The sequence below is a fragment of the Flavobacterium sp. genome, from assembly GCF_027533505.1.
Classification (GTDB): Bacteria; Bacteroidota; Bacteroidia; order Flavobacteriales; family Flavobacteriaceae; genus Flavobacterium.
The window spans coordinates 1-43,138 of record NZ_JAPZUB010000024.1 but is presented as its reverse complement, the minus strand read 5'-3'; the positions used below and the strand labels follow the sequence as shown (position 1 = coordinate 43,138).

The following is a 43,138-nucleotide window of genomic DNA, read 5'->3' as shown; positions in this document are numbered from 1 at the left end:
TACAATCTAAAGCTCCGATTTAACCAAATTAAAGAACTAATTATTTTTTGGTTACAATTATTGTTCAACTTTTTCACTAAAAATAAAACCACTATTTTAATCGAAATTTAAAATAGTGGCTTTTTAAGGAATGACTATTTATACTTTTATACCCGAAAAGGTGCATATTATGGAATTACGTACGTTTGTAAAACAAAGAAGAACCGCCGCTAAATTAACTCAACCTGAATTAGCAGAGAAAGCAGGAGTGGGTCTTCGTTTTCTAAGAGAATTAGAACAAGGTAAAGAATCACTGCGATTAGACAAAGTAAATCAGGTGTTAAAATTATTTGGATATAAGGTAGGAGCGGTGCAACTAATAGTAGAGGAAGATGAGAAAGGCTGAAATAAAAATAAATGATACAACTGCGGGGTGGTTGGTAGAAGATGAAAATGGATATCATTTTAACTATGATAGTTCTTATTTGAATTCTTCAAATCCTGAACCTATTAGTTTGACCCTTCCACTAAAAGAACAACCTTATACGAGTAAAATCTTGTTCCCTTTTTTTGATGGTCTTATCCCCGAAGGATGGTTATTAAATATTGCTCAAAACAACTGGAAACTAAACCCTCGAGATAGAATGGGTCTTTTGATGGCTTGTTGTAAAGATTGTATAGGAGCCATTAGTGTCCACCCCATAAATAACGGAGCGCTATGAAATCGCCATTAACAATTAGTTTGCATAAGCAAACACCTATAAATAAGAGTCGATAACATATATGACCGCTAACAAAAAACTTTTACATATATGAAAAGATGTCTCTATTGTTACGAATCACTATCTGAAAATGAAATAGATTTTCATAGCACTTGTTGTAAAAAAATATTTGGGCAAACTACTCCTCCAGAATTACCATATACAGAAAACCAAATGGAAGAATTGGCTTTACAGGTGGTGAAAAGTCAAACTACTTTAACGGGGGTTCAAGCTAAATTATCTTTGGAATTAACCCCAAGTGAAAAAGGGAAGGAAAAACGATTTACAATAGTTGGTCTGTGGGGAGATTATACATTAAAACCACCAACTAAGAATTTCAATCAATTACAGGAGGTGGAAGACCTTACAATGCACTTGGGGGCTATAGCCAAAATAAAAATGGTGCCCCATAGTTTGATACGATTACAATCCGGGAATCTCGCCTATATCACCAAGAGAATTGACCGCATCAAAGGTCAAAAACTTTTAATGGAGGATATGTGTCAATTGACAGAAAGAATGACCGAAAACAAGTATCACGGGTCTTATGAACAGATTGCTAAAGTTCTTTTGAAACATTCGGCTAATCCAGGGTTAGATTTAGTAAATTTCTTTGAACAAGTGTTATTTTCATTTTTAACCGGGAATGCGGATATGCACTTAAAAAATTTCTCTATAATCAAAACAAAGGAGCAAGGATACATTCTATCTCCCGCTTATGATATGGTGGCAACCGCAATCGTTAATCCTGCCGATGATGAAGATTTAGGGCTAACTCTTAATGCAAAAAAGAAAAAAATTAGCAGAAAAGATTTCACGACGGTATTCAATTCATTTAAGTTAGACAACAAACAACAGGAAAATATTTTTAATAAAATGGAAAAAGCTAAGGATAAATGGTTTCGTTGTATTGATGATAGTTTTATACGTGATGAGTTTAAGGTTGCCTACAAAGAATTGATAAAAAATAGATTTGAAAGAATTTTATAAATCTTCTGATATCAATAGATTGGAATAAGCAATCAATGAATCAAATTTGTAACTTTCACCGAGAGTTGGAGCAAAAACCCAACATGAAAATGTCGGTTTTTTTATTTCCCTTGCAAGGCGAGGTCCGAAGTCTCGGAATATCCTGAGAGGAACGATTCGGGAAGCCCAACAGGGATTTCCTTCGGCAGTCGTAATACTCGTGTGAAATTAAAAGAAGGAAAGCAAGTGCTAGTCACACTACAAATCCTAAGCATTCTCTACAAAGGAAAGGCTTTTTTTCAAGTAAATAATGCAATACCTTAACGGTATAGTTAGCCTACTCTTTATGAACTAATTTTGTGTAGCGTCTGTAAAAAAACAAAACCTCACCACAAATGCAGCAAGGTCTCGTCGAATATACATGAAAAAAAATTACTTCTACTTACTGATTTTCCATGGTTTGAATACGTTCACGCCACAAAAACATTGAACTTATTAATAGCAAAAAACGAATCACCACAGAGAACGCAATGATCAATGCCAAAAGAATCATAGTTTTTGAAAAATAAGTAATCAATAAAAACCCTAAAGCAAATAACGATAAAGCCATAAGCACTACAGTTATGGCAATCTTTTTGTGCGATAAACCGATGATTAACAATAAATGATGCAAATGAGATTTATCAGCTTTAAAAGGCGATTTTCCTTTTTTCATTCGGCCAATGTAAACGCGTAAAGAATCAAAAACAGGAATAATGAAAAAAGCGATTACGCAGAGTAAAGTTGGAGTGGTATAAACTGATGCACTCAATGTAGCATTTTGTAATACCTTAATTCCCAAAGTAACTAACACAAACCCTAAAAACAGTGACCCTGAATCCCCCATAAAAATTTTTTGATGTTGAGAAAAGTTAAAATGTAAAAAACTCACCAACGCGCCTATGAAGAGAACACTTAATACCATTAAAGTATAACTGTTGTACAACCAAGATGCATATAATAACAATACAAAACCCAATAAGGTTAAACTTCCAACTAACCCATCGACACCGTCCATCAAATTAAAGGCATTGACAACCCCTGTAATGACCAAAACCGTAATCACATATTGTAGATAAAGATGCATTTCATACCATCCAAAGAAACCATATAACGAGGTAATACGAATACCCGAATGGGCCACAGCAAAAGCCAAAATCAACTGAATCAACAATTTGTATTTTGCATTCAAATCATTTTTATCATCAATCACTCCCACAATTAAAAGCAAAAATGCGCCTGCCAAAATAGTTGAATATTCATGAAAAATGGGGATACTGTTTTGTGATAAAAAAAGATTCGTAAATACAACAAATGCTAATGTAATCCCTCCTACCAATGGAATGGGCTTGGTATGCACCTTCCGGTAATTGGGTTGATCAACCAATCGAAAATGAACGGCGATTTTTCGGACAATAGGAACAATAACCATTCCGACAGCAAAGGATAAAATACCTAATAAGACGATGTAATAAATTGAATTTTGCATAATGGTTTATCTTTTTTCGTAAAATCGATAGGTATTTTTCAAATGACCCAACTCTAAACGCTCTAAAAAATCTGCATCAATGCTTTCAAAAGGATTTTGAGTAGTCGTTTTCAGCTCTTTTTCTTCTGAGACTTGAAACAATCGACTATACTTTTCGGCAACTAAACTCCACGTGTAACGAAGACTTGAAATCGTTTTCATAGCTTTACTCACGCGAGCTAATGTTGAAGCTGTTGACTGATGCAATAAAGTTTGAAGCGACGAACTATCCGTAAAATAAAGTGCCTGGTTTTCGGTAGTCGTTTTGTTGTAAGAAACCTGAAAAGCCATTATGGGTAATCCTAAATACATGGCTTCAACCAAAGACGGATTAGTTCCACCTGCCGAATGACCATGAACATAGATGGTAGCATTGCCACGTATAAGATCGATTTCCCGTTGATTATAAATAGGGTCAAAAAGTTCAATATTTTTAACCGAAGCATACTTGCCTTTCAATTCTCTACCATAGGCACTGTTATTCCAATTTCCAACCATCACAAGACGTAATTGGCCATAATTTTTAAACGCTTCAAGCACCATTTCAACATTATTTTCAGGTTCAATACGACACACTTTTACAGCATAGTCTGAAAGAAGAAAAGGATACTTTTGACAGTCTTCAGCGGTCGGTGTGATGGACATCGTATGGTCGGCACCGTACTCAATAACTTTACTTAGGGTTTTGTAACGAATAGCTGTGTAGTCTTGAATGGACTCATTATCGGATATATCAACATGTGAATATTTGACTGCGATTTTTTCGGCCCACCACAAATACAAGCGAGCTGCAAATGACCATTTGTCGCGTTTCCATTCAATGCCATCAATGGAGATAATTATTTTTTTGGATGTAAACCATTTAACCCAAGGTAAAATCCAAGCGCCTGCCACCCCCAAGATTAATAACACATCATGATTTTTGAGTGCTTTGAGTATTGAAATCGTATCATAAAATATGCTTTGTACCCCATTGGCTTCGAGATTGATATACTCCAGTTTAGCTCCTTTGTACTCCGTCAATCGCTCAGCGACATCATACTTTTTTTGGGAACAATACACCGTAAAATCATACCGATCAGATAATTGGGAAACCAAATGTTCCGTAAGTGTTTCAAATCCTCCATATTTGGCAGGTAATCCTACCGTTCCTATGATTGCTACTCGTTGTTTTTTCATGGTAATTTCATTTTCAAATAGGTATGCCAATAGTTTGCCAAAAGAATCAAAATATTGATTTTCAGCTATTTAAAGTGTTTTGTTGGGTTCATTTTTTTCCATTCCTTGGAAATATTTTAATTTTTGGAAAGTAGTTTTCGTAGTTGAATACTGAATAAATCTGGAGTAAAATTTTGGCTTTTCAACAATGCTTTTTCTGAAAAATCAGCATACATTGATGATGTAGTAAATAAACTTTGAATTGCGATAGAAAGCGACTGTAGATCGTTTGGATGGATTCTAAAGCCATTTTCGTTTGTAGTTACCAACTCTGCTACCCCGCCAACGGGTGGGACAATAGCAGGTAATCCATAAGTCATTCCTTCTAAAATAGTGAGTCCAAAGGTTTCAACCCAAACCTCTGGGTCTGAAAGGTTGACAATTAGGCCTGCCTGTTGGTAAAAGGGATGTGTATTGGTTTGGGTGGGATAAAGACTTAAACTTTCGGGTAATTTTTGTCCTTTAAAATATGCTGCTATGTCTTCTTGCGTGGCATTAACTACTAAAGAAAACGGATATTGAGGATGCATTCGAGCTAATTGTACAAAAGTATCTACTCCTTTATACCGTTTTAAAGAACAAATCATTAAGACACTTTTTTGTTGTGTATTATGACCTCGAAAATGAGAGGCTTGTGAGATAAATTCTTGATCTAAAGCATTATAAATTACGGTTTTGGGTAAGGGTAGGTTATCTTGTTGGGCAAGAAATTTTGAAACATAAACCAACTCTGTTGCAGAGAAACGCACAAAAGCAAAAAGAATTTTTTTCAACAAAAGAGGCCGAATGGATGTTTCATGAAGGTGATAAATAACCCTACAACCTCTAATTTTTCCGGCAAAAGCTGCGCCAAAAGGCAATACCGTATTAACATATACAACATCATTTTTTTGAAGAAAAAAAAGAAGCGAAAAAAACAATACGAGCTGACTTTTGGCAAAAGAGATTAAGCGCAAAAACGGAGAGGTAAAAAATTTATAAGAAAAAAAATGATATCTTATTCCTGGCACCGCTGTCAAAAAACCTTTTGATTCTTTAGAAGTGAAAAGATGAACTTCATGGGTATCCAAAAGCATTTCTTGAAGTACTTGTCGGAGTACTTTGGGACTACCGCTGTAATCATTATACAGATGAAAAACGACTATTCGCATACTACTTGGTCATAAATTTTTTGCAATTGATTTCCACGACTTTCCCAAGTGAAATGCGCTTCATAGTGTTGGCGCGCTTGGACACTCATTGCCTGTAATTTGACAGGATTTTTATACAACTCTGCTATTGCATTTTTCAATCCCTGTACTGTGTTTTCATAGGATCCGTGAGGTACAGCAATTCCGCAATCTGGGGTAATAAATGCTCCAGGGCCTTCATTATCCAAACAAACAACAGGCAATCCAAAAGATAGCGCCTCAGCAACCACCATACCAGCCCCCTCGTGTGAGGGAAACAAAAACAACGACGACTCCCGATATAAATTCATAACGGCTTTACGTTCCATCCACGGAATAATGGTCACATTGTTTTGTACTCTAGCGTTGAAAATGATTGTTTCATAATACTTTTTCATGGGACCGCTTCCGACGAGAGTAAGATGGCATTTTGAACGCTCTTCTTCAGAACACCCTTGTAAAAAAAGGATAAAAGCTTGTAAGGTTAAGTCAAATCCCTTCAAGGGAACAAAACGACCTATGCTAATCACCGAAAACACGTTTTTGGGGGTAATGGTCCCGTCGTGAAAATCTTCAGTGGCTACCGAGGGTGTAACAGAAATCGATTTGTCATGCAGTGGCAAAACATGTAACACCCCCTGATTCATACAAAGAATATGGTCGGCTCTCCTGACCGCTTTTTTTAGCGCAAAAGAACCTTTCCAAAACAAATTCTTCACGAGCCAGGTAATGCGATCTTTTAACCAAAAGGAAAATGGATAGCCCTTTAAATATTGTGCTGGAATCTTGGGATGATGTCCTATTGGTCCCCAAACCATCGGTTTGTGAAGTTGATACAGGTAGGTTGGCGTCCAATCGTTATGAAAATTTAAATTGTGTACTACATCAAACAACAACTTTTGCCGTTTTATAAATCCTACAACTCCTTTTTGCCACATCCAATAATAAAGCATTGCGCCGCGACCTCCTTTTTTCCAAAAACGCATCCAATACGGTAAATCAAAATACAAAAAGGTAATTTGATCATAGGTAGACGAAGGATGTTCCTGCATGTATTGTTCGATTGCGGGTCGATTATTTTCTCTTGTAATTGCAATAACCTTTTGAAAACGTGCAATTTGATTTACAAAATGCCACCCCATTCCATCTTCTGAGCCTTTATAGGGATTGACAGCATAACAGGTTGCTAAAACAGTTTTATTTTTCATAAGTTCTCATTTTTAAAAGTTTGGCGGGAACGCCTCCAATGACAGAAAAAGGGGGGAAAGATTGCGTAACAACACTTCCCGCGGCAACCACACAACCTTCACCCAGCGCTACACCATCCAATAGGGTAACTTTTGAACCAATCCAACAATTTGAACCCACCTTTATTCCATTACGGGTTACGCCTTGAAAACGAATAGCAGTATCTAAATCCCCAAAAAGATGGTTTTCAGGATGGCAACTAAAGTATTGGCCTATGATGCACTCATCGCCTATGTGCAATCCACCACCACCCCCCAAATAGGCATATTCACCAATCCCAACATGATTTCCTATTCGAATACCAACGCCCAAATGATGTAAGGAGGTAGACACGACAATACGGCTAAATGCCCCGATTGAAACATTATTTCCGAACACCACTCCTTCGCGTCCTTGTCCTGACACATAAACGTAAGACCCCAATCGGAGAAATTTACCAAAGTGAATGCGGGGGAAATTAAAAAAACGCACTCCTTCGCCTAGCATTAACCCTTTGGGACGACGAAACCAAAGTAAAATTCGTAAGCCGCGGAATAAACACCAAAAATGATATCGGACAAACGCTTGAAGCAAATAACCGTTGACCGCAGGATCCAAATCAAATTGAGGATTGCGCTTTCGGATAAGTTGTATAATTACTTTCTTGAACATTTAATACTGTACTAGTGTTTTTAAAATGGTTGAAGTGGTGCGATTTAAATCTTCATTTAGAATGGACTTATAAATTTTTGTTTCTGAAGTCCCTTGTAATTGATGAAATAACTGGCGATAACGTTGTGTAAGGTCTTGAATGGTTGAAAAATCAAGTTCTTTTTTTCTTTGAAGAATCGTTTCTGGATCGGCATAAAGAAAGAAATTAAACTTGGGCTTTAGCAACAAACGATACCCCAATTTAGCCACTCCTTGAGGCAGTACAAGATTACTTCTTTTGCTATCATTGATAAAATCAAAATAATAGCGGTCATAAATCACCACATAGCCTCTTAAACAATATTTGAATTGTATCACGAATTGACCTAAAATATAATCGAGGTAATAGTATCCAAAGCGAAACATAGAATTCATGACACTGGTGTTATTGCCTTGACGGGGCAAACTGGATAAGACCTCTTGTTGTGCCTTGTCTTTGCCTTTTACCCATACACTCAAAATAGGTAAAATAGACGGACGATGACGGAGAATGACCACCGGTTTGCGTAACTGTTTTTCTATTTGTACAGCTATGTTGTCGATTACTGTTGTTTTTCCAGCCCCATCTACGCCACTGAAGGTGATCACAAATCCCGAATTAAAGCGAATTTTTCGCACACAATCAAAAAAATAGGAAATAACATTTCGTAAGCGCTTCCAACTACGATTATACGGCTGTTGAAACAAATAGTTTAAAATCGGTTGTATCGATTTATCGGGATGTTCAAAGTAATCATACAAAACTACATCTAATGGGTGATTGGAGGTTTCGGCAACAGCACTGTAACTGATATATTTCTCTGGGATACTGGCGTGATTTAACCGATAAAATAAAGCAACAAATCGCGTTGTATGTTGCGCTGAGGTCAAAGAAACACCAAATGAATTAGGTATTCGATGGGCTAAAATTTCATCGCAATCCAACAACTGCAAGGATTTTCGTTTCACTTGCCAAATTAAATCCAAAGAGAGCAATTCCCCATCGGCAGTAAAACCTTGATAGTTTATCATGAAAGAAGACGTTTTTAATTGGCTTCTAATTAACAAATGATGATGCTTTAGAAACTGAAGCAACTCTTTTCCGGTCGCTTTTTTAAGGATAAGATCAATGTCAGAATTTAAAGATAACGACTCGGGATACCCTTGATGAAACTTCAATACAGCATACTCTTTATACTGCAAAAAGTCGAAAACATCCATAATGAGCAATTGCCGATGGGAATAATGCGATGCCAAAAAAGCATTTAAAGCTTGATTCCAAACCGTTAGCAACCAGTGAACTTGGATGTGCCAAACAGGTTGTTGGGCGTAAACCAGCAAATATTCCATCGTATTGATGAGTAGGTACCATCGTAGATAAGTTTCCATTGTAGCAGGATCATTATGGAAAAGCGCTTTCAATTGATCACTCGCTACGTATTCATTGATCGTTTGATGAATTGTTTTCCATGGATGGTGATGCACCAAAACACTATTTTGAAAAATGAGATGAAAAAAATCAAATCCTATTGGACGTTCCGTAGAAGCTAATTCCCAATCATAAATCGCCAAGTGATTCCCTTTTTTATACATGTTCCATTGGGTAAAATCACCATGCGATAAAGCTAATGATACGGTCGTATGGGGTGAAATTGCGTCTAATAATATGTTGATTTTTCGAACTAAATTTTTGGGCAACAAATGAGTATCTGTTTGCAAATAGCGGCTCTTTAAATCATTAAAGTAAGTCCAATCTTCAACGTTAACTGTTTTTTGAGTACCTGAATTAAGTGCTAAAATTGCTTCCAATTGAAGGGAGTCCAACTTCTTGAATCGGGTTCCATTTTTTGAAACATCTGATAAGGTTAAACGCACACCATCCGAATGTAACACTTTGGGAACTTCAATAGGGAGAGTTGCTTGTTGTACACGCATGAGTGCATTCAATTCATTAGACAACAGCACTTCAGCTTGAGGAGTTTGAGCAATTTTAATAAACGACTGATTATTATATACCACCGTTTTATTATTGGGGCCAACTGTTCCTGTGAATAAGGCCCACGGTTGTTGATAATCAAACGAACTATGGGAAGCAATAGATTCAATATACAAGCTATTTTTTTTGAAAATTAAATGCTGCAAGCGCAATAAAAAAACAAGACGTATCCCAATCATAAATACGAAAGCTCGAAAACTGCCCACATTGTAAAATTTTAAAAAAATAGGCTTTTTGTTTGACGCATTCCAAAGCCAACGCGGTGTACCGTCAGGATTATTAATCTGAAGCCACGCTAACCTTGCCTGTTGGGAAGATCTTGGTGAAGTAGTTAACCGATAACCTGCTTTTTCAAATAATTTTTCCATATTGAAATAATTGTTGCTGAATAGGGTAATACATTTTCATGCCAAAAACACAAAATGCTTATATACAGTGTTTTACATTTTTATTGGCCTGTTTTATTTTCCAAAATTTGGAAAAAATCTATCGTTTGGAAGAGAATACTTCGGGTCTTCGAAGTCGTAAAAAATGTCTTTGAATAGAGGTAATTCTTGGGTTATTTTCAAAAATGACAGCAAAAACCACTAATTGATAAAAGAGAATTCCATAATTACTTTCCCCAAAAATCCCAAATTCTGTAAACGAATTAATCATGATGGGGATCAAGATTCCCAACAGCATCAGCTTATTTTCTGTATTTTCCTTCAGAATAGAGTGGATTGTGAAAAAAACCTGAAACAGGGCAACCGTCAACCCAATAAAACCTAAATTCATCAATACTTGCATAAAGGTGTTATGGGTCATTTTACCCGGATAAGTATGTGTACTTTGAAAATATTCTTTGTAATCGATACGCATAAATCCAAATCCAAGCAAGGGTTCGCGTGGTAATCCTTCATTTATCAACGCCTGCCAAAAAGGCAATCGGCCTGTAAGCGTTAATATTTCCTCCAAACGCTCTTTATCGCCTCCTTTGAGAATAATTTGATGGACAGCAAATGGAATTACCATCAAAACGCCTCCCATAATGGCCATTTTTAATCCTTGTCTTTTGGTTTGGTTTATATGAAAAAAAATAATCAGCAAAGCTCCAATGAGAGAGGAACGGGAACCGGTTAAAAACAAGGCATAAAAAATAACTAGTAACTTTAGTATGGTCCAAAACTTACTTTTAAATCGATACAAATCAAAAATCAAACAGGCTACTCCAACACCTGCTAACATGCCCAACTCATTCGGATTCATTATAATCCCGCCTAACCGAGCTTCTTCACCTCCGTGGGTCATTCGAAAAAAAGTATCGGGGTCAATCCACATTCCCACAACAAAAATTAGCTGTAAGTAAAACACAACATTTCCCAAGAGATGATACAAACGAATGGAATGCCCCTCAAAATAAAGGTCCAACAGTTTGATACATTTAATGAAATAATACGCAAACACCAAACTTTGAAAAGTCATAAACCATTGTAATGCACTAAACCCAGGATTGGTACTCCAGGCAAAGGACAAAAAACCTAGAAAAAGGTAAATTAAATAAAAGAGAATACTAAAAGTGTTTTTGTACTTGAATGAGTCGGCGGCTCCATAACGCACTATTCGGTAGTACATCGCAATTGAACCGAGCATTACAAAATTTCGTCCTACTACCTTTATGGCTCTTGTAATTGCTACATTTTCACTCCATGTAAAAAAACACCCCACCATCAAAAACAAGAGGATAAACAAATACGTTTCGGTTTGTTTCAGAAACGACTGATGATGTGCTTGTACCAAATACATTAATGAACTGTATAAAGGTTTTGATTCATGGATTTAAGTATGGATTGCCAATTGAAAACGCTTTCAACCATGCGTTGTGCATTGTGGTTCAACTCACGATATGCTGTTGGATTTTCCCACTGATGGTAGAGTGTTACCATAGCTTGCGCCAATGCTTCTATATTCGCATTGGGCACACAAATTCCTGCTTGGTATTGGGTAATGTATGATCCAACGTTGGTGGCTTGTGTAATGATGCTAGGTTTTCCATACGCCGCGGCCTCTAGAACCGCTGTTGGAAGACCTTCGTTTCGCGAAGGATGTAAAAAAATAGCCATTTGACTTAGTAGTCTATTCTTTTCATCACCGTATTGTGCTCCAAACCAAGTCACAGCATCCTCCAACTGATTTTGCTGTATAAGTTTTAGTAATCCTTGAGAATCTCCATCACCCACAATCCATAACTTTGCATTGGGCATTTGTGTCTGAACTTGAGCAAAAGCGGTCAGTAAGATATCGATACCTTTGGTAAAAATGTCCAAACGTCCGATAAAACCGAACACACAAGAGTCTATTTTTTTGTCCTGATGCTTTAGAATTTTTGGTAATGCAAATCCATAAGGTAAATGAACCGATTGTGAATTGGGATAGAAGCGTGCCAATCCTTCTACTTCGCTTTCTCCTAAACAATGAATGGTTTGGGCGTTTTGAAGAACTTTTTTTTCGAACCCTAAAAAATAGAGGTACTTCTGCACATAACTTCTTTTCATTGCTAGGGTGTTGTAAGCTCCATGGGGTGTAATTACGTAGGGGATTCCTTTTTTTTGTAAAAGCTTAGAAAACGAGTAATAAAAGGGGATCCATCCTCCATGCAAATGAAAAACGGCTTGACCTTGATACGTTTGAATCGCTTTTTTTAAGGCTTTACTAACTCCAAAAGGATTTCGCGATTTTGGAAATAAAAGGGTCGTAAAATTTCGTGGAGCGAAGTTGACTGTGGGTTCGGCAGTAATTCCCCAAACCGCAACATTCATCCCCATTTCAAATTGATGTAATGCCATTTGATACACCACCTTATTTACGCCATTCATTCGATCTGGATTAGCTTTCCCTAATACTACATGAATAATTTCCATACAACTATTTGGTGTTTTTTTAATTCAACATTCCAATACACAAACATGATCAACTGATTCATCATCAAACCGATACAAGCGCCCCACAAACCAAACTGTTCCAACAAAAAATGAAAACTAAACAAGGACGCAATAAAAGACAGAGCATAACCAATAAAAAACGTACGATTTAAAATATGGACTCTTAAAAGTATACGCACCGGATAACTGACAAAGATGATAACATATAAAACCGCCATTAAAGGCATTAAAAAAGTATACGGTAAGTATTGACTTCCTGCGGTCAAACCAATAATATCATCCGAAAATAGGCAAAATACGATGAGTATAGTACCAAAAATAACCCCTCCATAACCTATCATTTGATGTAATAATTGCAGCCCTTTCTCTGGCTGAGTGTGATGTAAAGCGGCAATTCGGGGAAGAAAATAATTTTCAATAGCTTGCATAAAAACATTCAGCACCCCAAAAAGGGATTGAATTAACCTAAGGGCTCCAAGGGCCGCTGCTCCCAAATACAATCCGGAGACCATTACAAAAAAATTACTCGCCACCCATTGCAATAAGGCGACACTCAACAACCATTGCCCTTCTTTACAATGTTTATAAAACAATTCACGCCATCCCGTAGGTTTGGTAAAGTGCCGAATTACATATATCATCCCGTAACTGCAAGAAAGTATATTAGCCCAAGCAATTCCCTCTAGTACCAACTTTAATGAAAGCCCTTGTGAGGATAGTTGAACGAAAAAAAGAAGAAAAGTGGCAAAAAGTAAATCAATACCTAAAACTATCCAAACCTTGTTTAACACTAAAAATAGTCTTCTCAGAAAGTCTTGAAATAGATAGGCCACCACAAAGAAAAAAGCACTTCCAATGGGAAACTTATCTCCATAAATCGCAATGGATATTGGAAAAAATACCAGTGTAAATCCGATTAAAAAAAGGACCACTCCTACAGTGATTATTGAACAATAGCGATGAATCTCGTCGATTTTGGAAGCTCCTACTTGAAAGGGTTGCATAAAAAAGGCACCCATCAAACTTAGTACCAAGTAGGTTCCCAAAACAATTCCAGAATACATTCCAAAATCGCTTAGAGGTAATTGCTTGGCAAAAAAAAGAGTCAATACAAAATTGGTCCCGCTATAGAGGCCCTGATCAAAAATGGCTATAACCGATTTAGGAAGGCGATACTGTAGTAACCGATTCATTTTTTCTGTATTTTCTTTTGCCAAAATTTTCGAACTACTCTGAAAATACTTGGATTGTAAGCGCTTCTATTCAAAACAAACCATAAATTTGGGATTTGATATTCTTCCCGTAAAAGTTCAATTTTTACAATAGCTTGAGCCGCAGTTTTTCTACTATCTACAACCATGATGTTTTGATCTGCCATTCGCATAAAAAGCAATGCCAACTTATAGTGACAAATGGCTTGATTATACAAAAGCACAACATCATAATCGGCTTTCTTGCTTTTTAACGCTTTCTCAAAATCAGCCATAGTGTATTCCATAAATCGCGGATCACTATAATCCATATAATCGGCTTGAGGAACCAAAGCTGAAAAATCACCGATGGCATCAATGACCAAAACACGGCGGCCTTGTTGGCACATGGCTGTATACCATTGTTGGGCATGAAACCGATGGTCCAACGTTAGGTCATACCCCGTTATGGCTAAGATTCCATGTGGAAAAACAATCCCTTTCAACTCCAATTGAATCACCTCTTTCAGGGCATTTTGAGTTATCTCATGATCGGTACGTAAAAACGGAGTGGCCAAAGCAATGGGAATCGAACTGTTTTTTTCAAGTGTTACTGCATCATTGACCTTCGCCTTGGTGAAATGAACTAAATAAATCAAAATAGTCGATCCTAAAAATCCTAACAGTGCCGCAACGATGATAATGATAATTCGTATGGGAGATACAGGACTTTTGGAGATTTCAGCAGGAGTGATGATTTTATGAAATGCTATTTTGGCCGACTTGGCAATCTCGGCTTCGATACGTTTTTCATTCAAAAAATTATAATTCTTCTCATACAAATTGAACTCCCGATCCAATATATTCATGATGCGCTCTTTTTCGGGCAATCCGATAAATACTTTTTCCGCTTCAGCAATATCATTGGAGAGGTCATCATATTTGATTTGCAAGTTTTTCTCTGTGTTTTTTATACTTTCAATTTGATACGCAATCAAATCATTTATTTTGTCATCTATTATTTTTACCTTTTCATGGTTTGAAGTATAGGTTAGAAGTAAATCCTTTTTCTCGGCTTGTAATTTTTTCATGTTTTTGACCATTTCGGTCGATAATAAATCGGTAAAAGCTTCAAAATTGACTGCCAAATCCAAATAATTTTTCTTCCCCGAATCGATGTACCGGTTTAAATCCCGAATGGCATCCAGATTCATTTTGATATTGGTTTGTTGAATTTTCAATTGCGAAATTTTACGCAAATCCGTTTCCGTTTCTTGACGAATATTGATGATGTTCTTTTGGTCGCGATACTGCTGAATATTGTCTTCGGATTGTTTCAATTTTTGATTGGCTCCAGCAATTTCTTGTTGCAAAAAATCAGTCGTAATATGGGCTGCACGGTACTTGTTTTCGATGTAATCCTGAATGTACATTTGTGCTAATGCATTCACAAAGAGAGCTGCTTTTTCAGGAACATTACTCTTCAAATTGATGCGGATAACGGGCACATCCTTATCCACAGGCACAATATCCAAATCTTTATTGATCTTTTCGATTAACTTTTGGGTACTTAAAAATTCTATTGAATAGCGGTCTTTAATTTTTACATCCCTTTTTTGACGCAAATATGCCTGATTTAAATAAAGTATAATTTGCCCTGTTTCAAGTCGAATAGGTTTCCCAAAAATTCCTTTATAACTAGGATAACCCGGCACAGTCAACACAAAAGAATGATTGTTTTGCACTTGGAGCTGCATCGGTTTATCATAAAGTTGAGGAGCATGAAACGTTCCTTCCACTTTAAAAGGCGCGTCATTGTAAAGTTCGACTGATCGCATTTCACCTATGCGATAGATTTCAATGTGAAATGGAAGAGTTGCCAGCGTTTTTTCGATTAATTCCTTCGATTTTAGAACTTCAATCTCAGTAGCGATTTTATTGGCAGAAGCAAAATAATCAAAATCTTTAAACAAATTTGTACTGGGCACTCCCTCTTGCACGTCGGCTAATCGCAATTTTGCAGTGCTTTCATAAATGGGTGTTACGTAGCTTAAATACTTTTTAGCCCCAATAACCGCCACGATTACCACAACTATTATGATGGGTAACCCTCGGAAAAAAGGACGTAATAAGCGAAGATTTTCATTCATAGTCTATGATTTAAAATAACCCCATGATAATTGCTGCGGCGCTTACCGTTGTGGTAAATGGAATAATGGTCGAGATACGTTTGTCGAATTCTTTATACTTTTTGGAGGGAACAAGTACAATATCTCCCGGATGCAATTGAATATTTATACTAAGTACATCTTTGGCCTCTGCCAGATTTAAAGTAGTTACGCGAACATTTTCACCTTCCTGACGCAAAATCTTCACGGTTTTTAAATTGGCATAAAAGTCAAACCCTCCCACTTTACTAACCATTTCGAGAAGCGTGTTTTGATCTTTATCCACTTGAATTGTTCCTGGATTTCGAACTTCCCCCAAAATGGTAATTTCTTTGTTTAAAACCTTAACATCCACAATCGGATTGACCAACCACTGTGTTAATGCTTCTTTGATGTGTGCTTTTAGTTCAGGGATCGTTTTCCCTACAACATAGGTGGTGCCTAATCTTGGAATTTCAACATTCCCATTGGCATCCACCAACAACCATTTTCCATACACTTCATTAGAATTGTAGATACCATAGACCGACCCAACACTGTAAGCATCCTCTCCCCAGACCGAAATAGACAGCTTATCGTCTTTACGGATGGTGTACTGATAATTTTTATCGTAGGCAAAATCAGCAGAGGGAGCCATGGGAGTTTCCATTTTATCTAAAATATTTTGTGTCTTACAAGAAGTGAATAAGACCAAAAAGAGAAGAAAAGAAAGCCATTTTTTCATGATTGGGGATTTAAAATGCGTGTCTATTAGAAAAGCGAAAATATGCGTTTGATAATGTTTGAGTTTTGGGTAAGTGCTTCTTTCACTTTGGTAATTTTGCTAACAATTTTCAACATGTTGTCATTCACTTGTTGATCTTTGATTACATAATCAAAAGCACCATACTTCAGGGCGTCAACGGCCGTTTTGATGTTATCTTGTGCCGAAACCATAACTACATAGATGTTCGGATTCACCCGCTTGATTTTCTTCAACACTTCAAATCCTGTTAATTCCTCCATGTTGTGATCCAAAAAAATGATGTCTGGATTTAAGTGCAAGTTGTTTAAACAATCAATGCCATTAGAAAAACAGGTTACATCAGTAAAACTGTGATTGCGAAGGTTTTGCTCATAAAAGCGAGAACAGAAAACATCATCATCAACAATAAAGAACTTAAATTGATTTTCCATGATAAAAAAATTTGGTTTCTTCTGCTCATGCCAAAGGCGTACCATTTTTTTTATCTATTTGAAATACAGTGTTTTACAAAATTTTTAGGTTATATTTTTTTCCAAAAAATGGAAAAACTTCCAGCTACTTGTTCGTCAACTCATGGGTTTTCAACTCAAGGATGCTTAGTTTCAATTGTTTTTGGATAATCTCAAACAAGAATTGAATTCGCTCCAAATCGGTTGTGTTTTTGGAAATTTCTTCCAGCTCACGAACCTCATGATAAATGGATTGAATTCCCATTTCATCGATACTGGGTTTAATTTTGTGAATTAAACGACTTACTTCAAGGAAGTTTTCTGCCGCTATTGCTTTTTCAATCGCCTCCATTACATGGGTACATTGTGTGTTGAAAATTTCAATCATTTTTTGAATGAATTCCTCATTACCCCGGCTTAAAGAATACAATTTAGATAAATTATAACTCCGTGTTCCAACGGTATTTTCCTTTTCTTTCCGATTGGCATCTAAGTGTTGCATCATCTTTTCCAACAAAAGTTTTTCTTCAAACGGTTTCGTGATGTAGTCGTTCATTCCCGCCTGTTTGCATTTTTCAATTTCGGATTTAAACGCATTAGCGGTAAAAGCTATAATGGGTGTTGTACATTGAAGATTGGTTCGTATGCGCGTCGTTGCAGTTATTCCATCCATCACAGGCATTTGAATATCCATTAAGATAAGATCAAACGAATGATTACGGACCAAAGCCACAGCCTCCGCCCCATTTTCAGCTTCAGTAACGATACAGTTTGTGGTTTTCAACGTATTTTGAGCCACCATACGATTAAACTCATTGTCCTCTACCAAAAGCACACGAATCCCTTGTAAATCAATTACTTTTGATTTGTTGGTCTCGACTACTATATTTTTCAAACTGCCCAATTGGAGGTTGAGATAAATTTTAACAGTCGTTCCTTTATTTCGTTCACTTTCAATCGAAATACTCCCTTGCATTAACTCAATTAATTCTTTCGTTATGGTCATGCCCAAACCTGTTCCACCAACTTTTTGCGCGGTTTCATTTTCTTCTTGAGAAAATTTATTAAAAATGGTTTGCAAAAAATCAGCTTCCATTCCAATACCCGAATCCATCACCGTAATGCAAATTTCTTGGGAATCAGAATGAGCTTTTTGAAGACGACAATTGACCCAAATAGAACCTTGAAAAGTAAATTTTAATGCATTCCCAAGTAAGTTAAAAAGGATTTGCTCAATTCTAAGTGTATCGCCTTTAAGTGCTTTGGCAATTAACGGGTCAAAATTCATCCGCAATTCGAGTCCTTTCTGAATCGCTCTCGGTTGAAGAATACTAATGACGTTTTCAATTGATTTTTCCAATTCAAAATCAGAATTGACCAAAGACATTTCGCCCGATTCGATTTTTGAAATATCCAATATATTATTAATAATCGAGAGTAGATGTTTTGACGCTATAGTACTGTTTTCAAGATATACGCGTTGTTTTTCGGGTAATGGTTCTTTCTCTAGTTCTCTTAAAAATCCGATAATAGCATTCAAAGGTGTCCGTATTTCATGACTCATATTGGCCAAAAAAGACTCCTTAGCCTTTGAAGCTTGAATGGCTTTACTCTTCTCGTTTTCCAATTCAATTTCCAATTCCTTCTGTTCGGTAATGTCCAAATGAATCCCTATTGAACCCTTTAGATTTCCTTTGTCATCATAATTGGGCGCTCCACTAATAGCCCACCAGCGCAGTTCACCGCGTTTATTTTTGATAGGAAGCTGATAAATATCTGAAACCCCTTGTGTGCGTAACTTGCGCTTACTTTCAATTAATTGTAGATTTTCTCCCGAAACGAATAATTCTTCGGGGTTTTTACCCAGTAAATCGTCTAATTCATACCCTGAAATCTTCAAAAAACTTTGATTAGCAAATTGTATGCAATTGTCATTATCGACTTCCAACATTCCCAAATTCATATTGGCGATAATATTGCGGTATTTTTCCTCTTGCAATCGCAATTTTTTTTCGGCCTTTTTACGTTTTGAAATATCCTGAATAAATGAACAAAAAAACAATTCATCATTTTGATAAATCGGCGTTATTGAGATTTCAATTGGAAACAAAGTGCCATCACTTCGCAAAGCTTCCATTTCCAATTGTTGGTTGAGCACTTTCCCTTCGCCAGTCCTCATATAGCGTTCCATTCCCATTTGATGCCCTTGGTGATGCATAGCGGGAATAATGGTTTCGGTTAATGGTTTTCCAACTACTTCCTCTCGCTTCCATCCGAATAGGGTTTCCGCTTGATTGTTCCAGAATGTGATATATCCTTTCCCGTCGATAGTAATGATTGCATTCAGCGCAGCATTCATAATCAATCGATTGCGCTCTTCACTTTGCATCAAGAGATTTTTATTCTCTATCCGCGAAGTGATATCCGTATATTTCCACAAATGCCCTTTGTCCTCTTCTTTAATAAAAATTGGAATGTAATCCCGTTCGAGATAACGGCCATTAACCACTTGAAGCTGTTGGTTAATAATGGGTTTTCGTTGGGCAATGATGGTTTGAATTTCAGTAGTAAATTGTTCCGGGTTAACAAAAAGATGTTTGGAGCTTTCGGCTGAATTGGCACAGTTAAAACCAATCATTGACTCAGGCGAAGTTGGCAACTGAAATATATCACAAAACATTTGATTGGTAAAAAGAATGTTTCGAAATTCATCCTCCACCAATACCCCCGAATGCAAATTGGCCAATAATGTTTTGAGCAGCTCAATTGTGGTCAATAAATCTTGCTCGGTTTGACGTCGTTTTTCGATTTGACGATTCAAATATTTGGAAATATAAACCAAATCATCAGATCGATCGTTTTCTTTTAAATCTTCGTAATCATCATCTATAACATCGAGTGAATTATACAAATTGGCAATCGATTGTTTCTTGGCTTCATATTCCTTTTTCAAACTTTCATTGATGTTGTGATACTCTTTCTCACTTTCCAAAAAAGCATGATTTACAATCTCTTTGTCTCGCTCGTAGGCCACATACGAATCATTAACCGCATGAATAAATTGAACGATATTGGGATCCTCCAAATGATGATTCAAAAGATACCGCCGTATTTGTTTTTGTATGAGTTTATTTGATACCATTTTTTACACCAATTCTGTGATTCCTGTTATTGTCATCGTTTGATTGTGCAACTCACAAGGAGCAAAAGGACGCATGGGTGCAATCTCACCGTAAGAGTAAAATCCTGTAAGTACGGTCTGATGATTGAATATTTCTGAAACCGCTTCAATCTCCTCATCAATCCGATTGCCCAACACCATTTTACGTCCCACACAACTGATCAAAAAAGCTAATTTGGGTTTCCCTTCACGCAATGAAACACATTGGGAAGCTGCATCACTCGCGGCTTCCACCAAACGATCAAAATTGGCTTTCATAAATCGAACTTTACTCCCCTCGGGAATATCCCCTGCAAATGTCATCGATTGATTTTTCTCATTAATAGATAAAATAGTACGCACAATAGGCTGTTCGGTGTTGGAAACTTTTAGCGCTAAAGGAAACAGTAAGGCTGCACTAGGAAGTTCAAATGCATATTTCCCAAGGTATGTTTTGTACAAATCCAACGCTTTTTTACCGTCAATTTTAAATAAAATATTTTTTCGCGCTTTGGTGACTTCACGCTCCATCCCGAAGCTTTCCCAACCTCCTACCGAACCATGTGAAAGTTGTAAATGTTCACCATAAAAACCAATCGCTACAATGACCCCGGGTTTGGGCACCTCATTCAATCCAACATAGGTTTGATTAAAATTTGTACCATCCCCAGCCAATCCTCCAGAAATCAATACATCTTGGGTGTGACTATGTTTCAATCCTCTAACCAATTCACTCCCATTCACTTTACCTCCGTCAGACAATACAAAAACCCATTTCAAATTTTCCTTGGGCAAAGCATCGATTAAAAATACACCCGCATCAAAACTCGATGAAAACGCATCGATTGTTGTAGAAACAGTTTGAACTTGAGCGGATGAAAACTGAACCGCAACCAAAGACAACGCTTCTTCAAAAACACCTTTGTCAAAAATTTCTCCAGCCGTTGAGCAAAGACATAACTCTGCTCTGGGAAATCGCTCCCGTATATCTTCATAAAGATTGGAATTCTTGATGAGCTCCGCTGAACCAAAACCAATCACTAACTGAGCTTTATGATATTCTAAACCATCCGTATTTCTCTCTTGAATCCATGAAGATTCACGATATAGTAAAGTTGCAGTTTTCATAGGCTTAATTTTTCTAAAGAATGAAGTAGGTTGTATATAGTCGATTTTCCAATGTCTAGTTTTCGTGCCGTTAGAAGCACATCTTGATTATTCTTTTTCAAGTAATGAAGAATAATCTCTGTCGTGTGTTCTTTCAATGTCTTCTCTTCCCCCAAAAAATATGTGGTATCATTAAGCGAAGTGAAGGTTAAGTCATCCGCCTCTATTTGATGTTGCTCACACAGTACACACGCTAAATCAATTACTGCTTTTAACTCTCTCACATTTCCCGGAAAAGAATACCGCATTAATTTTTGTTTCGCCTCTTGAGAGAGATGAATGGGTTTCATCTTGTTCTCTTTGACAAACACATCAATAAAATGTTTTGCCAAAATCAGCACATCATTGCCGCGATCACGTAATGGAGGTAAAGCAATAGGAAAACCAATGATACGATAATACAAATCTTCCCGAAATGTCCCTTTTTTGACTTCTTGAGCTAAATCTTTATGGGTAGCAACAATTAGACGCGCTTCAAACTTAATCACCTCCTTCCCTCCAAGACGAATTACTTCTCTTTCCTGTAAAACGCGAAGTAACTTACTCTGTAAATTCAAATCCAATTCAGCAATCTCATCCAAAAAAATCGTACCTCCATGAGCTTGTTCAAACTTTCCTATTTTTCGACTATCAGCCCCTGTAAATGCCCCTTTTTCATGCCCAAAAAACTCACTCTCCATCATCTCTTTAGGAATGGCCGCCATATTTACCGCTACAAAGGGTTTGGCTTTTTTTTCTGAATTATAATGAATCGCTTTGGCTACAACCTCTTTTCCCGTACCCGTTTCTCCAGTAATAGAAACCGTAATGTTGGTTTGAATCACCTTATTCAATTTTGAAAACACCTCCCTAATCGAATCACTTTTGCCAATAATGGTATTCTCAAAAGCATACTTTTGCTCCAATTGTTCTTTAAGCGAGGCTACTTCTTTTACCAAATCTAAATTCTCGCGAACTTTTATAATGGCATTCCACAATAAATCTTTCGCATGCTCATTCTTTACAATATAATCCCGCGCACCAGCCTTCAATAAATTTACAGCTGTAACGATATCTTCTTGACCACTTAAAATGATAACAGGAAGCGATGGATTTGTTGCTAAAAGCTTTTGTAATAAAACATCTCCTGGCATGTCGGGTAAACCAAAATCCATGCAAATAACATCCGGCTTTAAGTACATTGCTGCCAAACAAGCTTTAGCCGTAGGAAACAAATGCACTTCAAAATCGGGATTTAATCGTAAATGATACTGAATCGATGCTCCAAAAAAAGCGTCGTCTTCCACCAAAAAGAGCTTCATTATTTTCATATTCATCAATCTTTTTGTCGACAACAACAATGCTAATGTAGGAAAAATACTTTATAAAAAAGCGTTTTTAAGATTTTTATCGACAAAAAAAGCTTTTAATCGATTTTTTAACTGTTATTGTCGAACCACGACGATGCTAAACGCTGAAATCAAACAACTCGAGGAAAGTGGTAAAACTCAGTGATCCTTTTTGAAAGCGATAAAAAAAATGGTATTCAAAAATTAAACTAAAAAGAAGCTCTAAAAAACCTATTATTTAAGAAACATAACACATTTGGAAAACCAGATAACCAAAAACATTCCCAATATAGTAAACACTATTTTGGGAAACGCTATGAAAAATTAGAATATGAAATAGTGAATTGAGGATTTACTTTAAACCCGCAACCCCATCAATGATCTTCGCCAGCGCTACATCTTTTTCGGTAACTCCTGAATGCGTATGGGTGGATAATTTGATATGGACCCGTTGGTAGCAATTGGTCCATTCGGGATGATGATCATGGACTTCGGCGTGAAAAGCGATTTCGGTCATAAAACTAAATGCTTTCTTGAAATCGGAGAATTCAAAAGTTTTCTCCAACGCATCGGAAGTAAATGTCCACGTAGGGACTTCCAAAGCCAAAGCTGCTGCCGTCCAAAGTTTCATACGCACTGTTTTGATTGAAAATTACTTGAGCGAAGACAAACGCCATCGCTTGCTCAAAAGTAGCATTTTCCATTGACTTCTCCAGTAAAAGAACAAATCTTACGCCAGCAATTGTTGGATATCAATTGCTTCGGGTAAGCGCCCTACATTTTGCAACTTGATGGCCGCCAAACGCTGGGCTACCGTCAAACGCTGCTCCCATCCAAATCCTTGTAAACCAGCATATAAAAATCCGGTCCAAAAGGCATCCCCCGCTCCCGTGGTGTCTTTTATATCCGCTAAAGGCAAGGCTTTTTGCGTGACCAATCCCTCTTGTGTATCCGAAAGCACGACTCCCTTTTTCCCTTTGGTTAAACACACCGTTTGTGCTCCGAAATCATGGAAAAAATCAAAAATATAATCCTCCGATTTAAAGGCAGCAAACAACCGGTAACAATCGTCCTCACTTACTTTCACTAAGGGATTATTCGATAAATACGATTGTATGACCGCCATGGCTTCCTCGCGGTTGGGCCAAATTCGTTCAGAAAAATTCAAATCTATACTCAATTGCAAGCCTAAAGCTGCCGCACGTTTGGCCCCGTCCAAAATTGTATCCCGAGCGGGTTGCTTGCTCAACGCAAAACAAGTCGTGTGAAAAATACGCGCCGACTCCAACAATCCATCAGGCAATTGGTCCAATTCAATCTCGCCATCAGCTTGACGATACGGAATAAAATCGGGGGTATCGGTCGATTTTGAAACCACTATCACCGACGTGGGCGTATGCTCCAAACGCCGTATGACCGAGGTGTCCACTTGATTGGCTTTGAGTTTTCGCAAGGCATAATCCCCAAATCCATCTTGACCACAGGAAGCCACCAATACCGACCGTAAGCCCAAGCGCGCCGCATTGACGGCTACATTGGTAGGGGAACCCCCTAAAAATCGATGAAAATCTTTGGTCTGATTAATCGACGTATTGACCTCATGACCGATTAAATCAATCAGTAATTCGCCAACACAAATAATATCTAAAGAAGTCGTTTTCATAAGGAATCCGAAACATATAAACGGGTGGATGAATGAATATAGTGGTAGACCAAAACCGAAGCCGCAGCACTCCATGTGCACCAAGATACCCCATTGGGCGCTTCCGTTTGGGAATTAAAGTTCTCATAAAAAGCAAAATCCTCTCGGGCGTTGGCAGCATCCAACGCTACTTGCAAGGCTTTGGCTGCCGCTAAATCACCCCGTTGCGCCAAAACCATTCCGTAAAACCCATTGACCATAGGCCAACTCCCGCCGTTATGGAATTCGAAAGGATAATTGCGAAATTCATACTTGCAATTGTTACGCAGTAATTGCCAATCGGCCTCCTCTTCAGTTACTGGAGGCCAAAACGCGGGCAAGAGCTGCATCGGTAACGCCTGCGCCTGTTCACTCATGTACGTCATTAACGCAGTTTGTAGCTCAGGCGAACCCAAATCCAAGAGTAAAAACAAGGCATGGGCAAAGGCATCAAAACGGTTTTTGTACCCCGCCGGATTTAAGGCACAGGGCAGATATCCTTGCCATGTCCATTCGTGATAAGCCCGCTCGTGGTAATGCTCTCCTTCGGTGCCAGGGGTGAAATTATGAAGTACTTGATGGGTAATCGCATGTATTTTACGCTCATATTGCGCGTTGGGACTACAGGCATGTACCCCACGTAGCGCCCAGATACGCAATAATTGGTCATACAACACATAGCCGTCGGTGATGTACTCATCGGCCCAATTTCCCGACAAAGGAACATACATCAAATGCCGGTGATTGAATTCCCAATACTCCATCGCCTGCAAGGCTTTTTCAACGGCTTGTTTATTTTCATGAAAAAATGCGTGATCACCCGTAAGAAGCGCATATTGAGTGACGCCAATCACAAACCAAGTGGTTGCATCTACGCGTCCTGCCAACCCGCCATAACTTACTGCTTCATTGCCATCCTCGGCTATGGCAACATTGGAGGGAATGGTGCCCAACGCGTGTTGGTGTTGTGCTAAGGTGGTCAACGTATTGCGAAGAGTGGCAATCAAATGGGGGTCTCCCGACACCAAAGCCGCCAAGCCACAAATGACGCCATCCCGCGCCCACACCCGATGGTAATTGGTAACGGGTTGCACAGAGGCTAAAAATCCTTGTGGTGAAGCTGCCTGCTGCAATAAGGCCAAGGCTTTAGGATAAACGGCTTCCATCATCAATGAGTTTTGCTTGGGGTTTCATACGCAAGGTGAGTAAAGCGCTACACAACAACAAGACGCCTGCCAACGTGATGGCATGCCGCGCATCGTTGTGGAGTAGTTCTTTTAAAATATAACCAAACGTGAGATTTTGAATAATCATCGGAATCACAATCATCATATTGATAATCCCCATATATACCCCATACCGCTCTTTGGGAATATCGCCCACTACGATCAAATACGGAATGCCCATCATACTCGCCCATCCGATGCCAAAACCAGTAATGGCAAAAAAGAAAAGGCTTTTATCGGTAAGTTGCGGAAAGGCAAGAAAACCCAAAGCCGCTGCCGTTAAGCAAATCGTATGGGTAATACGGGGACTGTATTTTTTGGCAACACCTACCAGGGCAAAGGCCACCAGGAAGGTCACCACATTGTACCAGCCGTTGACCAAACCTGTCCAACGTACCGCCTGTTCATAGGCCTCAGGGTTGCTTTGTGGCGTTGCATTCCAGAGCGAAAGGGCAATACTTTTGGAAGAATTTTGCCAATAGCAAAACAAGGCATACCATTGAAAGAGGTAAACCAGTGCCAACTGCCACATGATTTTAGGCATTACCCGAATGGCCGATGCAATTTCTTTAATGGGTTCGAGAATTCCGCCTGTCGAAGCTTTCATTTGCGCCAATTCTTCGGGGGAAGGCGGTATTTCGGGGGTGGTTCGCATGCTCCACCAAATGGAACCTATCGAACAAATAGCGCCCAAAAAGAATGAGGCAAAAACCCAAGTTGGAAGCGAACCCGTTTTACCCACAATTATTAATGGAAATATGAAAAGGGAAAGATTGGCTAAGGTTTGTCCAAATCCTGTGAAAAAACTCTGCATTTGGAACCCCAAAGGACGCTGTTCGTCATTTAACTTGTCGGCCACAAACGCACGGTAAGGCTCCATAGCCATATTGTTGCCCGCATCCAAAATCCAAAGTAAGCCCGCCGCCATCCATAACGAACTACTGAAAGGAAAAGCAATTAAAGCCAAACTACACAACAAAGCACCGATCAAAAAGTAAGGTTTTCTTCGACCCCAGCGCGGATGCCACGTTTTGTCACTTAACGCCCCAATAATGGGTTGTACCACTAATCCTGTTACGGGTCCCGCCAGATTGAGTAAGGGAATTTCATCGGGACTGGCGCCCAAAAAATCGTAAATAGGGTTCACCGCACTTTGCTGTAAGCCAAAACTGTACTGAATGCCGAAAAAACCCACATTCATGTGGAGAATTTGCCAAAAACGTAAGGTGGGTTTCTGCCTCATGGATTAATCCAATTTTTTTAAAAAATCTTCAAATGGAATATTATTCATAAACAGCTCCCCTTTTTTCTCAACCACGGGAATAGCTATCCCATACGTTGGCATCCCGGCTTGTTTTAACTTGGCCAACATTTCACGTAACGCCTCGGGGTCACGGTCAATATCAAAAAAGAGGTAAGGAATTTTACGTTGGTCCAAATACACCTTGGCATCAATACAATAATGACAATCGGCACTGCCGTAAATACGAATTACTTGCTCTTGAGCAGGCTGCGTTGGAGTTGTCTTTTCAGGCGTTTGTGCCCCTACATAACCGCTCAACAACAAGCTAAGACATACGAAAAGAATACGATAGTTCATACACGTGTTTTTGGACTAATTTACGTAAAAACAATTCCTACGCCAGCTCGTGACGCAGGAATTGCTAACAAAAATAAACATGAATAGAATCTTAGAATCGGTACGCTAAGGTCAACGATGTAGTACGACCGTTGATAGCGCGTGCGCGAACAATATTATCTTGGTTTTCAATAATGCTTCCTTCTTCTACTTCGGTAATTCCGATAGTGTCAAAAACGTTATTGATATTTACTGTTGCCGAAAGTCCTTGTGTCAATTCAAAGCTCAAGAATGGATTTACATAGGCATACCCTGGCATGACCAATTGATTGTCGTCTTGTGCATAGGCTTTGGTTGTTCCAATCACAGAGAATCCTACCAAGTGCTGACGTTTACCGCCAAATTTGTAGGAAGGTACGATGTTGTAAATGAAATCCGCTTGACGACGAGGACGGTTGCCTTCTACTGCAGGATTTAACGCATCGGATGCAATTTCTGCTTTGGTATAGGTAACATTACCCATGATGTTGAAATCTTTCATACGGTAGCTTCCTTCCAACTCAAGACCCATAGCGTTGTATTCGCGTTGAATCTGACGAATACCACCAGCGCCACCACCGAAATCCCAGTTTTGCTCTGAAACTTTAGAGTAGAAAGCGGTAGCATAAAACGTATGGTTAGTTCCGCGACGTTTGTATCCAATTTCGGCTTGATCCACCATATCGGCACTCAATCCACCTACAGCTGCTCCAGAGTTTAACACATTAGGACCAAACAACAAACGGTCGGCATTGGCTCTACCACCTCGGCTGTAACGTCCGAATACGGATTGATTTTCATTCAACAAATAGTTCAAACCTAACGAATACGAAGTGTAATCATAGTCGTAGTTGATGGGTTTACGGTTGGCATTGTCGACCACCGAAACACTTGCTTCAGGTCCGTCAATCACCCCGTTATTGTTTACATCCAAATTGACCGCTTGGGTAGCGCCCGCATACGTTCCACGCGCTTTTCCTGAATCAAAACGCACACTTGCATCTACTGTTAACTTCTCATTAGCTTTCCACTGCGCAGCCGCATAAGGTGCTGTGATATCGTAATTTGCGTCGTAGTTTCGGGTACAACAGTTGCCCCAAAAAGGCACACCATAGGCATACAATCCATTGCTTATAGCGGTTCCGGCATTCAACAATGCAGCATTATCGCCTTTTACTTCCATCAAATACGAATTCCATAACCACGACATCCCGATGTTTTGGAACGCACGGTAATACCCTAACGTCAAATCAACATCACCGAATTTTTTAGACAATTTCAAATCGTTGGTAAAATTGTTGAAGTTGTTGATTTCAGTATCAAATGTGTGAATACGCATCGCCAAACTGTTGTTTCCAAAGTTGGTTCCAGCCAAAGGACCGTTGGCATACGTCAAATTCGACACTCCAAAAGCAGTAGCTAAAGCGCCCCCTGTGGTAACTTCGGCAGGGAATAACGACACGAAACGCCCTTTAATGTAGTTTTGACGGAAACGGTTTTCTACTTTCCAATCGTCGCCTAAGTCAAAGGACATTTCAGCGCCAAAAGAAGTATTGATAGGGTGCATTCCATCGCCAATATTACTACGACGACGTTCGCCATCGGCACCGATTGTTAAATTATCTAAAAACAAAGCGCTGTGTGGTGTATCTTGTAAAATGTCAAATCCATTTACCGAACTCCAGTTCGGATTGGCATTGGTACCCGAAACCTTAACTGGCATCGGCAAGTACCCGATCGACTTATCATTCAAATATTTTACATACAAACGTACATAGCCATTTTTGAATTCTTTGGTCAAATTGGCTTTGAATTGCCCTCCTAAATTGGCGGTATACCCAGCATTTCTTGGCCCTTCACCTTGACGGTAGAAACCACCTACATGAAAACGCAACGACTCCGAAAGTGGTGAACCGTATTCAAAATCGGTACGCGTTTGACCGAAATCCACCCCTACTTGTTGCATCAAGGTTCCGCCTTCTTTTTTACCATCTTTTGAAATAAAGTTGATGATCCCCGCAGGTGAGTTACTGGCTAAGGTTGACGCCGAACCCCCACGGATGGCTTCCACGCGGGCCAACGTTTGGTCGTTACGCACAAAAATATCGGCGTTTCCAAAAGCTACGTCACCAAACTGCATTACCGGCAACCCATCTTCGTGCAATTGCAAGAACTTGGCCCCTCCTGAAGCGATTGGAATACCGCGCACCGTAATGTTGGCATTTCCTTCACCTCCCGTTGGCTCGGCTTTGATCCCCGCAATTGAACGGAAGATTTCAGCGGTTGAACGCGGAGCAGCTTGCTCGATTTGCGCCGTGTTGACCGAACTCACAGAAACACTCGACTGCAATTTGGCACGTTGACGCACAACCCCTGTAACAACGACCTCATCCAAACTTTTGGATTCATCCTCCATTTGAAGATTGGCGGTGGTAGCGCCTTTGATGCTCACTTCTTGCACCACGGTTTTGTACCCGATAAAAGTAACGGTAACGGTAGTCTTCCCTTCGGCGAGTCCGCTTAAGGTATACGACCCGTTTTCGTTGGTGGTGGCCGATTTGGACCCTGCCGATACATTAGCTCCAATCAAGGCATTTCCCTTGGTATCGGTAACCGTTCCCGACAAAACACCACTTTGTGCAAAAGCTTGACTCACGAGCAAAAGCATCGTAAAACACAGCATTTTCTGCAAAAGATTCGTAGTTTTTTTCATTTTTTGGTTTTTAATAGATTAATAATTTTTGTTGATTAGCTTTCCGAAATTAGTTTTTTGATTCCCAAAATTTTAGGAAATAAAAATCGAAAACGTTTTCGAAAATACCGAAAACGTTTTCGATTTTGGAAATGGATTTTTTTCACCATATTTGTTTCAATGAAAGAAGCGACGTTAAAACAAATAGCCGAAACCCTAGGCATCTCTATTACTACGGTTTCCAAGGCGTTAAAAAACTACCCCGATGTGAGTGACAAAACCCGAAAAGCGGTTCACGAACTTGCGGATACGCTTCAATACAAGCCCAATTCGTTTGCGGTCAATTTACGCATGCAAGAATCCCGTACCATAGGCGTCATTATCCCCGAACTGGTGCATCATTTCTTTTCCAGTGTTATTGACGGTATCGTCGCCGAAGCAGAAAAACACGGGTATTTGGTGATCATCCAACAATCGAATGAATCGGTGGTGATGGAAAAAAGTCAGGTGGAACTGCTGTTGAACAAACGCGTGGACGGTATTGTTATGTCGCTTTCCAACGAATCCAACGACGACGAACACCTCAAAGAACTCCTCCGCCGCAACGTCCCTTTTGTGCAATTTGATAAAATTTCCAAACTCCTCAACAGTTCCAAAGTCATCATTGACGACCAAAAAGCCGCGAGTGACGCCACGGCACATTTGATCAGTAAAGGTTGTAAAAAAATTGCCCACATTCGCGGCCCCGTGAATCCCCAAAACGCTATCGATCGCTTTTTAGGGTATAAAAAAGGACTCGAAAAACACGACATTGCCTACGACCCGTCCTTGGTATACACCTGCAGTCGGGTGTCGTTTGAAGAAGGAAAAGCCTTTGCCGCACAAATTCTCGAAGAACATCCTGATGTTGACGGCATTTTTTGCATTACCGACTTGGTTGCTGTAGGTGTTTTGGCCTATTTCAACGAACATAAAATCCCCGTTCCGCAGCAAGTCAAAGTCATCGGCTTTAGCAACTGGTTCATGTCGCAAGTGATCACCCCTTCCCTGAGTACAGTAGAACAACCCAGTTACGAAATGGGAGTTGCCGCTTTCAACGTTTTGCTCGAAGAAATCAACGCTCGTAAAGAAAACAGAGTCCGGGAACCCAAAACGGTACGTCTCGAAACCCAAATTATTGAACGGGAGTCGACACGGGGGTAGTGGCAGTGAGCAGTGTTCAGTGAGCAGTGTTCAGTGTTCAGTTTGCAGTGTTCAGTGTTCAGTATGCAGTGTTCAGTATGCAGTGTTCAGTATACAGTTTACAGAGCTCAGTAGCTTAGCGACTCAGCTTCTCAGCAGTTAGTTAGAGACAACCCAAGAAAAACTTTAGCATAATGAACAATCGAATAAAACTATTGACCGTTCTATATTTCCTGATTATTGTTTGCTGTAATCCGATAATTGCTCAAAATAAAAAAGAGATTCTTTGGACAACAGAGTGGAGTCCAAATGGAAAATTTATCGCAATTGGAGGAAACATAGATTCTTTACTCATATACAATTCAGATTTACAACTACATAAAACATTTCCAGTTAAAAATACTATTACTCGTGTGAAGTGGCATCCTACAAAAAATATAATTGGCGTTGTAACACAAGTATCAAGTGAAAAATCGTTTATACTTAATTTGGATTCAAACGAAAAAATCGAATTAACCGGAATTTCTCCTGACGGAGCAAGAGGAATTGATTGGAATTTTACCGGTGAATATTTAGCTGTTGCAGACAATGATGGGCAAATATTAATCTATGACATAAAAGGTGAGTTGATTAGAAAGTTTGTAAATCAAAGCAACTCAACCAAAGGAATTACTGCCGTCGCTTGGCATCCAAAAAAAAACATGCTTACTACAGTTACTGATCAAATTCGTTTTTTTGATAATGAAGGAAACCTAATAAAGTCCATAAAACACAGACCTGAAGAAGTGTTGTTGTTAAGCATCGCCTGGCACAAATCAGGAGAATTCTTTGTAACTGGCGACTATGGAGATGAGAAAGACAAATCATTACTTCAATATTGGAATGAACAAGGTGAACTTCTAAAAACAATTGATATTAGTATAGGTGAATACAGAAACTTATCATGGAATCCAGACGGAAGTCGATTAGCGTCAGCAAGTGATGTTTTGAGAATTTGGGACAAAAAAGGAAACCTCATTTCAGTGGGAAACTCAAAAGACTATTTATGGGGAGTTTCTTGGAATAAAATGGGTAACAAAATTATCACCTCGAGTACACAACAAAGAATAACACTTTGGAATAAAAAAGCTGAAGAAATAACTACGGTAGAATAATGGGCAGCCATGAACAGCACCGCCCTGAAATAGCTTGTTTTTCGTAGCTTCACCTTTGGGTTTCGTGTGTAATCTCTACCTTTACGAGCCTATGCTGCTCGCATTTTTGCCACTATCGGGTAGTTGCAAACCGTTTGTTTACTTTACAGGTCACTCAGCAACTCAGCCTGTTAGAAGCTCAGCAGCTTTCTGTAACATTTTACCACAAAAACCTACTTATTCAATCAATCCGACTAAAATAACTTTAATATGAAAAAAATCACAATCCCTGTTTTAGCATTGGCAGCTTTAGTTACTGCTTGCCAAAAAAGCGAACCTTTACACTCGGGTATAACCAAAGCCAATATGGATACGTTGGTAAAACCTGGGGACAATTTTGATGCGTATGTCAACGGAAATTGGAGCCGAAAAACCAAGATTCCTGCCGATAAATCATCGTATGGCGCTTTCGATATACTCTTGGACAAATCGGAAAAAGACGTTAAAGAAATCATTCAAGCCGCGGCCAAAAGCAACAGTTCACAAGGTTCGGAAGAACAGAAAATCGGTGATTTTTATGCGTCTTACATGGACCGTAAAGGGCGTGACGCCAAAGGATTGCGTCCGATACAACCCGAATGGAAGAAAATCGATGCGCTCCAAGACCATGCGGCATTGGCGGCGTATTTGGGCGAAGCCAACCGTCAAGGTATCTCGGCCCCATTTGGCGTGTTTGTGAGTACGGACTTTGTTGACCCCAACAAAAACGTCATCATGACTTGGCAGGGCGGATTGAGTTTACCCGACCGCGATTACTACCTTTCGCCGGCACCTGAAATGACGCAAATTCGCAAAGCCTATACCGAACATGTTCAGAAAATGCTCAGCTTGGCGCAGTTCACCAATGCCCAAGCCGATGCAGCCACTATTGTCGCTTTGGAAACTGAAATTGCAAAAATTCACATTACCAAAGAAGAAAACCGCGATACCCAAAAACTCAACAATCCGTTTAAGGTAGCCGATTTAGCCGGATTAATGCCCGGATTTGATTTCAAAACCTACCTCAACAAAGCGGGTATGGGGAAAGAGCAATCGATTATCATTGCCCAACCCGAATACATGAAAAAACTGGCTCAATTGTATACTGCAACCCCTATCGCCACCTGGAAAACCTATTTGAAATGGTCGGTGTTGAGCGGTGCATCCACTTCGTTAACGACAGCCTTGGACCAGCAAAATTTTGAATTTTTTGGAAAAGTGTTGAGTGGAACCGAAAAACAACGCGACGACTGGAAGCGCGCGGTACAAACCGTAAGTGGTGGTTTGGGCGAAATGATTGGCAAATTATATGTCGAAAAACACTTCTCGCCCGAGGCCAAAGAACGCATGACGGTCATGGTGAAAAACCTGTTGAAAGCCTATGCCGAAAGCATCAAAAAATTGGATTGGATGAGCGAAGCCACCAAAAAAGAAGCCTTGAAAAAGGTCGATAAATTTGTGATTAAAATAGGCTACCCCGACAAATGGCGCGATTATTCCTCGTTGACCATTGCCAAAAACGATTTATACGGCAACTTACAGCGTTGTGCCGAATACGAATACAACCGGAATTTAGCCAAATTAGGCAAACCCGTAGACCGAAGCGAGTGGGGCATGACGCCACAAACCGTGAATGCCTATTACAATCCGTCTGTGAATGAAATTGTATTCCCAGCGGCAATTTTACAACCGCCCTTCTTTGATATGAATGCCGATGATGCCGTAAATTATGGCGGCATTGGTGCGGTAATTGGACACGAAATCGGACACGGTTTTGACGATCAAGGCAGCACTTTTGATGGCGATGGAAAATTACGCAACTGGTGGACGGCTGCCGACTTAGCTGCATTCAAGAAAAAAACAAGTGCTTTGGTGGCACAATACAATAGTTTTGAGGCCTTACCCAATTTATTTGTAAACGGAGAATATACGTTGGGTGAAAATATTGGCGATTTAGGCGGATTGAGCATTGCCTTGAAAGCGTACAAGATGAGTTTGAACGGCCAAGAAGCCCCTGTTTTGGATGGCTTTACGGGCATTCAACGGGTGTTTTTGGGTTGGGGCCAAGTGTGGCTTGACAAATCCCGTCCCGAAGCCTTGCGCACGCAAATTGCCGCCGACCCGCATTCCCCAGCCAAGTTTCGTATCAATGGGGTCGTTCGCAACATCCCTGAATTTTACGAAGCGTTCAACGTAAAACCCGGCGATGCACTCTACTTGGCGCCTGAAAAGCGCGTGAAGATTTGGTAGTAGTGACTAGTGATTAGTGAATAGTGATTAGTGATTAGTGAATAGTGATTAGTGACTAGTGAACAGTGATTAGTGACCTGCCTATGCCGGCAGGCAGGCTAGTGACTAGTGACTGGTAAGCCCCCTAACCCCCTGCGGGGGAATAGTGACTGTCCCGACCCTTCGGGGCTGAAACTGAAACCTTAACCCTGACACGAGGCTTTAGCCGACTGATGGAGCGAAGCGGAATAAACCTGAAACTTAAAAAATCCCCTGCAGTGATGTGGGGGATTTTTTTATGACTGAAACGAAAAAAATGTTCACCATGTTAGTTTACATTATAGACTGGGATTTTGTAAAGCGTTTTTATCCGAATTATTAATTATATAATACGATTACATAAATGGATACTTCATTAATAACCTTAACCAATTAATTTGGGCAGCTGCTTATCTTCCAACAGTTGACATATTAAATACCGACAATTTTGGTATTTAAACCAAATAATATTTCAAAGATTAAAAAAGGATTTTTTGAGAGTGGGGTTTTAATAAAAAAATAAGGAGTGTTAAAAAAGACTCCTTATCATTATTGTCCTATAACAGGAATTGACTCCTCAATAGTTTTAATAGCCATGAACATCTTTTTTGACCCTGGTAATAAGATAAAACCATAACTCGAATAAAACTCTTCAGCTTCTTCATCAATTGGATCAACAACAACAGCCAAGGCTCCAATAGTTTGTGAAACTTCTACACATCTATTCAATGCATGAATAAGTAAATACTCACCTAGTCTTTTTCCATGTATTTTTTTATCTAATGCTAATCTACCTAATAATATAGTTGGTAAATCACCATAAGAAGGCGGAAGTCTTGCTGTCATTTTAGCAGGAAATGAAGTCCTTTCAATTGAATTACTAGATAAGGTATAATACCCCAAAACTTCATTATTTTCATCTTCTGTTAATACATAACAAGCTGACAAATCTCTTTTTACATCTTGACTTGCTTGCGTTCTAATATAATTATCTAATAGTGGTTTCCCACAATCAAAACCACTCTTTTGATGGCTTTTACTTAACAGTTGTATTGTCATTTTCATCACTCAAATAAAAATTATGATAATTCATTTGAGCTTTCTTAAGCTTAGCATTTGGTTTTGGCGGATTAAGTATCGCATCTAAAAACAGCTTCTTATCCTCAATTGTTTTTAAAATAATATTATTATTTCTAATAATATCACTTGACTCTTTATTAATACAAAAGACAACAAATTCGGACAAACTCTTAAAACCTCGCAACTCAGACGCATACTTTACAAGCTCCTTTTGTTCTTTGCTAATTCGAACATCGATTCTGTCATTAACTAATGTTGCCATAATAAATCTCCTTAATAAATAGGTTCTTTCCGAACACTTAAAAACTTTAAATAATAATAAATGTCAATCTGACTATAAACTTGTCTTTTTTTGACCCTAATTTTTCTTCGATCGTTACGATCTTCCTATAATCTCCAATAAAATATTTCTTCATTTTTATCATTATCAAAAATGTAAACTTTTTCTAAATTAAACATCGTTTTAATAGTTTGATTACTTCAATAAATACGTGTTTTTTTTAATTTCTTACTAATACAAATAATGTACTAAAAACAATTCTAATAAAAAACGTTAGCTTGAATTAGCTTTTACAAATGTACGTATTTTATCCGTACAAAAAAATCATTCAACTACTTTTTCAATTAACTACCCTAAAACCCAAGTCGTGAAAGACTGAAACTGAGACTGAAAACTCAAAAAATTCCCCTGCAGTGATGTGGGGGATTTTTTTTGTAAAGCTATCGTAAAGAAACTGTTGCAAAAAAATGTTCTGCAATCCCATTTTTAAAGTATTTCTTAACACTAGTTAACAGAATAGATAGAATTCATAATCTAGTTATAGCATTCGCTTCATTTTCACCTAAAACAAACGCATGACTTTTGTGGCATCTAACACGAAACCTCATGAGAAAAAACGACTTTCTACCCTTACTAGTATTAGGCATCTTCTTGCATGTCACTCCCAAGGCTTGGGGACAAACACTGGTACACTATTGGAACTTTAACGACAATAGTTCATTGGCTGCTTTAACAACGCCAACACAAACTTTGGGAGGAGCAACCTTGATTGCCCTTCCTGGAGGAATCAGTACGATAGATGTCCCAGGAGGAACGGGACAAAATTTCAACGTACAAAATCTAAACGCACAAAATGGCGATCCCTCAGGAACACATTTGCGCTTCAATGACCCCATCGGTGGCGCTTTGGTGTTTAGCCTGCCTACTACAGGGTACGAAGCAATTGTAATACGAATGGCGACACGGCGATCTGGATCGGGAGCGGGAACACAAATCTGGTCCTACTCCACCGATGGGAATACCTATACTTTTTTTAGTAACATCATCCCAAACAATGGAGACCCCGCTCTAGCCACACTTGATTTTTCATCGGTTCCCGGAGTTGCCAATAATCCAAATTTCAAACTGAAAGTTGAATTTGCACAAGGCAGTGGCGGCACCGTTGGAAACAATCGTTTTGATAATGTCACCCTACAAGGAACGCCCTTTTCAGGTGCCGACATCCTTCCGCCAACGGTTACTTTTGCACCGCAAAACAATGCCACAAACGTAGCGCTTACTTCGCAACCTACCCTAACCTTCAACGAACCCATTCGTTTGCTTAATGATAATCCCCTAGACAATACCTCGGTAGATGCGCTTATCGAATTACGTCTTACTTCAGCCACAGGGACAGCCGTTCCATTTGACGCTACCATCAACGGTACTGTAATTACGGTAAGTCCACTTTTGCCTTTAACCGTCAATCAAACGTACTACTTGGCACTACTGCCCAATACTATTGAAGATGGAGCCAATAATGCCCTCGCTTCGTTGCAAAGCATCACTTTTACCACAGGACAGCCTACAATTAGTTTTGCCAATTCTTTGGTAACGGTCAATGAAAATGCGGGAAGTGTTACCCTTAATTTAACGGTGACCAACCCGGCAGCAGCGGCAGTGGATTGGGTCGTGAAAACAGTCCCCTTTAGCACAGCCGATGCCAATGACTTTACTTCAGCAACGCAAACCATAACGCTTTCCGCTACTTCACCTACTACGATTGCGATTACGGTTCCCATCATTGACGATACATTAGCTGAACAGCAAGCCGAGTATGTGGTAATTCGTTTAGAAAATCCGCAGGGGGTAACTTTGGGGGCCAATGCATGGGTAACGCTTTACATCATTGACAATGATACGCCTACACCAAGTCTTTCGCAAGAAATAGAACTCAACTATATCGGCAGTTTTGACCCTTCAGGCTCGGCCAACAACCGTACCTGCGAAATTGTAGTTCACGATCCTACAACGCAACGTTTGTTTACCACCAGTGCCGTTAGTGGCGAGTTGGACATTATTGACTTTAGCAATCCTACGCAATTGGCGGTAATACAAACTTTGGACTTGAATACATATGGTGGGGTAACGAGCGTTGCCGTCAAAAACGGATTGGTAGCCGTAGCCTGTCCCAACGCTAATGAAGCACTAAATGGATCGGTGGTTGTATTTGACACGCAAGGGGTTTTTCAAAATCAATTTACGGTAGGGGCTTTACCCGATATGATTACATTTACGCCCGATGGTACAAAAATTCTCACTGCCAATGAAGGACAACCCGATAGCGATTATACTATCGATCCCTTGGGAAGTGTGAGCATCATCGATATTAGCGGAGGTATTGCACAGGCCACGCAGGCGCAAGTTACTACCTTAGATTTTACCGCTTTCAACGCGCAAGAGGCGGCTTTACTTAGTGCTGGCGTTCGCAAAGGAAAAGCGACAAGCACCTTAGCACAAGATTTAGAGCCCGAATATTTAGCAGTTCATCCCGACGGAACAAAGGCTTGGGTAACCCTACAAGAAAACAATGCCATTGCCGAAATCAATCTAACGACACCAAGCATCACTTCGTTATGGCCTTTGGGAACAAAAAACATTGCATTACCAGGGAATGGATTTGACGTATCAGACAACAATGGGCAAATTTTGATTGCCAACTGGCCTTTGCAAGCGTATTACATTCCCGATGCCATGGCCCATTATTCGGTAAACGGCGTATCCTATTTGGTTACGGCCAACGAAGGTGATGAGCGCGAATACAATGCCTTGAATGAACGAACAACGGTGGGTGCCGCCGCTTTGGATGCTACAGCGTTTCCGAATGCTACTGTGTTAAAACAAAACAGTAATTTAGGTCGTTTCCGAATTACCAATTTGAACGGCAACACCGATGCCGATGCCGAATTGGAGCAATTGTACTGTGTTGGGTCGCGTTCATTCTCTATTTTCAATGCCGATACACAAACGTTGGTGTATGACAGTGGCGATCAATTTGAACGATTTACAGCGGCCAATCTCCCTACGCTTTTTAATGCCGATCACGAAAACAATACCCCAAAAGGACGCAGTCGTGCGAAAGGCCCTGAACCCGAAGGCGTAACAATAGCGACCTTAGGGGCAGAAACCTTTGCGTTTGTATCGTTGGAGCGTATCGGAGGGGTGATGGTGTACAACATTACCGATCCCGCGCAACCCGTGTTGACCGATTACAAAAACAGCCGCAGCACTTCGGCTTATGCAGGAGATCACGGTCCAGAGGGCATTACGTATATTCAGCCTGAAAACACTACAACGGGCAAGCCTTATATTTTGGTAGCCAATGAAATTAGTGGAACGCTTACGGTTTTTGAAATCGACACCAACGGCCTTGGGCGCCCAGAGTGGGACACGACGGTAATGCCTTTTGCGGTATTCCCCAACCCAGTAGCCCAAGACGGGTTATTGTACTGTAACCGTGCTGCCGACTGTACCGTGTATACCTTAATGGGGCAAAAAGTAGGGTATTATCCCCAAGCGCTCACGATACCTACACAGGACTTGGCACCGGGGGTTTATATTATACAAACAGAGTCGGGACAATCCCAAAAATTTATAGTGAAGTAGTCTTTTTTTCGTTGTTGTGTAATCCCCGGAGCTTCGGTTTCGGGGATTTTTTTTGACAATTCAATAACGCTGGCACAACGCCCTGCTAACACACGTCTTCGACCTTTACACTATTCATGTACACGCCGCTTGGGGTCCTCCCACAACACCTACTCCCTCCGTTTGCCTTCGGAGGGAATTTTTTATATTTTTATAAAAAGTATTTGACAAATGACAACACGCCTCAGCGCCGCACACTGGGATATAGTAGAAAAGTATTATCCCCATTACTACTCCAGCAGCACCATAACCTTAATAGACATCCTCACCCGCGCTCTCGACGGTGAAGCCATCTCCCCAAATGACGAAGAGTTTATTCAAGGGTGGGACGTCGCCAAAGAATTGTATCTTTTGGAAAGAGAGGTTTGGAGGGTGGCGGTGAAAAACTATTTATTGAATCCGTTAAGCTAATCAAAATACTATTTTAAAAATTTACCTAATTGTTTGTAAACGGGTTTTGCTTACTTTTGAATAATTATCATTTGTCATGAAAACAGTTGAAGTTGTAGCCGCAGTCATCATCCATGAAAATAAAATTCTTTGCCTTCAAAGAAATGATAGTAAGTTTGATTATATAGCGTATAAATATGAATTTCCAGGAGGAAAAGTTGAAGAAAATGAAACCTCTGAATTGGCTTTAATTCGTGAAATTTCTGAAGAATTAAACTTAACTATAGAAATTAAAGAACACTTTTTGACTGTTGATCATAGTTACCCTGATTTTAGGATAATTATGCATAGTTATATCTGCAATTGTAATTCAACTGAATTAATCTTGAATGAACATGTAGATTTTAAATGGTTAAGTAAAGACGAGCTCTTTCAATTAGATTGGGCTGCCGCAGATATTCCTATTGTTGAAAAATTAAGTTCAAGCCGTTAATGGATTTACACCAAATATTATTTGAAAGCCTAAAAACAGGATTTGTTGACCGTGGTGTTCATTCTGTAAACGAATACCATCCCCAATTACTATTGAATGATAAAATTCAAGGGAGAAAAGTTCTTTCTTCTCTTTTACGGGAATTAAATGAACTAAAGAAAAACGATGAGTTTTGGTTTTCCGTTGCATTTGTTACTACAAGTGGAGTTGCCTCTATTAAAAACGTCTTATTAGAACTTGAGCGTAAAGATGTTAAAGGGAAAATACTTGTTTCTCAATACTTAAACTTTACCCAACCTGAAGCTCTTCGGCAATTAATGCAATTTAAAAACATTGATTTACGTATTGTCACACACGGTAATTTCCATTCCAAAGGTTATTTATTTAAAAAGGGATCTATTTATAATTTAATTGTAGGTAGTAGTAATTTGACTGCAAATGCTCTTTGTACCAATAAAGAATGGAATTTAAAAATTTCAGCAACACCTATAAGTCAAATAATACATGATACAATTCAGGAGTTCACAAGAGATTTTAATGACGCGACAATTGTAGATTTAAACTTTCTTAAATATTACGAACCTATTTACATCAGTGGAAAAGAACGACAAAAACATTTTGAAGAAGCAAATATTGATTCTATAAAAATTGTTCCAAACGCTATGCAAAAAGAGGCTCTTGGCAACTTAAAAAGACTTCGTGCTTTAGGCAAAAAAAAAGCTATTTTAATATCTGCAACTGGGACAGGCAAAACCTTTCTTTCGGCTTTTGATGTTCTTGAAATGAACCCTAGAAAATTTTTATTTATCGTTCATAGGGAGAATATTGCGAAAGCTGCAATGCGGACTTTTAAAAAAATCTTTGGAAGTACAAAAAAGATGGGAATGTTCACAGGAAATAACAAAGAAGAAGCCGACTTTTTATTTGCCACTGTTCAGACTATTTCAAAACAATCGTATTTAGACAATTTTGATTCTAACCATTTTGATTATATAGTAATTGACGAAACTCATCGTGCTGGAGCTGACACATACCAAAGAATTTTAAATCATTTTGATCCTAATTTTTTGTTAGGCATGACTGCTACACCTGAGAGAGGTGACAATTTTGACATATTTAAATCTTTTGATTATAATATTGCTTATGAAATTCGTCTTAACAGAGCTTTGGATGAAGACATGCTCAGTCCCTTTCATTACTTTGGTGTTACAGATATAACTGTTAATGGAGATTTGTTAAAGGAAAATGCTGATTTCAGACTCTTAACTTCAAATGAGCGTGTTGATCATATTATTGAAAAATCAAAAATTTACGGATGCGACTCTGGTGTTATTCGTGGTTTAGTCTTTTGTTCACGAGTTGATGAATGTAAAGAACTTGCAAAAGCATTCAATGATCGTGGTTTAAAGTCCATTGCTTTAACAGGAGATGATTCAGAAGAAATAAGAAATGAAGCTATTTCTCGATTAGAGACAAGTGACTTATCCCAGAAAATTGATTACATTTTTACGAGAGATATTTTTAATGAAGGTATAGATATTCCAAGTATCAATCAAGTAATTATGTTACGCCCTACACAATCTGCTATAGTTTTTGTTCAGCAATTAGGGCGGGGATTACGAAAAGCTGAGGATAAAGAATATTTGACCGTTATTGATTTTATTGGCAATTATTCAAACTCTTATTTAATTCCAATTGCCCTTTATGGTGACTCCTCATACAATAAAGATACACTTCGCAAACTTATGTCAGGTGGAAGTAATTTAATTCCAGGAGCGTCAACAATTAATTTTGAGGAGATCACTAAAAAAAGAATATTCGAAGCAATTGATCAAGCTAAAATGCACGAAAAAAGACAATTAGACAACGATTATACTCTTTTAAAAAATAAAATCGGGCACTTTCCAATGATGATGGACTTTATAGAACACGGTTCAAGAGATCCTTTTTTATATGTAAAATACGCCAAATCGTATTTCAATTTTGTGAAACTAATTGAGAAAGATTTTAATCATAACTTAACGGAAAAAGAGGTAAAATTACTTGAGTGTTTTGCAACTGATATAAATAATGCTAAACGTATTGAAGAAGTCTTAATCCTAGATTTGTTAATACAAAATGGTTCTATATCAGTTGCCGAAGTTCAAAAAATAATTAGCAATAATTATGATTACAAACCAACAATTGAAACGATTGAGTCTGCTATTCGAAATTTGAATTTTGACTTTGTTACAGAAAATAAGGATAAAAAGTTACAACCTGTTAGTTTAATTCATAAAATAAAAAATGTAATCTTAAACACCTCTAAAATTGAGCTAACTGATGAATTTAGTCAATCTTTAATCAAACCTTATTTTAGAGACTTTTTATTGGATAACATTGAATATGCTAAATATGTCTATGATAAGAATTTTAATCGTAAAAACTTTATAAATGGATTTATACTTTATCAAAAATATTCTCGAAAAGACGTTTTTAGAATATTAAATTGGGAAACAAATCCATTGGCTCAAAATGTTGGTGGATATATAATTAGTCATTCCTTAAAAAGCCACTATTTTAAATTTCGATTAAAATAGTGGTTTTATTTTTAGTGAAAAAGTTGAACAATAATTGTAACCAAAAAATAATTAGTTCTTTAATTTGGTTAAATCGGAGCTTTAGATTG

The 43,138-nt window shown here is 38.8% G+C and carries 33 protein-coding genes; 10 read left to right on the top strand and 23 right to left on the bottom strand.

Annotated features, from left to right (window positions below; all coding sequences use genetic code 11):
• The first annotated feature begins 169 nt into the window (after nucleotides 1-169).
• From O9316_RS05300 to O9316_RS05290, 3 genes are all read left to right on the top strand, one after another.
• A complete protein-coding gene (locus O9316_RS05300) occupies nucleotides 170-385 on the top strand; it encodes a type II toxin-antitoxin system Y4mF family antitoxin (RefSeq protein WP_298204818.1) in 216 nt (71 codons plus the stop codon).
• A complete protein-coding gene (locus tag O9316_RS05295) occupies nucleotides 372-701 on the top strand; it encodes a HipA N-terminal domain-containing protein (protein WP_298204817.1) in 330 nt (109 codons plus the stop codon). The genes O9316_RS05300 and O9316_RS05295 overlap by 14 nt, the downstream gene beginning before the upstream one ends.
• A 90-nt stretch (nucleotides 702-791) precedes the next feature.
• Nucleotides 792-1,730, top strand: coding sequence for a HipA domain-containing protein (locus O9316_RS05290; protein ID WP_298204816.1), 939 nt, complete (start codon nucleotides 792-794; stop codon nucleotides 1,728-1,730).
• A 421-nt stretch (nucleotides 1,731-2,151) separates the two neighbouring features.
• On the opposite strand, the gene O9316_RS05285 is transcribed toward O9316_RS05290, so the two are convergent.
• The 21 genes from O9316_RS05285 to O9316_RS05185 form a co-directional block, all read right to left on the bottom strand.
• Complete coding sequence (locus O9316_RS05285; protein ID WP_298204815.1) at nucleotides 2,152-3,237, bottom strand: glycosyltransferase family 4 protein; 1,086 nt, start codon at nucleotides 3,235-3,237, stop codon at nucleotides 2,152-2,154.
• Between the two features lie 6 nt (nucleotides 3,238-3,243).
• Nucleotides 3,244-4,455, bottom strand: a complete 1,212-nt coding sequence (locus tag O9316_RS05280; protein ID WP_298204814.1) for a DUF1972 domain-containing protein — start codon at nucleotides 4,453-4,455, stop codon at nucleotides 3,244-3,246.
• A 116-nt stretch (nucleotides 4,456-4,571) separates the two neighbouring features.
• Entirely contained in the window at nucleotides 4,572-5,645 is a 1,074-nt protein-coding gene (locus tag O9316_RS05275) for a glycosyltransferase family 4 protein (protein ID WP_298204813.1), read from the bottom strand.
• Nucleotides 5,636-6,871: a glycosyltransferase family 4 protein gene (locus O9316_RS05270; RefSeq protein WP_298204812.1), complete on the bottom strand. Its 1,236-nt coding sequence runs from the start codon at nucleotides 6,869-6,871 to the stop codon at nucleotides 5,636-5,638. The genes O9316_RS05275 and O9316_RS05270 overlap by 10 nt, the downstream gene beginning before the upstream one ends.
• Nucleotides 6,861-7,562, bottom strand: coding sequence for a DapH/DapD/GlmU-related protein (locus O9316_RS05265; RefSeq protein ID WP_298204811.1), 702 nt, complete (start codon nucleotides 7,560-7,562; stop codon nucleotides 6,861-6,863). Before O9316_RS05265 ends, O9316_RS05270 begins: the two co-directional genes overlap by 11 nt.
• Nucleotides 7,563-9,944: a hypothetical protein gene (locus tag O9316_RS05260; RefSeq protein WP_298204810.1), complete on the bottom strand. Its 2,382-nt coding sequence runs from the start codon at nucleotides 9,942-9,944 to the stop codon at nucleotides 7,563-7,565.
• 118 nt (nucleotides 9,945-10,062) lie between these two features.
• Nucleotides 10,063-11,361 (bottom strand): O-antigen ligase family protein, encoded by a 1,299-nt coding sequence (locus O9316_RS05255; RefSeq protein ID WP_298204809.1) that lies wholly within the window; start codon nucleotides 11,359-11,361, stop codon nucleotides 10,063-10,065.
• Entirely contained in the window at nucleotides 11,361-12,476 is a 1,116-nt protein-coding gene (locus tag O9316_RS05250) for a glycosyltransferase family 4 protein (protein ID WP_298204808.1), read from the bottom strand. The genes O9316_RS05255 and O9316_RS05250 overlap by 1 nt, the downstream gene beginning before the upstream one ends.
• Nucleotides 12,458-13,690, bottom strand: a complete 1,233-nt coding sequence (locus O9316_RS05245) for a hypothetical protein (RefSeq protein WP_298204807.1) — start codon at nucleotides 13,688-13,690, stop codon at nucleotides 12,458-12,460. The genes O9316_RS05250 and O9316_RS05245 overlap by 19 nt, the downstream gene beginning before the upstream one ends.
• Nucleotides 13,687-15,837, bottom strand: a complete 2,151-nt coding sequence (locus O9316_RS05240; protein ID WP_298204806.1) for a GNVR domain-containing protein — start codon at nucleotides 15,835-15,837, stop codon at nucleotides 13,687-13,689. Before O9316_RS05240 ends, O9316_RS05245 begins: the two co-directional genes overlap by 4 nt.
• Before the next feature lie 10 nt (nucleotides 15,838-15,847).
• The gene (locus O9316_RS05235) at nucleotides 15,848-16,579 is read right to left on the bottom strand and encodes a polysaccharide biosynthesis/export family protein (RefSeq protein ID WP_298204805.1); all 732 of its coding nucleotides are present in this window, start codon (nucleotides 16,577-16,579) and stop codon (nucleotides 15,848-15,850) included.
• A gap of 26 nt (nucleotides 16,580-16,605) precedes the next feature.
• On the bottom strand, nucleotides 16,606-17,031 hold the full coding sequence (locus O9316_RS05230; RefSeq protein WP_298204804.1) for a response regulator: 426 nt from the start codon (nucleotides 17,029-17,031) through the stop codon (nucleotides 16,606-16,608).
• A 124-nt stretch (nucleotides 17,032-17,155) separates the two neighbouring features.
• Nucleotides 17,156-20,191: a PAS domain S-box protein gene (locus tag O9316_RS05225; protein WP_298204803.1), complete on the bottom strand. Its 3,036-nt coding sequence runs from the start codon at nucleotides 20,189-20,191 to the stop codon at nucleotides 17,156-17,158.
• Nucleotides 20,192-20,194: 3 nt separating this feature from the next.
• Entirely contained in the window at nucleotides 20,195-21,337 is a 1,143-nt protein-coding gene (locus O9316_RS05220; RefSeq protein ID WP_298204802.1) for an FIST N-terminal domain-containing protein, read from the bottom strand.
• Nucleotides 21,334-22,686 (bottom strand): sigma-54 dependent transcriptional regulator, encoded by a 1,353-nt coding sequence (locus O9316_RS05215; RefSeq protein ID WP_298204801.1) that lies wholly within the window; start codon nucleotides 22,684-22,686, stop codon nucleotides 21,334-21,336. The genes O9316_RS05220 and O9316_RS05215 overlap by 4 nt, the downstream gene beginning before the upstream one ends.
• A gap of 370 nt (nucleotides 22,687-23,056) precedes the next feature.
• Nucleotides 23,057-23,335: a 4a-hydroxytetrahydrobiopterin dehydratase gene (locus O9316_RS05210; RefSeq protein ID WP_298204800.1), complete on the bottom strand. Its 279-nt coding sequence runs from the start codon at nucleotides 23,333-23,335 to the stop codon at nucleotides 23,057-23,059.
• Nucleotides 23,336-23,434: 99 nt separating this feature from the next.
• Entirely contained in the window at nucleotides 23,435-24,367 is a 933-nt protein-coding gene (locus tag O9316_RS05205; RefSeq protein WP_298204799.1) for a carbohydrate kinase family protein, read from the bottom strand.
• Complete coding sequence (locus O9316_RS05200; protein ID WP_298204798.1) at nucleotides 24,364-25,554, bottom strand: glycoside hydrolase 100 family protein; 1,191 nt, start codon at nucleotides 25,552-25,554, stop codon at nucleotides 24,364-24,366. The genes O9316_RS05205 and O9316_RS05200 overlap by 4 nt, the downstream gene beginning before the upstream one ends.
• Nucleotides 25,532-26,854, bottom strand: a complete 1,323-nt coding sequence (locus O9316_RS05195; protein ID WP_298204797.1) for an MFS transporter — start codon at nucleotides 26,852-26,854, stop codon at nucleotides 25,532-25,534. Before O9316_RS05195 ends, O9316_RS05200 begins: the two co-directional genes overlap by 23 nt.
• Before the next feature lie 3 nt (nucleotides 26,855-26,857).
• On the bottom strand, nucleotides 26,858-27,211 hold the full coding sequence (locus tag O9316_RS05190) for a glutaredoxin family protein (RefSeq protein WP_298204796.1): 354 nt from the start codon (nucleotides 27,209-27,211) through the stop codon (nucleotides 26,858-26,860).
• A 91-nt stretch (nucleotides 27,212-27,302) separates the two neighbouring features.
• The gene (locus O9316_RS05185; protein WP_298204795.1) at nucleotides 27,303-29,942 is read right to left on the bottom strand and encodes a TonB-dependent receptor; all 2,640 of its coding nucleotides are present in this window, start codon (nucleotides 29,940-29,942) and stop codon (nucleotides 27,303-27,305) included.
• Between the two features lie 159 nt (nucleotides 29,943-30,101).
• On the opposite strand from O9316_RS05185, the gene O9316_RS05180 reads away from it, so the two are divergent.
• The 3 genes from O9316_RS05180 to O9316_RS05170 all read left to right on the top strand — a co-directional run bounded on the left by O9316_RS05180 (nucleotide 30,102) and on the right by O9316_RS05170 (nucleotide 34,525).
• Nucleotides 30,102-31,124 (top strand): LacI family DNA-binding transcriptional regulator, encoded by a 1,023-nt coding sequence (locus tag O9316_RS05180; protein WP_298204794.1) that lies wholly within the window; start codon nucleotides 30,102-30,104, stop codon nucleotides 31,122-31,124.
• A 173-nt stretch (nucleotides 31,125-31,297) separates the two neighbouring features.
• Entirely contained in the window at nucleotides 31,298-32,257 is a 960-nt protein-coding gene (locus O9316_RS05175; RefSeq protein WP_298204793.1) for a hypothetical protein, read from the top strand.
• 249 nt (nucleotides 32,258-32,506) lie between these two features.
• Nucleotides 32,507-34,525, top strand: coding sequence for a M13 family metallopeptidase (locus O9316_RS05170; RefSeq protein ID WP_298204792.1), 2,019 nt, complete (start codon nucleotides 32,507-32,509; stop codon nucleotides 34,523-34,525).
• Between the two features lie 567 nt (nucleotides 34,526-35,092).
• Here the strand turns inward: O9316_RS05170 and O9316_RS05165 are convergent.
• Together O9316_RS05165 and O9316_RS05160 are read right to left on the bottom strand one after the other, a co-directional pair.
• Nucleotides 35,093-35,608, bottom strand: a complete 516-nt coding sequence (locus tag O9316_RS05165) for a GNAT family N-acetyltransferase (protein WP_298204791.1) — start codon at nucleotides 35,606-35,608, stop codon at nucleotides 35,093-35,095.
• The gene (locus O9316_RS05160) at nucleotides 35,580-35,885 is read right to left on the bottom strand and encodes a DUF1778 domain-containing protein (RefSeq protein WP_298204790.1); all 306 of its coding nucleotides are present in this window, start codon (nucleotides 35,883-35,885) and stop codon (nucleotides 35,580-35,582) included. The genes O9316_RS05165 and O9316_RS05160 overlap by 29 nt, the downstream gene beginning before the upstream one ends.
• Nucleotides 35,886-36,509: 624 nt before the next feature.
• Here O9316_RS05160 and O9316_RS05155 point away from each other — a divergent pair.
• The 4 genes from O9316_RS05155 (at nucleotide 36,510) to O9316_RS05140 (ending at nucleotide 43,049) form a co-directional block, all read left to right on the top strand.
• Nucleotides 36,510-39,548: a choice-of-anchor I family protein gene (locus tag O9316_RS05155; RefSeq protein ID WP_298204789.1), complete on the top strand. Its 3,039-nt coding sequence runs from the start codon at nucleotides 36,510-36,512 to the stop codon at nucleotides 39,546-39,548.
• A gap of 210 nt (nucleotides 39,549-39,758) precedes the next feature.
• Nucleotides 39,759-39,998 carry a hypothetical protein gene (locus O9316_RS05150; protein WP_298204788.1) on the top strand — a complete coding sequence of 80 codons (240 nt, stop codon included), beginning with the start codon at nucleotides 39,759-39,761 and terminating at the stop codon, nucleotides 39,996-39,998.
• Nucleotides 39,999-40,074: 76 nt separating this feature from the next.
• Complete coding sequence (locus O9316_RS05145) at nucleotides 40,075-40,470, top strand: (deoxy)nucleoside triphosphate pyrophosphohydrolase (protein ID WP_298204787.1); 396 nt, start codon at nucleotides 40,075-40,077, stop codon at nucleotides 40,468-40,470.
• Nucleotides 40,470-43,049, top strand: coding sequence for a DUF3427 domain-containing protein (locus O9316_RS05140; RefSeq protein WP_298204786.1), 2,580 nt, complete (start codon nucleotides 40,470-40,472; stop codon nucleotides 43,047-43,049). The genes O9316_RS05145 and O9316_RS05140 overlap by 1 nt, the downstream gene beginning before the upstream one ends.
• The last annotated feature ends 89 nt before the right edge of the window (nucleotides 43,050-43,138 follow it).

What these genes read in the sequence shown, in the direction of transcription:
- O9316_RS05295 (WP_298204817.1), top strand. Translation starts at nt 372, where the DNA reads ATGAGAAAGGCTGAAATAAAAATAAATGATACAACTGCGGGGTGGTTG.
- O9316_RS05190 (WP_298204796.1), bottom strand. Translation starts at nt 27,211, where the DNA reads ATGAACTATCGTATTCTTTTCGTATGTCTTAGCTTGTTGTTGAGCGGT.
- O9316_RS05215 (WP_298204801.1), bottom strand. Translation starts at nt 22,686, where the DNA reads ATGAAAATAATGAAGCTCTTTTTGGTGGAAGACGACGCTTTTTTTGGA.
- O9316_RS05160 (WP_298204790.1), bottom strand. Translation starts at nt 35,885, where the DNA reads ATGGCAACATTAGTTAATGACAGAATCGATGTTCGAATTAGCAAAGAA.
- O9316_RS05270 (WP_298204812.1), bottom strand. Translation starts at nt 6,871, where the DNA reads ATGAAAAATAAAACTGTTTTAGCAACCTGTTATGCTGTCAATCCCTAT.
- O9316_RS05250 (WP_298204808.1), bottom strand. Translation starts at nt 12,476, where the DNA reads ATGGAAATTATTCATGTAGTATTAGGGAAAGCTAATCCAGATCGAATG.
- O9316_RS05275 (WP_298204813.1), bottom strand. Translation starts at nt 5,645, where the DNA reads ATGCGAATAGTCGTTTTTCATCTGTATAATGATTACAGCGGTAGTCCC.
- O9316_RS05195 (WP_298204797.1), bottom strand. Translation starts at nt 26,854, where the DNA reads ATGAGGCAGAAACCCACCTTACGTTTTTGGCAAATTCTCCACATGAAT.
- O9316_RS05245 (WP_298204807.1), bottom strand. Translation starts at nt 13,690, where the DNA reads ATGAATCGGTTACTACAGTATCGCCTTCCTAAATCGGTTATAGCCATT.
- O9316_RS05265 (WP_298204811.1), bottom strand. Translation starts at nt 7,562, where the DNA reads ATGTTCAAGAAAGTAATTATACAACTTATCCGAAAGCGCAATCCTCAA.
- O9316_RS05175 (WP_298204793.1), top strand. Translation starts at nt 31,298, where the DNA reads ATGAACAATCGAATAAAACTATTGACCGTTCTATATTTCCTGATTATT.
- O9316_RS05300 (WP_298204818.1), top strand. Translation starts at nt 170, where the DNA reads ATGGAATTACGTACGTTTGTAAAACAAAGAAGAACCGCCGCTAAATTA.
- O9316_RS05235 (WP_298204805.1), bottom strand. Translation starts at nt 16,579, where the DNA reads ATGAAAAAATGGCTTTCTTTTCTTCTCTTTTTGGTCTTATTCACTTCT.
- O9316_RS05285 (WP_298204815.1), bottom strand. Translation starts at nt 3,237, where the DNA reads ATGCAAAATTCAATTTATTACATCGTCTTATTAGGTATTTTATCCTTT.
- O9316_RS05150 (WP_298204788.1), top strand. Translation starts at nt 39,759, where the DNA reads ATGACAACACGCCTCAGCGCCGCACACTGGGATATAGTAGAAAAGTAT.
- O9316_RS05205 (WP_298204799.1), bottom strand. Translation starts at nt 24,367, where the DNA reads ATGAAAACGACTTCTTTAGATATTATTTGTGTTGGCGAATTACTGATT.
- O9316_RS05210 (WP_298204800.1), bottom strand. Translation starts at nt 23,335, where the DNA reads ATGAAACTTTGGACGGCAGCAGCTTTGGCTTTGGAAGTCCCTACGTGG.
- O9316_RS05185 (WP_298204795.1), bottom strand. Translation starts at nt 29,942, where the DNA reads ATGAAAAAAACTACGAATCTTTTGCAGAAAATGCTGTGTTTTACGATG.
- O9316_RS05240 (WP_298204806.1), bottom strand. Translation starts at nt 15,837, where the DNA reads ATGAATGAAAATCTTCGCTTATTACGTCCTTTTTTCCGAGGGTTACCC.
- O9316_RS05170 (WP_298204792.1), top strand. Translation starts at nt 32,507, where the DNA reads ATGAAAAAAATCACAATCCCTGTTTTAGCATTGGCAGCTTTAGTTACT.
- O9316_RS05230 (WP_298204804.1), bottom strand. Translation starts at nt 17,031, where the DNA reads ATGGAAAATCAATTTAAGTTCTTTATTGTTGATGATGATGTTTTCTGT.
- O9316_RS05260 (WP_298204810.1), bottom strand. Translation starts at nt 9,944, where the DNA reads ATGGAAAAATTATTTGAAAAAGCAGGTTATCGGTTAACTACTTCACCA.
- O9316_RS05155 (WP_298204789.1), top strand. Translation starts at nt 36,510, where the DNA reads ATGAGAAAAAACGACTTTCTACCCTTACTAGTATTAGGCATCTTCTTG.
- O9316_RS05200 (WP_298204798.1), bottom strand. Translation starts at nt 25,554, where the DNA reads ATGATGGAAGCCGTTTATCCTAAAGCCTTGGCCTTATTGCAGCAGGCA.
- O9316_RS05220 (WP_298204802.1), bottom strand. Translation starts at nt 21,337, where the DNA reads ATGAAAACTGCAACTTTACTATATCGTGAATCTTCATGGATTCAAGAG.
- O9316_RS05145 (WP_298204787.1), top strand. Translation starts at nt 40,075, where the DNA reads ATGAAAACAGTTGAAGTTGTAGCCGCAGTCATCATCCATGAAAATAAA.
- O9316_RS05165 (WP_298204791.1), bottom strand. Translation starts at nt 35,608, where the DNA reads ATGAAAATGACAATACAACTGTTAAGTAAAAGCCATCAAAAGAGTGGT.
- O9316_RS05225 (WP_298204803.1), bottom strand. Translation starts at nt 20,191, where the DNA reads ATGGTATCAAATAAACTCATACAAAAACAAATACGGCGGTATCTTTTG.
- O9316_RS05140 (WP_298204786.1), top strand. Translation starts at nt 40,470, where the DNA reads ATGGATTTACACCAAATATTATTTGAAAGCCTAAAAACAGGATTTGTT.
- O9316_RS05290 (WP_298204816.1), top strand. Translation starts at nt 792, where the DNA reads ATGAAAAGATGTCTCTATTGTTACGAATCACTATCTGAAAATGAAATA.
- O9316_RS05280 (WP_298204814.1), bottom strand. Translation starts at nt 4,455, where the DNA reads ATGAAAAAACAACGAGTAGCAATCATAGGAACGGTAGGATTACCTGCC.
- O9316_RS05255 (WP_298204809.1), bottom strand. Translation starts at nt 11,361, where the DNA reads ATGTATTTGGTACAAGCACATCATCAGTCGTTTCTGAAACAAACCGAA.
- O9316_RS05180 (WP_298204794.1), top strand. Translation starts at nt 30,102, where the DNA reads ATGAAAGAAGCGACGTTAAAACAAATAGCCGAAACCCTAGGCATCTCT.